The sequence below is a fragment of the Moraxella sp. K127 genome, assembly GCF_015223095.1.
In the GTDB taxonomy this organism is placed as follows: domain Bacteria; phylum Pseudomonadota; class Gammaproteobacteria; order Pseudomonadales; family Moraxellaceae; genus Moraxella.
On the sequence record NZ_JADFBZ010000008.1, the window covers coordinates 1 to 57335 of the forward strand.

At 45.4% G+C, this 57335-nt stretch carries 60 protein-coding genes, 1 tRNA gene and 1 pseudogene; 45 read left to right on the top strand and 17 right to left on the bottom strand.

Annotation, left to right across the window (positions count from 1 at the left end; translation table 11 throughout):
* Positions 1-174 precede the first annotated feature (174 nt).
* Both glmS and rplS read left to right on the top strand, forming a co-directional pair.
* A complete protein-coding gene (gene glmS / locus IM753_RS02750) occupies positions 175-2019 on the top strand; it encodes a glutamine--fructose-6-phosphate transaminase (isomerizing) (protein WP_194108597.1) in 1845 nt (614 codons plus the stop codon).
* A gap of 156 nt (positions 2020-2175) precedes the next feature.
* Positions 2176-2544, top strand: coding sequence for a 50S ribosomal protein L19 (rplS, locus tag IM753_RS02755; protein ID WP_062501004.1), 369 nt, complete (start codon positions 2176-2178; stop codon positions 2542-2544).
* Here the strand turns inward: rplS and IM753_RS02760 are convergent.
* The gene (locus IM753_RS02760; protein ID WP_194108598.1) at positions 2541-2756 is read right to left on the bottom strand and encodes a hypothetical protein; all 216 of its coding nucleotides are present in this window, start codon (positions 2754-2756) and stop codon (positions 2541-2543) included. The two genes, rplS and IM753_RS02760, sit on opposite strands and share 4 nt — an antisense overlap.
* Positions 2724-2799 (bottom strand) — tRNA-Phe (locus tag IM753_RS02765). The genes IM753_RS02760 and IM753_RS02765 overlap by 33 nt, the downstream gene beginning before the upstream one ends.
* Before the next feature lie 131 nt (positions 2800-2930).
* Here IM753_RS02765 and IM753_RS02770 point away from each other — a divergent pair.
* Positions 2931-3872: a polyprenyl synthetase family protein gene (locus IM753_RS02770; RefSeq protein WP_194108599.1), complete on the top strand. Its 942-nt coding sequence runs from the start codon at positions 2931-2933 to the stop codon at positions 3870-3872.
* Between the two features lie 70 nt (positions 3873-3942).
* On the opposite strand, the gene mutY is transcribed toward IM753_RS02770, so the two are convergent.
* Complete coding sequence (gene mutY, locus IM753_RS02775) at positions 3943-5088, bottom strand: A/G-specific adenine glycosylase (RefSeq protein WP_194108600.1); 1146 nt, start codon at positions 5086-5088, stop codon at positions 3943-3945.
* 208 nt (positions 5089-5296) lie between these two features.
* Between mutY and IM753_RS02780 the strand changes: the two genes are divergently transcribed.
* From IM753_RS02780 to IM753_RS02790, 3 genes are all read left to right on the top strand, one after another.
* Positions 5297-6412 carry a DNA/RNA non-specific endonuclease gene (locus IM753_RS02780; protein ID WP_194108601.1) on the top strand — a complete coding sequence of 372 codons (1116 nt, stop codon included), beginning with the start codon at positions 5297-5299 and terminating at the stop codon, positions 6410-6412.
* A 9-nt stretch (positions 6413-6421) separates the two neighbouring features.
* Positions 6422-6676, top strand: a complete 255-nt coding sequence (locus IM753_RS02785) for a hypothetical protein (RefSeq protein ID WP_194108602.1) — start codon at positions 6422-6424, stop codon at positions 6674-6676.
* Between the two features lie 167 nt (positions 6677-6843).
* Entirely contained in the window at positions 6844-7209 is a 366-nt protein-coding gene (locus IM753_RS02790; RefSeq protein ID WP_194108603.1) for a hypothetical protein, read from the top strand.
* Positions 7210-7266: 57 nt separating this feature from the next.
* Here the strand turns inward: IM753_RS02790 and glnK are convergent, their stop codons facing one another.
* Complete coding sequence (glnK, locus tag IM753_RS02795; RefSeq protein WP_029102928.1) at positions 7267-7605, bottom strand: P-II family nitrogen regulator; 339 nt, start codon at positions 7603-7605, stop codon at positions 7267-7269.
* 119 nt (positions 7606-7724) lie between these two features.
* Between glnK and murD the strand changes: the two genes are divergently transcribed.
* Together murD and IM753_RS02805 are read left to right on the top strand one after the other, a co-directional pair.
* A complete protein-coding gene (murD, locus tag IM753_RS02800) occupies positions 7725-9116 on the top strand; it encodes a UDP-N-acetylmuramoyl-L-alanine--D-glutamate ligase (protein ID WP_194108604.1) in 1392 nt (463 codons plus the stop codon).
* A gap of 270 nt (positions 9117-9386) precedes the next feature.
* Positions 9387-10562, top strand: coding sequence for an FtsW/RodA/SpoVE family cell cycle protein (locus IM753_RS02805; protein ID WP_062501447.1), 1176 nt, complete (start codon positions 9387-9389; stop codon positions 10560-10562).
* A gap of 14 nt (positions 10563-10576) precedes the next feature.
* On the opposite strand, the gene gluQRS is transcribed toward IM753_RS02805, so the two are convergent.
* From gluQRS to IM753_RS02835, 6 genes are all read right to left on the bottom strand, one after another.
* Positions 10577-11503: a tRNA glutamyl-Q(34) synthetase GluQRS gene (gluQRS, locus tag IM753_RS02810; RefSeq protein WP_194108605.1), complete on the bottom strand. Its 927-nt coding sequence runs from the start codon at positions 11501-11503 to the stop codon at positions 10577-10579.
* 7 nt (positions 11504-11510) lie between these two features.
* Positions 11511-11927 (bottom strand): RNA polymerase-binding protein DksA, encoded by a 417-nt coding sequence (gene dksA, locus IM753_RS02815; protein WP_194108606.1) that lies wholly within the window; start codon positions 11925-11927, stop codon positions 11511-11513.
* A gap of 131 nt (positions 11928-12058) precedes the next feature.
* The gene (locus IM753_RS02820) at positions 12059-12892 is read right to left on the bottom strand and encodes a metallophosphoesterase (RefSeq protein WP_194108607.1); all 834 of its coding nucleotides are present in this window, start codon (positions 12890-12892) and stop codon (positions 12059-12061) included.
* 192 nt (positions 12893-13084) lie between these two features.
* On the bottom strand, positions 13085-13885 hold the full coding sequence (locus IM753_RS02825; protein WP_194108608.1) for a metal ABC transporter permease: 801 nt from the start codon (positions 13883-13885) through the stop codon (positions 13085-13087).
* Positions 13886-13887: 2 nt separating this feature from the next.
* Positions 13888-14637 carry a metal ABC transporter ATP-binding protein gene (locus IM753_RS02830; RefSeq protein WP_062499195.1) on the bottom strand — a complete coding sequence of 250 codons (750 nt, stop codon included), beginning with the start codon at positions 14635-14637 and terminating at the stop codon, positions 13888-13890.
* Complete coding sequence (locus IM753_RS02835) at positions 14624-15112, bottom strand: Fur family transcriptional regulator (protein WP_062499196.1); 489 nt, start codon at positions 15110-15112, stop codon at positions 14624-14626. The genes IM753_RS02830 and IM753_RS02835 overlap by 14 nt, the downstream gene beginning before the upstream one ends.
* 395 nt (positions 15113-15507) lie before the next feature.
* Between IM753_RS02835 and IM753_RS02840 the strand changes: the two genes are divergently transcribed.
* Both IM753_RS02840 and IM753_RS02845 read left to right on the top strand, forming a co-directional pair.
* Entirely contained in the window at positions 15508-16362 is an 855-nt protein-coding gene (locus IM753_RS02840) for a metal ABC transporter substrate-binding protein (RefSeq protein WP_115247890.1), read from the top strand.
* 420 nt (positions 16363-16782) lie between these two features.
* On the top strand, positions 16783-17169 hold the full coding sequence (locus IM753_RS02845) for an ATP synthase subunit I (RefSeq protein ID WP_194108609.1): 387 nt from the start codon (positions 16783-16785) through the stop codon (positions 17167-17169).
* A gap of 198 nt (positions 17170-17367) precedes the next feature.
* Here IM753_RS02845 and IM753_RS13205 read toward each other — a convergent pair whose 3' ends face one another.
* The gene (locus IM753_RS13205; RefSeq protein ID WP_255518626.1) at positions 17368-17490 is read right to left on the bottom strand and encodes a hypothetical protein; all 123 of its coding nucleotides are present in this window, start codon (positions 17488-17490) and stop codon (positions 17368-17370) included.
* Between the two features lie 282 nt (positions 17491-17772).
* Between IM753_RS13205 and atpB the strand changes: the two genes are divergently transcribed.
* The 11 genes from atpB to IM753_RS02900 all read left to right on the top strand — a co-directional run bounded on the left by atpB (position 17773) and on the right by IM753_RS02900 (position 27722).
* Complete coding sequence (gene atpB, locus IM753_RS02850) at positions 17773-18657, top strand: F0F1 ATP synthase subunit A (protein ID WP_062499199.1); 885 nt, start codon at positions 17773-17775, stop codon at positions 18655-18657.
* Between the two features lie 48 nt (positions 18658-18705).
* Positions 18706-18951: a F0F1 ATP synthase subunit C gene (gene atpE, locus IM753_RS02855; protein ID WP_003658962.1), complete on the top strand. Its 246-nt coding sequence runs from the start codon at positions 18706-18708 to the stop codon at positions 18949-18951.
* 96 nt (positions 18952-19047) lie between these two features.
* Positions 19048-19518 (top strand): F0F1 ATP synthase subunit B, encoded by a 471-nt coding sequence (locus tag IM753_RS02860; RefSeq protein WP_029102940.1) that lies wholly within the window; start codon positions 19048-19050, stop codon positions 19516-19518.
* A 12-nt stretch (positions 19519-19530) separates the two neighbouring features.
* Positions 19531-20172, top strand: a complete 642-nt coding sequence (locus IM753_RS02865) for a F0F1 ATP synthase subunit delta (protein WP_065255034.1) — start codon at positions 19531-19533, stop codon at positions 20170-20172.
* A 33-nt stretch (positions 20173-20205) separates the two neighbouring features.
* A complete protein-coding gene (gene atpA / locus IM753_RS02870; protein ID WP_065255033.1) occupies positions 20206-21750 on the top strand; it encodes a F0F1 ATP synthase subunit alpha in 1545 nt (514 codons plus the stop codon).
* A 66-nt stretch (positions 21751-21816) separates the two neighbouring features.
* The gene (gene atpG / locus IM753_RS02875) at positions 21817-22689 is read left to right on the top strand and encodes a F0F1 ATP synthase subunit gamma (RefSeq protein ID WP_062499204.1); all 873 of its coding nucleotides are present in this window, start codon (positions 21817-21819) and stop codon (positions 22687-22689) included.
* A 36-nt stretch (positions 22690-22725) separates the two neighbouring features.
* Complete coding sequence (atpD, locus tag IM753_RS02880) at positions 22726-24150, top strand: F0F1 ATP synthase subunit beta (RefSeq protein ID WP_065255032.1); 1425 nt, start codon at positions 22726-22728, stop codon at positions 24148-24150.
* 83 nt (positions 24151-24233) lie between these two features.
* The gene (locus tag IM753_RS02885; RefSeq protein WP_065255031.1) at positions 24234-24650 is read left to right on the top strand and encodes a F0F1 ATP synthase subunit epsilon; all 417 of its coding nucleotides are present in this window, start codon (positions 24234-24236) and stop codon (positions 24648-24650) included.
* A 127-nt stretch (positions 24651-24777) separates the two neighbouring features.
* The gene (locus IM753_RS02890) at positions 24778-25500 is read left to right on the top strand and encodes a response regulator (protein ID WP_065255030.1); all 723 of its coding nucleotides are present in this window, start codon (positions 24778-24780) and stop codon (positions 25498-25500) included.
* A gap of 94 nt (positions 25501-25594) precedes the next feature.
* Positions 25595-27274: an ATP-binding protein gene (locus IM753_RS02895; protein ID WP_194108610.1), complete on the top strand. Its 1680-nt coding sequence runs from the start codon at positions 25595-25597 to the stop codon at positions 27272-27274.
* 277 nt (positions 27275-27551) lie between these two features.
* Complete coding sequence (locus IM753_RS02900) at positions 27552-27722, top strand: hypothetical protein (RefSeq protein WP_156064967.1); 171 nt, start codon at positions 27552-27554, stop codon at positions 27720-27722.
* 15 nt (positions 27723-27737) lie between these two features.
* Here IM753_RS02900 and IM753_RS02905 read toward each other — a convergent pair whose 3' ends face one another.
* Positions 27738-29174, bottom strand: coding sequence for an ATP-binding protein (locus IM753_RS02905; protein WP_065255028.1), 1437 nt, complete (start codon positions 29172-29174; stop codon positions 27738-27740).
* Between the two features lie 275 nt (positions 29175-29449).
* Here IM753_RS02905 and rpsP point away from each other — a divergent pair, with 275 nt between their 5' ends.
* The 9 genes from rpsP to IM753_RS02950 all read left to right on the top strand — a co-directional run bounded on the left by rpsP (position 29450) and on the right by IM753_RS02950 (position 35431).
* On the top strand, positions 29450-29695 hold the full coding sequence (gene rpsP / locus IM753_RS02910) for a 30S ribosomal protein S16 (protein WP_029102950.1): 246 nt from the start codon (positions 29450-29452) through the stop codon (positions 29693-29695).
* Between the two features lie 154 nt (positions 29696-29849).
* Positions 29850-30383, top strand: coding sequence for a ribosome maturation factor RimM (gene rimM / locus IM753_RS02915; RefSeq protein WP_065255027.1), 534 nt, complete (start codon positions 29850-29852; stop codon positions 30381-30383).
* Between the two features lie 2 nt (positions 30384-30385).
* Positions 30386-30634: a YfhL family 4Fe-4S dicluster ferredoxin gene (locus tag IM753_RS02920; RefSeq protein ID WP_029102952.1), complete on the top strand. Its 249-nt coding sequence runs from the start codon at positions 30386-30388 to the stop codon at positions 30632-30634.
* 207 nt (positions 30635-30841) lie between these two features.
* Positions 30842-31912: a DUF475 domain-containing protein gene (locus IM753_RS02925; protein WP_194108618.1), complete on the top strand. Its 1071-nt coding sequence runs from the start codon at positions 30842-30844 to the stop codon at positions 31910-31912.
* Positions 31913-32040: 128 nt separating this feature from the next.
* Positions 32041-33408: an argininosuccinate lyase gene (gene argH / locus IM753_RS02930; RefSeq protein WP_194108619.1), complete on the top strand. Its 1368-nt coding sequence runs from the start codon at positions 32041-32043 to the stop codon at positions 33406-33408.
* 90 nt (positions 33409-33498) lie between these two features.
* Complete coding sequence (locus tag IM753_RS02935; RefSeq protein WP_062499788.1) at positions 33499-33711, top strand: hypothetical protein; 213 nt, start codon at positions 33499-33501, stop codon at positions 33709-33711.
* Positions 33711-34100, top strand: coding sequence for a type II toxin-antitoxin system VapC family toxin (locus tag IM753_RS02940; RefSeq protein WP_065255023.1), 390 nt, complete (start codon positions 33711-33713; stop codon positions 34098-34100). Before IM753_RS02935 ends, IM753_RS02940 begins: the two co-directional genes overlap by 1 nt.
* A gap of 354 nt (positions 34101-34454) precedes the next feature.
* Entirely contained in the window at positions 34455-35009 is a 555-nt protein-coding gene (locus tag IM753_RS02945; RefSeq protein WP_194108611.1) for a DUF5565 family protein, read from the top strand.
* Between the two features lie 131 nt (positions 35010-35140).
* On the top strand, positions 35141-35431 hold the full coding sequence (locus IM753_RS02950) for an oxidative damage protection protein (RefSeq protein WP_062499797.1): 291 nt from the start codon (positions 35141-35143) through the stop codon (positions 35429-35431).
* 58 nt (positions 35432-35489) lie between these two features.
* On the opposite strand, the gene IM753_RS02955 is transcribed toward IM753_RS02950, so the two are convergent.
* The 3 genes from IM753_RS02955 to IM753_RS02965 all read right to left on the bottom strand — a co-directional run bounded on the left by IM753_RS02955 (position 35490) and on the right by IM753_RS02965 (position 38822).
* Positions 35490-35912, bottom strand: coding sequence for a hypothetical protein (locus IM753_RS02955; RefSeq protein WP_062499799.1), 423 nt, complete (start codon positions 35910-35912; stop codon positions 35490-35492).
* A gap of 27 nt (positions 35913-35939) precedes the next feature.
* A complete protein-coding gene (sstT, locus tag IM753_RS02960) occupies positions 35940-37154 on the bottom strand; it encodes a serine/threonine transporter SstT (RefSeq protein WP_065255021.1) in 1215 nt (404 codons plus the stop codon).
* A gap of 177 nt (positions 37155-37331) precedes the next feature.
* Positions 37332-38822, bottom strand: coding sequence for a leucyl aminopeptidase (locus IM753_RS02965; RefSeq protein ID WP_194108612.1), 1491 nt, complete (start codon positions 38820-38822; stop codon positions 37332-37334).
* A 225-nt stretch (positions 38823-39047) separates the two neighbouring features.
* On the opposite strand from IM753_RS02965, the gene IM753_RS02970 reads away from it, so the two are divergent.
* The 14 genes and pseudogenes from IM753_RS02970 (at position 39048) to lptG (ending at position 53892) form a co-directional block, all read left to right on the top strand.
* Entirely contained in the window at positions 39048-39956 is a 909-nt protein-coding gene (locus IM753_RS02970; protein WP_227713057.1) for a LysR family transcriptional regulator, read from the top strand.
* A gap of 391 nt (positions 39957-40347) precedes the next feature.
* Positions 40348-40677 carry a hypothetical protein gene (locus tag IM753_RS02975; protein ID WP_065255019.1) on the top strand — a complete coding sequence of 110 codons (330 nt, stop codon included), beginning with the start codon at positions 40348-40350 and terminating at the stop codon, positions 40675-40677.
* A gap of 15 nt (positions 40678-40692) precedes the next feature.
* Entirely contained in the window at positions 40693-41562 is an 870-nt protein-coding gene (prpB, locus tag IM753_RS02980; protein ID WP_065255018.1) for a methylisocitrate lyase, read from the top strand.
* A 67-nt stretch (positions 41563-41629) separates the two neighbouring features.
* Complete coding sequence (locus IM753_RS02985) at positions 41630-42007, top strand: hypothetical protein (RefSeq protein WP_065255017.1); 378 nt, start codon at positions 41630-41632, stop codon at positions 42005-42007.
* Positions 42008-42326: 319 nt separating this feature from the next.
* Entirely contained in the window at positions 42327-43487 is a 1161-nt protein-coding gene (gene prpC, locus IM753_RS02990) for a 2-methylcitrate synthase (protein ID WP_194108613.1), read from the top strand.
* A gap of 67 nt (positions 43488-43554) precedes the next feature.
* A complete protein-coding gene (locus IM753_RS02995) occupies positions 43555-44058 on the top strand; it encodes a hypothetical protein (protein ID WP_065255015.1) in 504 nt (167 codons plus the stop codon).
* 32 nt (positions 44059-44090) lie between these two features.
* Positions 44091-44399, top strand: coding sequence for a hypothetical protein (locus IM753_RS03000; RefSeq protein WP_083108255.1), 309 nt, complete (start codon positions 44091-44093; stop codon positions 44397-44399).
* A 92-nt stretch (positions 44400-44491) separates the two neighbouring features.
* Positions 44492-45205: a polymorphic toxin-type HINT domain-containing protein gene (locus IM753_RS03005; RefSeq protein WP_065255013.1), complete on the top strand. Its 714-nt coding sequence runs from the start codon at positions 44492-44494 to the stop codon at positions 45203-45205.
* Between the two features lie 69 nt (positions 45206-45274).
* Positions 45275-47856: pseudogene (gene acnD / locus IM753_RS03010) on the top strand (Fe/S-dependent 2-methylisocitrate dehydratase AcnD).
* A gap of 75 nt (positions 47857-47931) precedes the next feature.
* The gene (locus tag IM753_RS03015) at positions 47932-49275 is read left to right on the top strand and encodes a HEPN domain-containing protein (protein ID WP_065255011.1); all 1344 of its coding nucleotides are present in this window, start codon (positions 47932-47934) and stop codon (positions 49273-49275) included.
* Positions 49276-49318: 43 nt separating this feature from the next.
* Entirely contained in the window at positions 49319-50485 is a 1167-nt protein-coding gene (gene prpF, locus IM753_RS03020; protein WP_065255010.1) for a 2-methylaconitate cis-trans isomerase PrpF, read from the top strand.
* Positions 50486-50526: 41 nt separating this feature from the next.
* Positions 50527-51435: a WG repeat-containing protein gene (locus IM753_RS03025; protein ID WP_065255009.1), complete on the top strand. Its 909-nt coding sequence runs from the start codon at positions 50527-50529 to the stop codon at positions 51433-51435.
* Between the two features lie 115 nt (positions 51436-51550).
* A complete protein-coding gene (lptF, locus tag IM753_RS03030) occupies positions 51551-52804 on the top strand; it encodes an LPS export ABC transporter permease LptF (protein WP_065255008.1) in 1254 nt (417 codons plus the stop codon).
* The gene (gene lptG / locus IM753_RS03035; RefSeq protein ID WP_062499210.1) at positions 52801-53892 is read left to right on the top strand and encodes an LPS export ABC transporter permease LptG; all 1092 of its coding nucleotides are present in this window, start codon (positions 52801-52803) and stop codon (positions 53890-53892) included. Before lptF ends, lptG begins: the two co-directional genes overlap by 4 nt.
* 217 nt (positions 53893-54109) lie before the next feature.
* On the opposite strand, the gene IM753_RS03040 is transcribed toward lptG, so the two are convergent.
* On the bottom strand, positions 54110-55405 hold the full coding sequence (locus tag IM753_RS03040) for a CapA family protein (protein ID WP_227713058.1): 1296 nt from the start codon (positions 55403-55405) through the stop codon (positions 54110-54112).
* A 31-nt stretch (positions 55406-55436) separates the two neighbouring features.
* The gene (locus tag IM753_RS03045; RefSeq protein ID WP_065255006.1) at positions 55437-56606 is read right to left on the bottom strand and encodes an anhydro-N-acetylmuramic acid kinase; all 1170 of its coding nucleotides are present in this window, start codon (positions 56604-56606) and stop codon (positions 55437-55439) included.
* 291 nt (positions 56607-56897) lie between these two features.
* Here IM753_RS03045 and IM753_RS03050 point away from each other — a divergent pair, with 291 nt between their 5' ends.
* Positions 56898-57311 (top strand): hypothetical protein, encoded by a 414-nt coding sequence (locus IM753_RS03050; RefSeq protein ID WP_065255005.1) that lies wholly within the window; start codon positions 56898-56900, stop codon positions 57309-57311.
* Positions 57312-57335 lie beyond the last annotated feature (24 nt).

The following is a 57335-nucleotide window of genomic DNA, read 5'->3' on the forward strand; positions in this document are numbered from 1 at the left end:
GGTGGGGTTTGCAAAGGAAAAAAAAGGGGGGGGGCGTTGCAAAACTACCACCAAAGCAGATGTCACAGCGACTGCCAAATCTGCTATAATACACGCCTTACCTAACGATTTGGGGTAGGACTTTTTGTGGCAATCTTTGTCATTGTAACATTAACCAGATACTAAGGAACAAATATGTGCGGTATCGTTGGGGCAATTCGTGCCCATGCCAATGTGGTGGATTTTTTAACAGACGGGCTAAAACGCCTAGAATATCGTGGCTATGACTCGTCAGGCATTGCGGTCTATAGTGAGAGCGAACAAAAGATTAAACGAGTTCGTCGTGTGGGGCGTGTCGCTCTCATGGAAGAGGCGGTCAGGCAAAAAGGGCTGACAGGTCATATCGGCATCGGACATACCCGCTGGGCAACACATGGCGGTGTTACCGAGTCAAACGCTCACCCGCACATCTCAGGCGGACTCATCTCGGTGGTGCATAACGGCATTATTGAGAATTTTGAAGCCGAACGTACTCGCCTAGAAGCATTGGGTTATGAATTTGAATCGCAAACCGACACCGAAGTCATCGCTCACAGCGTCCGCCACGAATACGAAAATAACGGCAAGGATTTGTACCGTGCAGTACAAACAGCGTGCAGTCGTTTTCATGGGGCATTTGCCATTGCTGTGATGTGCCATGATGACCCTGCTCACATGGTGGTGGCTCGCATGGGCTGTCCGCTCCTGGTGGCATTTGGCGATGAAGAAGTATTTATCGCATCCGATGTGTCGGCAGTCATTGCCTTTACCCGTAAAGTCACTTATTTAGAAGATGGCGATATTGCTTTGTTATCCGCTAACGGCATTGACATGCTCCTTGATAAAAATGGCGACAAAACCGAGCGTGCGGTAAAAACTTCCGAGCTGTCATTGGCAAGTTTGGAGCTGGGTGGGTATAGCCACTTTATGCAAAAAGAGATTTATGAACAGCCAAAAGCGGTGGCGGATACGGCAGAAATTTTCCTAGATGGCGGTTTTGTGTCAGAGAATTTTGGTGAGCATGCCCCAGAGATTTTCTCAAAAACTAAAAGCATAAAAATCCTAGCCTGTGGCACGTCTTATTATTCGGCACTCACGGGCAAATATTGGCTAGAATCCATCGCTCGTATTCGTACCGATGTAGAGATAGCTAGCGAATATCGCTACCGTGATGTCATCGCTGACCCTGATGAGCTTATCATCACGATTAGCCAGTCGGGCGAGACCCTAGACACGATGGAGGCGTTAAAGTACGCCCAATCCCAAGGGCATGAGTACAGCCTATCTATTTGTAATGTATTAGAATCTGCCTTGCCCCGAGCCAGTACGCTTGCCATCTATACCCGAGCAGGGGCAGAGATTGGCGTGGCGAGTACTAAGGCATTTACCACCCAGCTTGTGATTTTGTTTGGACTGGCAGTGACGCTTGCCAAACTTCGTGGGCATGTGTCTGATGATGAGTTGGTAGGCTATGCTGATGATTTACGTCAGTTGCCAGGGAGCATACAGCACGCCTTAAACTTAGAGCCACAGCTTGCCGTATGGGCAAAAGAGTTTGCCACCAAGCCATCTGCGTTATATCTGGGGCGTGGCATTCATTATCCGATTGCCCTAGAAGGGGCGTTAAAATTAAAAGAGCTGACCTATATCCATGCCGAGGCTTATCCTGCAGGCGAACTCAAACATGGTCCTTTGGCACTCGTTGATGAAAACATGCCCGTGGTGGTCATCGCCCCCAATGACAAACTGCTTGATAAGGTCAAAGCCAATATGCAAGAGGTTGGAGCTAGGGGTGGCGAGCTGTTTGTCTTATCCGACCTTGACAGCGACTTTACCGAAACAGACGGCGTACACGTCATTCGCACGCCACGCCATATCGGAGTGTTATCGCCCATTGTCCATACCATTGCCGTGCAACTGCTCTCCTATCATGTCGCCTTGGTGCGTGGTACGGACGTGGACAAACCCCGTAACCTTGCCAAGTCGGTGACAGTGGAATAACCCTTGATTTTTGTTTGGCTTTTTATTATAATGAGCCGTTTTATGTGTCCGTGTGGCTCGGACGTGGATTGAGTTTTTCAATCTGATGATGATATGATATGCGACCTTTGAGCCATGTAGAAAGGTATGAGCCTATGTCATTTATTGGAGTATTCCATGAGTAACAAACATCCCCTGGTTCAACAAATTGAACAATCACAGCTAAAAGACCACCCTTCATTCGCCCCTGGTGATACTGTTGTGGTTAAAGTTCGTGTCCAAGAAGGCGACAAAGAGCGTCTACAAGCCTTTGAAGGCGTGGTTATCGCTAAGCGTAACCGTGGTCTCAACTCATCTTTCACCGTACGTAAGATTTCAAGCGGTGTGGGTGTTGAGCGTGCATTCCAACTACACTCACCAATCATCGGTGGTATCGAAGTTAAGCGTCGTGGTGATGTTCGCCGTGCCAAACTTTACTACCTACGTGAGCGTTCTGGTAAGTCTGCCCGTATCAAAGAAAAATTGGGTGCCAAAAAAGACGCTTAATGTCTTATCTGATTTACCCAATCAAAACCCTGCTGACATGGCAGGGTTTTTTGTGGTTTGGCTTTATGCTCATTTGATTTTAAAATATGCCAATGGGCGTGCTGAATACATCCTTTGATGGCATTATTTTTATCACGCACAACAAAAAACACCCAACCGAAGTTGAGTGTTTTAAAATATGGTGGCGTGGGGCAGGATCGAACTGCCGACACACGGATTTTCAATCCGTTGCTCTCCCGACTGAGCTACCGCGCCATGTTTAGCTTTATTGGCTAAGTGGTGCGTATTATATATGATTTTAAAAACTTTGCAAGCACTTTTTGCATATTTTTTGAAAAATTTTTAAAAACCGATGATTTTTACCCAAAATCCTTGCATTTTGGGGTATGATAGCGTTTTTTGACGTGGGGGCGGACATGAGTAAATTGCACACCGATGATTTAAACAGCGTACAAGATTTTACCAAAAATCAGCTAATGGCAGATTTTGACCTATTATTTGACACTGCCAATCTGCCACACCCCTTGGGTGAAGCGTCTCGCTATGCCATTTCTAACGGTGGCAAACGGGTGCGTCCTTTGCTTGTATTGGCGACTTTTTTGGCAGTTGGGGGGCGTGTGGATATGCCTGCCTTTGGAGCGGTACGCCGTGCCATGCTTGCCATAGAGTGCGTGCATGGTTATTCGCTTGTGCATGATGACCTACCGTCTATGGACGATGATGAGCTACGCCGTGGCAAGCCGACTTGTCATGTGGTTTATGGCGAAGGGGCGGCGGTGCTGACAGGCGATGTATTGCAGTCGCTTGCCTTTGATGTGTTGGGCGGAGATTATGAGCTCGGGGCGGTTGGGGCTGATGTCGTGGCAAGGCTACTTGGCATACTTGCTCCCAACGCTCGGCGTATGGTGGCAGGGCAACAGGCGGATTTGAGCGGTGAGCAAAAACAGCTTAGCCAAGATGAGCTAGAAGCCATTCACAAGGACAAAACAGGGGCGTTGATAGAAGCTAGTGTGTTGATGGGAGCGGTGTGTGGCGGTGCGTCTGATGAGCGTATGGCAAGCCTTGGCGAGTATGCACGGCTCATCGGGCTTGCCTATCAGGTGCAAGACGATGTGCTAGATGTCGTGGCGGACACCCAAACGCTTGGCAAAATGGCAGGCAGTGATGAAAAGCTGGACAAATCCACTTATGTCAAACTGTTTGGCGTGGATAACGCCCGTGCCTATGCTGATAAACTCTTTGATAAGGCAAGAGGGCAAGTGGCGGATTTGGGCGATGATAACCTACTTTTGCAAATGGTGGATTGGCTACAAAAACGGGATTATTAAACAGAGTTTTGATGTTTGGAAAAATTTCAAATTTTTAGTTTTACGATTTGAATTAATAACCTTTTCAAGCCTACCCTACTAATTTCCCCATCGCCTTTGGTACGCCCAGCCCATCACACCCTTTTTGCCAAACAAAATCAGCATGAATGGCGGTTAGAGCGTGGTTGATTTTCTCATAAAGCATTTTATCAATGCTTATATAAACCAGTGACAAATGCCAATGAAAATGCGTGAGTGTGTGTTTGATAGTTTTGGGGTGATTGATGGTAATGTTTGGCAAATTATCCAAAACTTGACTTTCAGCAAGGCTAGGCTTATGGGCGTGGGCGTATTTATCATGCATGGTTTTGGCGTGATGTAAATCATGGGGCATATCGCCTTGTTTATCATTTATCATCAGCATGGGCAAGGCGTACAGTCCGTCCCAAATGCCTGCCCCTGTATCGCTTTGGCGTTTTATCCATAAGAGCTTATCATCATATATCAGAGCAAACACGAGCGAATGACGGTGGGGTTTGTCTGCCTTTTTGGCTTTGACAGGATAAGCGGTGGGATTGCCGTTCTTATGGGCGGTGCAGTCGTCTGATAGCGGGCAAGACGTGCAAGCAGGGCGAGTGCGAGTGCAGACAGTCGCCCCCAAATCCATCATCGCTTGGGCGAACTTACCGCTCTCGTCTGTGGGCGTGAGTGTGTCGGCAAGCTCCCACAGCACCTTGTCGGTGGCGGATTTTGTGATGTCGCCGTCTATGCCTGCCCAGCGTGTCAGTACTCGCTTGACGTTGCCATCGCATATCACGCCACGCCCACGCACGCCCATCGCCACTATCGCCCCTGCGGTGGAGCGTCCCACGCCACGCACGTTTTGCCATTCGTCTATCGTCTGTGGGAAATGCCCATGCGTGGCGACATAATCCGCCACTTGCTTTGCCCCTTGATGCAGATTTCTTGCCCGAGCGTAGTAGCCAAGCCCCGCCCATAGGCTTGCTACGTTATCCCAGTCGGCATTTGCTAGGTCTTGCACGGTGGGAAATGTATCCATAAACCGCCCAAAATAACCCAAAACGGTGGCGACTTGCGTTTGTTGAAGCATAATCTCAGACAGCCAAACGGCATAAATGTCGGACGTGTCGGCATGATGATATTGCCAAGGCAAGTCATGACGACCGTGCGTGGCAAACCAAGTGAGCAGGCGTGGGGCAAAAGTGGTGTGGTTCATGGGTGGGGATAAATAAGTCCAAGATAACAGAAAACGTGATTATGGGGATGATTTGCCAATTTTCCATGAGCAGAGATGAGTTTGGGGTAAATATGATAAACCCAATCTTTGCCATAGTGCCAGAGATTGAAAGCTTAGAAATCCTGATAATCCTACCGCTCACACCAAAAATCGGGTATAATGGCACGCATTTTAAGTAGCTAATACCATGTCCTATCTCTACTCATCAGGCACTCGCCCATTCCATCTGTGGGGGCTTGCCTTGGTACTGTTGTCCTGCCACAGTGCTTACGCCAATAACACCGCCGTTGCCTATGGCGATAACGTGGCGACGGCTTATGCTGACGACCACAATCATACCCAAAACCACAACGCTCATAACGCCAATAGTTCAAACACTGCCACCGCTTATGCTACGGCTCATGACGGGGGTTATGTGGTGGGTCAGTCCACGGGTTTGGCGACATCAGATGAGCCTGTCGGAGTTTTTGTGGGACAGCGGACGACAGCGAACACCGCCCAGAGTCTTGCCAGTTGTCCTGAGCATTTTTATGCCAATACCACCCCGCAGTTGGTTGGTACCAAAGGGCAAAAATTGGCTCGTAAAAATTATGAGCTGTGCTTTGACGGCTTTGCCGTGCTGTATTCGGGTATCTCACGCACGCCCATCTACTCTGCCGAGTACCTGACCCGTGAGCGCATTAATCAGGCACGTTCATTGGCTCGCAAAGACAGCTTTCATGAAGAGAGTCGCCTGCCTGCAAACGTGCGAGCAACGCTCAATGACTATCGCCGTTCGGGCTATGACAGGGGGCATTTATCGCCCAATGGCGACATGGCGGACGGCTCACAGCAGTTTGACAGTTTTAGCCTTGCCAACATCGCCCCTCAAAACAACGCTCATAATCGTGGCGTATGGCAAGACATCGAAAAAAACACACGCAACTTGACGGTCAAATATGGCGAGCTGTATGTCGTGACGGGCGTGGTGTTCCAAGGTCGTCAAATCGCCAAAATCGGCGATGGCGTACTGGTGCCGAGCCACTTTTTTAAGGCAGTCTATGTCCCCAGCATCAACCGTGCAGGCGTGTACTATACGCCCAATAATGAAGCAGGCGTGGTCGAGCATATCAGTCTTGCCGAGCTGTCCGAACGTACGGGTATTAACGCCATGCCGTCGCTGTCGCCACAGGTGCAGTCATCGGCTTTTAATTTGCCCCCTTTGTCTGAGAGTGTGGACAGCGTGGATAAAGGGGGTGATACAGAAGGTTGGCTTGCGATTTTGGTGTTGTTGGTGGAATTTGTGATGAGTTTGTTAAAATAAGGTGGAGCGATGAATGTCTTTGACAATGACAGCGAAGTCCTACAAATCGGGGCTTTGACCATAGAAAATGGCACGGACAGTGTCATCATCAGTGGTGATGTGGAAATTGCCAAAACGCAGGCGGGTAAGGCACAGGCACAGGCATTGCTTGACTTTGCACAGGCACTTTGCGGGGCGTTTGATGAGTTAGGCGGTCAAGATTTGCCTGCTACTGCTGACAAAGACTCATCCAAAGTAGTCATGGTAGATAACCCTTTTGAGTAGACATGCCCTAGGCAGAAATATTTTTACCAAGCAATTACAAAAAGGCAAATGGCTTACAAAGTTAATGTTTGCAATTTAAAAAATCCTTGTTTATAATGGGTAAACAGTTGTCAGTACGAGTACTGACTGGCTTGGATTAATTAGATTTTTGTAAACAGGAGTAAGCCATGAAATTGAACAAACTACTTGCCATCGGTCTGGGTGTGGCAGTATCTGCCAGTGCATTTGCCAATGATGACGCTATTGTGGGTAACTGGAAAATGAGCGAAAAAGGCGAAGCCAAAGCCATCATCAAAATCAGCAAGTCAGGCAGTGGCTACCAAGCTGTGATGACCAAAGGCTTGACCGAAAAAGCCAAAAAGCGTGAAGGCACGACCGTCATCAGAGACATCAAAGCCCAAGGCGGTGGCAAATATGCAGGTAAAGGCAAGCACCCAACCTTGCCCATCTCAGGCACTGCCAACATCACCGTAAACGGCAACAGCATTACCATCAAAAGTAAAGCAGGCACTCAAACAGGTGTCAGACAGTAAGTCCAAGGCTGGTTTAAACAGTCAAGCACACAAAACCCCACTTCGGTGGGGTTTCTTTTATAGGGCATTCTCGTCCGTCTCGCCCGTGCGAATGCGAATGACTTGCTCTAATGGCGTGACAAAAATCTTGCCATCGCCAATTTTACCTGTGTTGGCGGTGTCAATAATAGCACCGATGACGCCATCAACCATGTCATCAGCACAGGCGATTTCTAGCTTAACCTTTGGCAAAAAATCCACCACATATTCCGCCCCACGATACATCTCGGTATGCCCTTTTTGGCGACCAAAGCCCTTAACTTCGGTGATGGTAATGCCGTTCACACCAATGTCCGACAAGGCTTCACGGACATCATCCAGTTTAAAGGGTTTAATAATGGCGGTAACAAGTTTCATAAAAATCCTTATTGGCAAGTAGCTTTTGTCATTATATGACAATTTTGGCAAAAATCCAACAACGCCCACGCCAATTCTGATAGAATAATGATTATTTAGCATTTAAAAAAGGCACATTCATGGCAAATTACACGGTCATCGGTTTAGGCGGTTCTGGACTGTCTGCGGTTCAATTTTTGATAAATCAAGGGCATACGGTTGCCGTTACGGACGGTAATTTTCCCCCGTTGGCGGACAAATTGCCAAGCGGTGTGGCGACTTATTTTGGCGGTATCCATGCCGATGTTTTGCTCGCTTCGGACAAAGTCGTCATCAGCCCTGGTATCGACCCCACCACACCCGCCATAGCCCAAGCCATAGAGCAGGGCGTGAGCGTAGTGAGCGATGTACAAGTGTTTATTGAAAATCTAAAAAAGCGAGATACGGACAACGGCACGCACACGCCCATTATCGCCATTACAGGTTCCAACGCCAAATCCACCGTAACCACGCTGGTCGGACTTATGGCACAAAAGTCGGGCAAAAAGGCGGGTGTGGGTGGCAATATCGGCACGCCTGCTCTTGATTTATTGAATATTGACGGCATGGACATGGCGGTGCTTGAATTGTCTAGCTTTCAGCTTGAAATGATGAGCGGGCTTGGGGCAGACGTGGCGACCATTTTGAATTTATCTGCCGACCACTTAGACCGTCATGGCGACATGGCAGGATACCTTGCCCAAAAATTACGCATTTTTGATGATGCCAAAAATGCGGTGGTGTGGCTGGACGACAAAGAGCTTGCTCGCACCTGTATCGCTCATCTGCCCAAACACGCTCAGATGATAAGTACGTCAGGGGAGATTGGCGAGGGCTTTTCGGCGGACTTTTGTTTAAAAGGCGAGCGTGATGACAATGGCGAAGGCGAAATCATTTGGCTGTGTCATAATGGCGACAAACTCATCTCATCTGATGAAATTCTGATTAAGGGCAAACACAACCTGCTCAACGCCTTATCCGCCTTAGCCTTGGGCAGTGCGGTGGGGCTTGACATGAGTGCCATGCTTGACGTGCTACGGACATTTAAGGGTTTGCCACACCGCTGTGAATATGTGGCGGACGTGGGTGGTAAGGTGTATTTTAACGACTCAAAAGGCACAAATATCGGGGCGACACTCTCCGCCATTGACGGGCTTGGGGCGGTGTATGGCGAGCAGTCGCTTGCCTTGATTTTGGGCGGTCAGGGCAAGGGGCAAGATTTTGCTGAGCTTGCCCCTTTTGCCGAACAGTTTGCCGACAGCATTTATCTTATCGGACAAGATGCTAACTTGATAGAAAAAACATTGGCAAACAGCCCTGATTTGGCAAGCAAAATGACACAAGTAGGCACGCTTGACAAAGCGGTGGAGCTTGCCAGTCAAAGCTCTGCCAAAGTTGTGCTACTGTCGCCTGCGTGTGCAAGCCTAGACCAATTTAAAAGCTATAATGAGCGTGGCGAGCGGTTTGTGGCATGTGTCACGGCGTTGGCGTGATTGGGTGATGGTTGGTATGGTCAATCACATGTTTTGGGTAGGTTGTAGGAGCAAATTACATTTGCCCTATAATGGTGTATTGACTTTGCCAAGGTGAATCTCACCCTTATAATTTAGGCAACACCAAACCCCACCCAAAACCCTACCCAAAACCTACGCAACTTTTGCCCAAGCCTTTCTAACCTCCCCAAATTTTTGCCAAATAATCAAGCATTTAGCAGAGATTTGGTTTATAATATAGCCCCAAATTTTCCCAAGCATTGCCCTGTCATGAGTTTTTTTAACATCCCCACGACGATAGCCACATCGCCCTATGTACCGTCTGCTCGGACGGTGTTGATGACGAGCCTGTTTTTATTGCTGTCCATGAGTCTTTTGATGATGGCGTCAGCGTCAGTGCCGTTTGCGATGACCAAAGGCTTGTCGCCCATGACCTTTTTTTATTCACAGGCGACTTATATTGTTATCGGTTTGTTGGCGGGCATGGTGGTGTATCGCTTTCCCTTGAAGTGGTATTTTGAAATTGGACTGTTGGTGTTGGCATGGCTTGTGGCACTGTTACTGTTGATAGTAACGCTCATCACAGGGACGGTCATTAATGGTTCACAGCGATGGCTTGACTTTGGGGTGTTTAATTTTCAGACGTCTGAATTTGTCAAACTGCTGATGGTGCTTATCATTGCTGACTATGTGGTCAGACGGTCGGCAGAAGTGCGGGGCAGTCTGATTGCAGGGTGGCGACTGACGGTGTGGTATTTGCCGATGATTGCCCTGATTTTGTGGCAACCTGACTACGGTTCGGTGGCGGTGATTATCGCCACAGCGAGTATTATTTTGTTTGTCAGTGGGGTGCCATTACCGCATTATGTGGCGTTGGTGTCGGCGGTGTTCGTGCCTGCGTTGGTTTATGGACTGCTGTCGTCGGATTATCGTAAAGAGCGACTCATGTCGTTTTGGGAGCCGTTTGATGACGTGCAGGACACCGATTATCAGCTGTCTCGCAGTCTGATAGCCTTTGGGCGGGGGGAGTTTGATGGGGTGGGCTATGGCAACAGCGTGCAAAAATTATCGCACCTGCCCGAAGCTCATACCGACTTTATCCTAGCCATCACGGGCGAAGAGTTGGGTTTTTTGGGGGTGGCGTTTGTGTTACTGCTTGAAGTGCTGATTGTGGCGACGATTATGAGAATCAGCCATACCGCCCTAAAACGTCGCCAACTGCGTCTTAGCTACATGGTATTTGGCTTTGGCGTGGTGATTTTTGGGCAAGTGCTGATTAATGCAGGCATGAACATGGGGCTTATGCCAACCAAGGGCTTGACCTTGCCATTTTATAGCTTTGGCGGTTCGTCCATGCTGATGGCACTTATCATGATTGCCATGATTTTAAAGGCGGACAAAGAAAGCGAGCGAATTTATCTGGAAAATAAAAACAGAGAGTATTAAAAGGGTTGGGGTGTTTAAACCGCCCCCAATGTTGCCCCTTGTAACACGCCATTATCCCAATGCCTAACCGCCCACATGAGTATCGTGTCGGGCGTCTCTTTTTGTAGCTCTGTTGGCGGATTTTGCCCAAGCAAGGTTAAAGCAGTAAAGAGTAAATCACTCACTTTATCAGGCGTGGTGGTATCTATCGGGGTGGCAAGGTTTTGTTTGGAGAGTTTTTGCCCGTCAGCATTGACAAGCAGGGGCAGATGATAAAAATAGTGAGGGGTGGGCAGTCGGCACGCTTTGGCGATAAAAAGCTGGGCGACTGTCATCGGCATAATGTCAAGCCCCCGCATGACGTGCGTTATCCCTTGCAAGCCGTCATCAATGGTGCAGGCGAGTATGTAGTTTATCATGCCATTTTGGCGTTTGACAACCACATCGCCGAGACTTTTGGCAGGATTGTCCCATATCACGCCTTGTATGCCGTCAAAAAAAGCAGTCAGCACGTCAGGCAGGCATAGGCGGATTTTGTTGTCGGTTAAATTTTTGTGCAAACACAAACGGGGATAAATCGGAGCAAGGTGTAAATCTTTGATATTAACGTCATAAAAGCTCAACGCAGGTATGGATAGGGCGGACAAGTCCTTGCGAGAGCAGGTACAATGATAAGTGATATTTGACAAGTAACTTAAATACTCATCATAAATATCCGTCCGTTTGGACTGAAATAGGATTTCGCCGTCCGAGTGTAGTCCTAAATTATCCAAATCAGTCAAGATAGACGTGGCATAATCAGGCTTGCACCGCTCAAAATCCACGTCTTCAATCCGCACAAGCCACTGTCCGCCCAATGATTTGATATGACAATAGCTTGCCAAAGCAGTACACAGCGACCCCAAATGCAACGCCCCAGTCGGGGACGGGGCAAAGCGACCGATAATGGGGCGTGGGTTCATGGCAGGCTTAGTGTCCGTGATTTTGCTTTTCTTTCATCTCGGACATGGTTTTGCAGTCAATGCATTGCGTGGCGGTGGGGCGGGCTTCTAGGCGTTTTAGCCCAATCTCCGTGCCACACGTCTCACAAAACCCATAATCGCCTGTATCAATCTCGGCAAGTGATTTATCAATCTTACGCACCAGTTTACGCTCACGGTCTCGGGTGCGTAGAGCTAGGGCAAACTCTTCTTCTTGGGTGGCACGGTCATTGATGTCCGCCATTGCCCCTGTCTCTTCGTTAATGTAGTCCTTGGTGCGTTCGGCTTCGGCAAGCAGTTCGGTTTTCCAGTTTACCAAAATCGTGCGAAAATGCTCCAACTGAGCGTCCGACATATATTCTTCGTCTTTGGCGGGGGTGTAGGGGGTGAAAGTGGCGTTTGCCATGCGTTTATCCTTTAAAAACGGTCAATTTGACCAAGCATGAAAAAATTAACACTCAAAAAATTGCGTCCTAAATGGGGATATGTTTGGATTTTTCAAGTAATTCCATAAAAAAATTAGGGACTAGCTTATTTTTAAAACCCGCTATTATCCAGCCTTTTGACCCATGTGTCTAGCGTACGATTGTTATGTAATTGTAGCAAACGAAAACCACTCGCTACATCATCAATACCAAAATCATCTCGGTACGGGGCAAATTGGCGAGACGTGGCAGGGCAGGTATAGAGCGTTCCGCCGTTCTGTTGCAAGATATGTGCCTGATGAACGTGCCCACAGAGAACATGGGGGCGGTTGGCGGTATCGGTGGCATGAGTGGCTTGATTGGCGTGGGTAAGAGTCGCCCAAAACTCATCGCCATTTTGCAACATATACTCATCTATCCATGCCGAGCCGACAGGGGTGGGGTGGTGGTGCAGGGCGATAAGGGTGGGCATGGCGTGGGCTAGATGAGTCTTTAAAAAGGTAAGTTTGTCATCATCAAGTCGCCCATAGATATGACCGCCTACGGCAGAATTGACCGCCAAGAGTTGCCAAGTAGCGTGGGGTAGCTCTATGACAAGGCGGTGCGTGTCAATAAGCCTATCATCTTTGGCAATGGGGAGAAATGTGCGTTTATCAAAAGGCAAATCATGCCCTATCTCATGCGTTACGTCATGATTGCCCGCCAAGCACAGATAGGGAATGCGTGTTTTATCCAGTGTATCAAACAGCCAATCATAAAGGGGTAAATTGCCGTCATTAACCAAATCGCCTGTGAGTAACAATAAATTGGGCTTAAAGGTTAAGGCAAAATCCAACACCTTTAAAAATTTATCGGTATTAGTAGGGGCGTGCGTGGATAAATGTAAATCGCTGATTTGAGCGATGATAAAATCGGACGGAGCGGATAGGTGGGTGGGGTAGGTCATGGTGGAGTGGTTTAAAATATGGTTAAATGTAAATGAGTGGGGCAGATTGCCATTTGTTTAAATATTATTTTGTTCAAATTCATAGGGAAAATGTGAGTTACCCCTATAATACCTTTTAAAAATATGATAAATAAAGAATGTCAAACAGATTTCAATTTTAATTAAAAAGGGTAATTTTACCAATTTACCAATTTACGACTTACCCAACACCCTCCCCACACCAAACACCGCAAAAAACCCAATCGCCAACGTCATGACAATGGCAAGCCCCGTTTGCACGTCAAGCCACACACTTCCCCACACGCCTGTGGTTACAGCGATTTGGGCGATTATCATGGCAAAGACGACCATTTGTGTGGGCGAATGGGCAAGCAGACGAGCGATAAGAGCAGGTAAGATAAGTAGCCCTGTGATGAGCAAACTGCCAACCGCTTGAATGGCAACGGCACAAAACCCCGCCAGAAGTCCCATAAAAAAGAGCTGTTCGGTCTTAGGATTGATGCCTGCGATAGACGCTAGGGCTTCTGATGTGGCAAGTTTGACCTGTTTTTGCCAAATCCACGCCAAAAAGGCAAGCCCTGCCCCAACCATGACCGCCAAGCGGGGCAAATCATCCCAATCCATGTCAAGTAGGCTACCAAACAAAAAGCCTAGCACGTTGGCTTGTTGCTGGGTAAGCTGGGTAAGTGTTAAAAGCCCCAAACACAACAGGGACACGGCAAGCACCGACAGCGTGGCATCGCTCGGCAGTCGCTTGTCTTGCAAAAACATCAGCGTGATAACCACGCCTATGCTAACCACGCCCACGCCCATGTCGGCAGGGATAGATAGCCACGCCCCAATCGCCACGCCAAGCAATGCCCCATGAGCGAGTGTATCGGCAAAAAACGCCATACGTCGCCACAGCACCAAACAGCCAAGCGGGGCGGACAGTAGGGCAAGCAGTGAACCTGCAAGCCAAGCAGGGGCGATAATCGGTAGCCAATCGTTCATAGTTAGTGAGTATGCTGACAGTGGTCGTGATGATGAATGTAGGGGGCTTGGTGGATGCTGTGGTATTGCCCAAATAACGCAACAAATTCAGGCAGATGAGCGATGTCGGACGGCACGCCTTGACAGCAGATGTGTTTGTTTAGGCAGACCACACGCCGAGTACCTTTCATGACCCAGTGCAAATCGTGCGACACAACGAGCATGGCACACGCCAAAAATGGGGGCATACTGTCTATAAAATCATACAGTAGCTCTTCGCTATCGGGGTCTAGCCCTTGCATGGGTTCGTCTAAGATAAGCAGGTCGGGTTTGTCAAGCAACGCCCTTGCCATAAGGACGCGCTGAGTTTCGCCCCCTGATAGGTGGTGCATTTGGCGGTCAAGTAAGGGGGCGAGTGATAGCTTTTGTAGGACAAAATCACGCTCATCAGGCGTTAGGCGTTGGGTGTTTGCTTGGGCGAGCAAATCCTTGACACGGAGCGGTAAAATGCTCGGTATGCTAAACTTTTGGGGGACGTAGCTTATCACGCTGTTGTGCTTGATGATGTCGCCTGATGTGGGTTTGTTTAAGCCCAAAATGAGCTTGACCAGCGTGGACTTGCCCGCCCCGTTTGGACCGATGAGACTGACCATTTCGCCTTTGGATAGGGTGAGCGATATGTCGGTTAAAATCTTGTTTTGACCGACATGAAAGCTGACTTTATCTAGGCGAAACAGCTCATCCGTATTAGCGACGGTGTTAGCGACAGGCACGGCACACGCCTTTTAGCTCAATGACCGTGCGTTCTATGTCAAATCCTGCGTCATCTTTGGCAAAATTGACAATGGCGTCCACAGGCACGTTAGAGCATTCTTCAACGCTTTGGCATTTTTGGCAAATCAAAAAGGCGGCGGCGTGCTGAGAGCGTGGGTGGCAACATGGCACATAAGCATTCATGGAGCTTAACTGATGAATCAGCCCTTCGGCAAGCAAAAATTCTAACGAACGATAAATGGTCGGTGGAGCGATGTTTTTGTTTTTTGCCCCCGATGAGTGGCGAGCAGACTGTAAGGCACTGATAAGGTCATACGCCCCAAGTGGCTTGTCCGCTTCCAAAATCAGCCCGTACACTTCTTCACGCAAGGGCGTAAAACGCACGCCACGAGCTTCGCAGTGGGCTTTGGCATCAAGCATACGCTGTTTTGGGTCGTGGTGTTCGTGGACGCAGTGACAGGCGTGGTCGGTCATGATAGGCTCTTTTGGTTGTTTAAAATTATAAAATTACATTAGACTTCTTTCCAAACCCCGATTTTTGTGGATTTTTAAAAACCTCAACCCCAATACTTATAAGGGCTTATTTTTAGTTTGGAAAGAGATTTATTTAAAATATACGTTATTTTACCATAAAAATAGTTGGGCGATTTTAAAATGACTAATGAATGCCATTGATATAACATATCATCAAACGGGCGTTGTCTGTGTTGGTAATTTTTAAGAAAAATACTTATGCTCACCTTAATTTAGATACATTATAACAAAAACCCATGATGTATGATATAATCTTGCAAGACATTACCGCAAATTTATGCAAGTTTTGTACCATTTTTTAGATTTTTCCAAATAAATTTATTTAAAAGGTTGCCATGATAGTTTCTAAATCCTCCCTTGCCAAACTAAGCCTATTTGCCTTGCCTGCCCTACTGTCTGCGACCGCCCATGCAGGCACGGTTACGGTGAGTAATTATCCGTTGTTATTATTGTCCAATGCAGTAACACAAGGGGTAGAGACCGCCCAAATGCTACTATCCACAGGCGATGTTGGTCATCATGGGAGTCTCTCGCCGAGCAAGGTCAAACTGGTGGGCGACAGCGATTATGTGGTGTGGTTTGGGCATGAACTGGAACAAAATCTCGTTAAGACCTTGGATAACGCCCCCAACGCCATTTCGCTATTTAAGATGAATGCGTTTTATCGCTTGCCCATGCGACAGCTTGACGGCACGCCCCGAGCCGATACCTTTGACCCACATATTTGGCTAGACCCCGAGAACGCCAAAGCCATCGTGCGAGCGTTGGCGGTGGTGCATTCGCACGCCAACCCCGAGCATAAGGGGTTGTACGCCAATAACGTCAAGGCGTTTCATCAAGCCATGGATAAGGCGGTGGCACAGGTATCAAAAGACCGCAAGCGGGCGTATTGGGCGTATCATGATTCGTTTGCCTACCTTGAACGCTCGGCAAATCTACATTTTGCAGGGGCATTGACCCCCGACCATCACCTGTCGCCCAAAGCGAGCCAGTTTCGCATTTTAAATAATGACCGTCCATCGCCTTATATGTGCCTATTATCGCAAGGGGCGATTTCGGACGGTATTAAAAACAAACTCGGCAATGTCGGCACGCTCGTCAAACAAGAAGACATGTCAGACGGCACGGATTTTGTGGACGTGTGGCAGGCGACCGTCAATGAGATTTATGCGTGTATCGACCAAAAATAAATTGTCGAATAGGGCGTACATAAAGGCGATGTGATGAGCATTGCCTTTTTGTCTATCAAATGACGTTTATCAAAACCTGCTATGCCTAAGAAACTTTAAAATTACTACAAGTATAATGATGTTTGGATGTAGGGGTGTGCTGAGCACGCCTATAAAAATGACAATATATTAAAGGATGTGCGGAGTCAGTCCCTACAAACCCGTGGCAAATATTCAGTTCGTTAGGTATACAACCAAAGCTGTATTTTATTTTCCTAAAACTGATAAAACCAACAAAAGCCCCATGCTACATTTATCATAAAAATAAATGATATTATCACTTTTTACTGATGAAAAAATACTGATAAAATCTTGTAAGTTTTTTTAAAACTTTTTATAATACAGAACCTTACGATTTTTCACTTTGTTTTTGAGAGCATCATGAGCAAGCCTGCCCAGCGTCATCAGCAAGCCCGTGTGTATCGCTTGCAATTTCGCCAAGCATGGGCTGTATTGATACTCATTGGTTTGGGCTTTATCCTTGAAATATTAGGCATTGCTCACGCTACCAAAAGTATGGCACTTGGCGGACTGCTTGGCTACATTGCCCAGTGTGCGTTTACACTCATTGCCTACCGCACGACAGGGGCGAGAGCAGGGCGTGTTATCATGCTCAACATGTATTTGGGGCAGATGATAAAATGGTTTATCACACTGATGGGTTTTGCCCTGATTTTTATGTTGGCTAAGCCGATTGGGGCGTTTTTGGTGATTTTGGCTTATTTTGCCCTACAAGTTGTGCATATTCTGGTAATGTGGCGTATTTAAATTATCAATTAATTTTTAAAAATAGTTAGATTTTTTAAATTTAATGCTCATTTTTTTGCCAAAAATTGAAAAAATTCTGTAAGAAAACTCATATTTACCCTTTACAAGAACTACCAAAGTAGGGTATTATACTTCGGATTGCTTAGGGCGTGTTGAACATTGATAACATTTTATACAATGTGATAAAGTTTAATGACTTCAACCAATTTTTGCATGAAAAATGGCTAAATCTTGTTTTTCTTCGTCAAAAGCTCGTTTGATAGAACGACTATCAAACTTCACTTTTTCCTTGAAAAACGTGCGATTTTTCTCATTTTTCATTGCAAATACCAACGGTCAACACACCCTACAAACATTTCGATAAAAATTTCATAAATTTACAAGTATGCTATTTTCAATGATTTGTATGAAATGATTGACAATAATGTACTTTAAATGAATGATTTAAAATTGCTGATTGATATTTATGGGATAAGTTGAACCAGCAATTTTTTATTGTGTCATTTTAGAGCGTGTTGGGAACTCAACACCTTGCAAATTGATGGATTGCGTGATGAATTTTTCACACGTTCTGATTAACCAAGTTAAAAATAAGAGCTTATTATGGCAGCGGATTCTTCAGAATATATTGCTCACCATTTAACCAACTGGACGTATGGTTATCATCCAGAACATGGTTGGAAAGTGGCACACACCGCCCAAGAAGCCGCAGAGATGGGCTTTAAAGCCATTCATTTGGATTCCATGCTTTGGTCGGTTGGTTTGGGTGCTTTCTTTTGCTGGCTGTTTTGGATGGTTGGGCGTAAGGCAACATCAGGCGTACCTACCAAGCTACAAGCCTTCATTGAGATGATTGTCGATTTTGTGGACAACAGTGTCCGTGAATCTTACAAAGGTCCATCAAAGCTGATTGCACCTTTGTCATTGACGATTTTTGTGTGGATTTTCTTGATGAACTTGATGGATTTGATTCCTGTTGATTTCATCCCTGGTACCGCACAGTGGATTGGCAGTCTGATGGGTCATGACCCGCACCATGTTTACTTTAAGATTGTACCAAGTACTGACCCGAACATCACGCTCGGTATGGCATTTTGTGTGCTACTGCTCATCATTGGTTTTGGTCTTAAATACAAAGGCGTGGGCGGATTTATTGGCGAGTTTACCTTGCACCCATTTAGTGCCAAAAACCCAATCTTGCAGGCGATTTTAATCCCTGTCAACCTAGTTTTAGAGACAGTAACCCTGCTTGCCAAACCCATTTCGCTAGGTCTGCGACTGTTTGGTAACATGTATGCCGGTGAGCTTATCTTTATTCTGATTGCACTTATGTACATGTCTGAGAGCTTGTTTGTCAAAGGCTTGGGTGTACCGCTACATTTGGCTTGGGCAATCTTCCATATTCTAGTTATCACTTTACAGGCGTTCGTGTTTATGATGTTGACGATTGTTTATCTGTCGCTCATCTCACAAACATCAGAACATTAATTGACACTTTTTATTCTAACCCTTCAAATAGGTCATTAAGGAGACATCATGGATCCAGTAATCGCTCAGTACACGCTTCTTGCTGTGGCTCTTCTAATCGGTGCAGGTGCTTTGGCAACTGGTATTGGTTTTGCTATCCTAGGCGGTAAGTTCCTAGAAAGTACTGCTCGTCAGCCTGAGCTTGGCTCACAACTTCAAACCAAAATGTTCATCGTGGCAGGTCTTCTTGACGCCGTGCCGATGATTGGTGTTGGTATTGCCATGCTTCTACTATTCGCCAACCCATTCGCATAAGTTGAAGCGGTCAGTCTAGGTCCATTCTTGTCGGCAGTTTACTTGCCGACAGCAATTGGCTATCACCTGACTTTCACTAACAAATGAGGTGATTGGATGAATATTAATTCCACCATTATCGGTCAGATGATTGCGTTTGCGTTTTTCGTGTGGTTCTGCATGAAATTCGTATGGCCACCACTCATCGGAGCGATTAACGAGCGTCAACGTAAAATCGAAGAAGGCTTAAACGCCGCCGAAAAAGCAAAAGCTGACCTTGCATCTGCTGAGTCACAAGTCCAAGCAGAGTTTGCAAGTGCCAAAGCTGAGGCTGCTTCTATCATTGAACGTGCTAACAAAACTGCCAATCAAATGATTGAAGACGCCAAAGTCACAGCCCGTCTTGAAAGTGAGCGTATTATTGGTGCAGCCCAACAAACGGTTGACCAACAAATTGCCCAAACTCGTGAACAGCTACGTTCACAAGTTGCGACTCTTGCAGTACTTGGTGCTGAAAAGATTCTAGAAGAAAAAGTTGATGAACAAAAACATGCCAGCATGCTAGCACAACTGGCAACCAAGCTGTAATTAGAGGAACTCATGGCTGAATTATCTACCTTGGCAAGACCTTACGCAAAGGCTGCGTTTGACTATGCTAAAGAGCAAAATGCGATTAACGAATGGGAAGACTTCTTGTTGATGGCATCGGATATTGTGCGTGATGACGCATTTATTGGTTTGCTACACAATCCAGCCATTCCCGCCAGTCAAAAAACTTCGGTGCTGATGGACATCTACACCAGTCAAAGACCGAGTAACTCGCCACTTGCCCAAACGTTGCAGACAGCGGCGTCGCAGGGTGTGGACGTGAGTGCGGCGGCAGAAGTATTAGCAGGAAGTAAGCATCTGACAGCCAATAAGGCATTGACAAACTTTGTCAGCCAGCTGTCTGATAATGATAGACTGTCTTTGCTTCCTGAGATTCATGCTCATTACAGCAAGCTAAAATCACAAGAGCTAAAACAGGTTGACGCTTACGTAACATCAGCCTACCCACTAACTGAAGCCCAACGCAAATCCCTACAAGAATCTTTGGCTATCTCAACAGGTTCTATCGTGATTTTACACGAGGCTGTGGATAGTTCACTGTTAGGGGGTGCGACCATTAAAGTGGGCGATAAGTTTACTGATGGCTCGGTGCGTGGCAAGTTAAAACAATTAAAGACTCAGCTAACAGCATAAACTGTGGCTGTCTAAATTATAGGAAACAAGGCAATGCAACAATTGAATCCAGCTGAAATCAGCAATCTGATTAAGCAACGTATTCAAGACCTTGACGTAAGCGCAACTGCTAAAACTGAAGGCGTTATCGTCAGTGTCTCTGATGGTATTGTAAAAATTCATGGTCTAGAAGAAGCCATGTATGGCGAGATGATTGAGTTTGAGGGCAATGTCTATGGCATGGCACTAAACTTAGAACAAGACTCAGTCGGTGCGGTCGTTTTGGGCGACTATTTGCCCCTACAAGAAGGACAAAAAGCATACTGCACAGGTCGTATCCTAGAAGTACCCGTAGGTCCTGAACTGTTGGGTCGTGTGGTTGACGCTTTGGGTAATCCTATTGATGGCAAAGGTCCTATCAATGCCAAGCTAACTGATAAAGTTGAAAAAATCGCCCCTGGCGTTATCGCTCGTCAATCGGTTGATGAGCCTGTTATGACAGGTTATAAAGCGGTTGATACCATGATTCCAATCGGACGTGGTCAGCGTGAGCTTATCATTGGCGACCGCCAAACAGGTAAGACCGCCATGGCAATCGACGCCATCATTGCCCAAAAAGACTCTGGCATCAAATGTGTGTATGTCGCTGTTGGTCAAAAACGCTCAACCATCGCTAACGTGGTGCGTAAACTAGAAGAGTCAGGTGCATTGGCTTATACCACCGTTGTGGTTGCATCAGCATCAGAGCCTGCGGCACTACAATACATCGCCCCATATTCTGGCTGTACCATGGGTGAGTACTTCCGTGACCGCGGTCAAGACGCACTTATCATCTATGATGATTTGTCTAAGCAAGCAGTTGCCTATCGTCAAATCTCGCTACTACTACGCCGTCCACCAGGACGTGAAGCCTACCCAGGGGATGTATTCTACTTGCACTCACGTCTGTTAGAACGTGCATCTCGTGTCAATGCGGACTATGTAGAAGCGTTCACCAATGGCGAAGTCAAAGGTAAAACTGGTTCATTGACTGCCCTGCCGATCATTGAAACCCAAGCAGGGGACGTATCAGCGTTCGTACCTACCAACGTGATTTCGATTACTGACGGTCAGATTTTCTTAGAATCTAACCTATTTAACTCAGGTATTCGCCCTGCGGTAAACGCTGGTATCTCGGTATCTCGTGTGGGTGGTGCAGCCCAAACTAAAATCATCAAAAAGCTCTCAGGCGGTATCCGTACAGCCTTGGCACAGTATCGTGAGTTGGCTGCCTTTGCTCAGTTTGCATCGGATTTGGATGACGCAACCAAACAGCAACTAGAACACGGTCAGCGTGTGACTGAGCTGATGAAGCAAAAACAATACGCACCGATGTCTATCGCTGACCAAGCGGCGGTTATCTATGCATCAAACGAAGGCTATCTTGCTGACGTACCTGTTGAAAAAATTGGTGCTTTTGAGCAAGGTTTGTTAAGCTTCCTTCGTGGCGAACATGATGTTCTCATGAGTGAGATTGATGAGACTGCCAATTATAATGATGACATCGAGAGTCGTCTAAAAGCAGGGATTGAAGCTTTCAAAGCATCTCGTAGCTACTAAGAGCAATATGGTGTATCATTGATGCACCATATACCCATTTAAACTGAGTCCAGTTTTGGAATAATTATGGCAAGCTTAAAAGAAATACGTGCAAAAGTAACCAGTATTAAAAGCACTCAGAAAATCACACGTGCCATGCAGATGGTTGCTGCCAGTAAAATGCGTCGGGCTCAAGAACGCATGGGCATGGGTCGCCCTTATGCTGAAAGTATGCACCGTGTGATTTCACACCTTGTGCAAGCACAGTCCGATTATAAGCATCCTTATATGGTCAGTCGCCCTGTGAACCGTGTGGGCTTTATCGTGGTTACTTCTGACCGTGGTTTGGCAGGTGGTCTAAACATCAACCTGTTTAAAAGTTTATTAAAGTCAGTCAAAACTTACCAAGAGCAGTCTGTTGAAGTTGAGTTTGCAGCCATTGGCTCAAAAGGTGTTGGCTTTTTCAAAAACTTCGGTGGTAATGTCACATCGGTAGTTACCGATTATGGCGATAGCCCAAGCTATGAACACATCAGCAGTCCTGTACAGACCATGCTTGATGATTACCAAAATGGCAAATTAGATAGAATCTATTTGGTGTACAATCAGTTCATCAATGCCATGACCCAAAAACCATCAATTACTCAACTTGTTCCCTTACCTGAGGGGACTTTGTCCGATGATGAGGGTATTAGTCACGGTTGGGACTATATCTATGAGCCTGACACAAAGACGTTGATTGACAGTTTGATGGTACGCTATATTGAATCATTGGTTTATCAAGCCGTCCTTGAAAACATTGCATCAGAGCAATCTGCTCGTATGGTAGCGATGAAAGCGGCGACAGATAATGCTGGTAATTTAATTAAAGATTTACAATTGGTTTATAACAAGCTCAGACAAGCAGCGATTACCCGAGAGATTTCGGAAATCGTTGGTGGTGCTGCCGCTGTTTCATAAGTCAGTTTAGCTGAATATAAAAATTAGGAGAACGCAATGAGCGGTCGTATTGTGCAGATTATCGGTGCGGTAATTGACGTTGAGTTTAGCCGTGGTGAAGTCCCCCAAATCTTTGACGCACTTCATGTTGATGGCACGGAAACTACCTTGGAAGTCCAACAACAGTTAGGTGATGGTGTGGTACGTACCATTGCCATGGGTTCTACCGAAGGTCTAAAACGTGGTTTGCCTGTTTCTAATACAGGTGCACCCATCTCTGTGCCTGTGGGTACAGCAACACTAGGACGTATCATGGACGTATTGGGTCGCCCAATCGATGAAGCAGGTCCTGTGAATGCTGAGCAAAAATGGTCCATTCACCGTGAAGCCCCAAGCTATGATGAGCAATCTAACTCAACAGAGCTACTAGAAACTGGTATTAAGGTTATTGACTTGCTTTGCCCGTTTGCAAAAGGTGGTAAAGTTGGTCTGTTTGGTGGTGCTGGTGTTGGTAAGACCGTTAACATGATGGAGCTTATTAACAACATCGCCCTAAAACATTCAGGTCTATCAGTGTTTGCAGGTGTGGGTGAGCGTACTCGTGAAGGTAACGACTTCTATCATGAAATGCAAGAAGCTGGCGTTGTTAATACCGAAGACTTTACCAAATCAAAAGTTGCGATGGTGTACGGTCAGATGAACGAGCCACCAGGGAACCGTTTGCGTGTTGCTTTGACTGGTTTGACCATGGCAGAGTACTTCCGTGATGAAAAAGACGAAGCCACTGGCAAAGGTCGTGACGTTCTACTGTTCGTTGACAACATCTATCGTTATACCCTAGCAGGTACCGAAGTATCAGCACTTCTAGGTCGTATGCCTTCTGCGGTAGGCTATCAGCCGACACTTGCCGAAGAGATGGGTGCGTTGCAAGAACGTATTACTTCTACTCAGTCAGGTTCGATTACTTCTGTACAAGCCGTTTACGTTCCTGCGGACGACTTGACTGACCCATCGCCTGCGACTACCTTTGCTCACTTGGACGCAACGGTCGTACTTAGCCGTGACATCGCTTCACAAGGTATCTACCCTGCGGTTGACCCGCTAGACTCAACATCGCGTCAGCTTGACCCGCAAGTTATCGGTGATGAACATTATAATGTCGCTCGTGGCGTACAAGAAGTGCTACAACGTTATAAAGAACTAAAAGACATCATCGCCATCTTAGGTATGGATGAGTTGTCAGAAGAAGATAAGCTGGTTGTTTATCGTGCTCGTAAGATTCAGCGTTTCCTATCACAGCCTTTCCACGTAGCAGAGGTATTTACAGGGGCACCTGGTAAGTATGTAGCACTGCGTGATACCATCGCTGGCTTTAAGTCTATCATCAGTGGTGAGTATGACCACTTGCCAGAACAAGCCTTCTATATGGTTGGTGGTATTGATGAAGTGATTGCCAAAGCTGATAAGCTAAAAGCTGCTTAATGTCCCAAAGTTAAGATTGGAGCACTCCAATCTTAACTGTTTATCACTGACAAAAGATGATATAAAATAAGATAGGAGTCATTATGGCAACATTTACATGCCGAGTGGTCAGTGCCAGAGAAGAGCTTTACTCAGGCGACATTAGCGTGCTTGTGGCTTCGGGTATCGACGGTGAACTTGGTATTTTGGCGGGTCACACGCCAATCATCACCTTGCTAAAACCAGGTCCTTTGCACCTAAAATCAGCCGATGGCACAGATGAAGTGATTTATGTCCAAGGTGGCGTGTTGGAAGTTCAACCCAAGGTTGTGACCGTGCTTGCTGACTCGGCAGAACGTGCCAGTAATTTGGATGAAGCAAAAATTGCCGAAGCTCGTCGTAATGCCGAGCAAGCCTTGGCAAACCAAAGTGCCAATATTGATACGACCGCTGCCCTAACAGCATTGGCAGAATCACTAGCACAGCTACAAGCCATTCAAAAGTACAAAAATCGTGCTTGATTATTGATGAAAAATCGTGCTTATTGCTCAAAAATTTGTTAGAATAAGCACGTCCATTAAGCAGATTTAATTGATTGATGGCATTGCCTGATTTTGATGTATCTTTTGATGTATTCAAGGATAATATATGACAACGACAACCCCAGAAAAAGAAGACATTCCCCGAATTCTGATTGTTGAAGATGATGAACGCCTTGCCATGCTAACGCAAGACTATCTCAGACGCAATGGTTTGGACGTGGCGATTGAAACTGATGGCACTCGTGCGATTCGTCGCATTATTAGTGAACAGCCTGATTTGGTGGTGCTCGATGTCATGTTGCCAGGTAGCGATGGTCTGACGGTGTGCCGTGAAGTGCGTCCACACTATGCTCAGCCGATTTTAATGTTAACAGCACGCACCGAAGACATGGATCAAGTGTTAGGCTTGGAGATGGGAGCGGATGATTATGTGGCAAAACCTGCTCAGCCCCGAGTATTGTTAGCTCGTATCCGTGCCTTACTACGTCGTTCTGACACCGCACCGACAGATGATACACCACAGCGTCTGGAGTTTGGTGATCTGGTCATTGACAATGGTGGTCGTTCGGTAACTCTAAACGATGAGTTGGTTGATTTCACCAGTGCTGAGTATGATTTGTTGTGGCTGCTTGCATCAAATGCTGGTCGTATCTTGTCTCGTGAAGATATTTTTGAGCGACTTCGTGGTATTGAATATGACGGTCAAGACCGCTCGATTGACGTACGCATTTCTCGTATTCGTCCAAAAATTGGCGATGACCCAGAAAATCCCAAGCGCATCAAAACCGTGCGTAGCAAAGGTTATCTGTTTGTTAAAGAAGGCAATTAATTGTAATCTTAATATCGGTCAATATCCAAGCTATGCTACAATAAAGCCAGCCACATCGCTGGCTTTTTATTTTTACTCATGATAAGTCAATGATATGGCAATCTCATCCATCACCGAACGCAGTATCTTTTTTCGTATTTATGCAGGGCTTTTGCTCATCTGCTTTTTGGTCGCTTTTTTTGGTTATTTTCTCATGCAAGCGATTAATCAGCAGCGTTTGCAGTCTTATCGAGAATCTATCGCCACGGTCGCTTTTTATTTGGGGACAGCGTCCTATGATAGACGTTCCGTGGAAGAAAAAGAGCCTTGGCTTATGGCGGTTGGTCGGGAATTTGGCTCGGAGATACACATTGTGCCAATGGATAGTCTTGAACTCAAAGGTCGTGAGTTAAAAAGACTAAAAGAAGGCAAGTCGGTGGTTCGTTATGATGAGATTTCACGTCATTCAACGGTGTATCACGCCATAGATAATGATGGCAGTGTGCTCTCTGCTGAACTTGACCGCATTAATGAGCGTCAAATCCATGCTGTTATGGGATTTTTGTTAGATGAATTGCAACATTACCCGTCCTTGGCAGATAAGCAAGCACATCTTGCCCGCCTAAGTCAAAAATTTGGCTATTCTATGGCATTGTTGCCTTTACCGACCTTGGGCTTGGATCGGGAGCAATTTGACCGACTAAGTGCCGGCAAGGCAGTACTGAGTTTTGACAATGAAAATCAAAGACCGCACCTATCGGTCATGATGGCATCAACCATTCCTAACGAAGTGCTGGTGGTGACCGTGCCTTTGTTTAATTTTTTCTCTTTGGATGTCATCATCAGTATCATCCTAATTTGTCTTTTGTTGGTTAGTTTTGGTGTATATGCCCTGATTTTCCCATTGGAGCGACGTTTGCAACTGTTACAAATGGGGGTTAATAAAGTTGCCGAAGGCAAGCTCGACACCATGGTGCAGGTGGCAGGGTATGATGATATTGCCCGTCTGTCATCAACCTTTAACACCATGACTCGCCACATCAAAAGACTCATCGAGTCCCAACGTGAGCTGACCAGAGCTGTCTCGCATGAACTAAGAACACCCGTGGCGCGCATTCGTTTTGCGGTGGATATGCTTGCTGATGACGATGATTATGACTCTCGGCAGATGCAAAAGCAGTATATTGATGAAGACATCGCTTCTTTAAATGAACTCATTGATGAAATTTTGACTTATGCCAAGCTCGAAGAAGGCTCGCCCAAGATGGATTGGGAAATGGTGTGCTTAAAAGAGCTCCTTGAACAAATCGAGCGTGAGACCAATGCTTTGGGCAAGCCCATTGCCATACAAATCAAACCGCCTGCCCAAAAAGTGGTGGCGATGGCAGACAGGCGTTATTTGCACCGTGTGGTACAAAACCTAGCGGGCAATGCCTTACGTTATGCCAAAAGCACCATCATCATCAGTGCAGGGGTCAAAAAAGGCATGGCATTTGTCACCGTCGAAGATGATGGGCATGGGATTCCCGAAGCTGACCGTGAAAAAGTGTTCATTCCTTTTGCTCGCCTTGATGACAGTCGTACCCGTGCGTCAGGTGGCTATGGGCTTGGACTGTCCATTGTCTCACGGATTGCGTTTTGGTTTAGTGGCAACATGAGTGTGGATGAAAGCCCAAGTTTGCACGGGGCGAGATTTACCATGGAATGGCCCGTCAAACAGGTGGGCGTGGTCATCGTGGCAGATGAGCTGACAGGGGCAAAAAGTGAGAAAAAACTCATCGGCACAGACGAATAGCGATAAATGCAGATAACTGGCGTGGTTAGGGCGTGCCGAACCTTTATAACACTATTTACATTTTAAAAATTGATAAAAATAAACGACTGTTTTTGCATGAAAAATGGCTAAATCTTGTTTTTCTGCGTCAAAATCCTTGTTGATATTTTAATATCAACTGCGGATTCTTCCTTGAAAAACGGGCGATTTTTCCTATTTTTCATTGCAAATATAAAAGTTCAACACGCCCTAGGAAAGTTATGCTAAAATAAATCACAAACTTTATCAGGATGTGAATATGCCTTATCTTTTTGGATTATTGGTGCTTGCTAATGCGGCTCTGCTGGGTTATTTTCTGTTGGTGCCTAGCACCGATAAGAATGTTGAGCAAGCCAAAGCCAGTCTTGTCGCTCCCGTCAGCTTTGCCGATACGACCAATCAGCTGCCCCCTGAGATTGGTGAAAAATAATAAACACAACGCAGTTTACTTGGTTTGATGATTACTTTGATTGACATCATGCTTTGTCGGGTTGTCTGATGGTGTATCGGTTGTGTTTGGTACAGTATCCACCAAAGGAATGTGCACAAGGACTTCTAGCCCGCCATTGTCATGATTGCGAGCGATGACCTCGCCTTGGTGCAAGTGAGCGATACGACTGACGATGGCAAGCCCCAGTCCACTGCCTTGGGTCGTCCGTGCTGTCTCACCACGCTCAAAAGGCTGCATGATGCGTTGCAGTTCACTCTCCGCCACGCCCTCGCCCTCATCACGCACGCTGATGGTGAGTATTCTTTTTTTAAGGGTGTTGGCGGTCAAATCATCAGACTCTTGATAGCCAATCACCGCCCCCAAATGGATGGGTTCACGCCCATAACGCACCGCATTATTGACCAAATTGACAATCAGACGCTTCATGGATAAAGGACGCACCATGACATCTTCGGCGACTCGATTGTCATAGACAAAACGCACGTCATTAAACTGCACGCTGATTTCATGGAAAATCAGCTCCAAATTGGTCGCTCGCACCGCTTCATCCGAGCCGTCTTTCATAAATGACATGAACTGCTCCAAGATGGCGTCCATGTCCTCGATGTCATACACCAGTCCTTCCCGAAAAAACTCATCAGGCAACATCTCGGCGGTCAGTCGCATGCGAGTTAGGGGCGTGCGTAAGTCATGACTGATACCAGCGAGCATGATGGTGCGTTCTTTTTGGGCTTGGTGCAGGGTGTGAAACAGGCGGTTAAAGGCGGTATTGACTTTACGAATCTCATTTGAGCCAACCTCGGGCAACACGGTCGCATGTCCCAGATGAATGTAGTCATTGGCGGTGCGTTCTAGTTTTTTAAGTGGGCGATTTAGGCGACGCACCAAAATCAGACTCACCAAAATGGTCAAAATCGGCAAGCCAAACACAAAGCCTGCCAGTAACCCCGCACTGTACTGCGAGTAGTGAATGACAGGTTCACGTAGCCAAACGTTGGGGTATTTGCTGTCCCAAATCCACAGCTTCGGGGTTGGCTTGAATTTAAAATAGACCTTGACCTCACGCCCAAGCTCTCGGCTGACTTGCCCTGCAAAGATGTCGGTAAAAAAGTCAGCCACTATCTTGTCATTGACCACAGGGAACTCGCTCGGGTCGCTGATGATTTGTACATGGCTGTTGTCCTGCACCCATTTGAGCATGTCAGGGTCGTCTGCAAAGCTCTGATTAGCGTTGTCAATAAAGGTCAGCTCGCTTGCCAGATAACTGGCGTGATTCTTAATCTCAGGCAGGTACAGGCTTCGCCAAATGAGCCAAATCGATAGGGCGATACTGGCAAAGACGATAAAAATCACCATGCTGACCGTCTGCCATGTGTTAGAATTTAGCGTGTGTCTGATTTTAAGTTGCCAGTATTTGTAATTTTTTTTCATAAAAATGGGACAAAAGTGCGATAGATTCTATTTTAACACACGTTTTGTATATAAAGTCGGAAATTACTTTGCCAAACCAATTTATGCCCATGTCGTCAGGCGTTACACCATGACATGAGAATTTTTAAAAAATTACTTTGAAAATGGCGTAAAAATTGGTATAATTAGGGTCTTTTTATAAATCTGGTTTTGCCATCGGCTCATCCTCACATTTTTGGCGACCAGTTTTTTCTTGCAAATACTTTATCATTTAATGAATTCAAGAGAGAATTATCATGGTTGTTATTCGTCTAGCTCGTGGCGGTTCAAAAAAACGCCCATTCTACCAAATCGTTGTTGCCGACAAGCGTGCGTCTCGTGACGGTCGCCACATTGAGCGTATTGGTTTCTTTAACCCACTGGCTCGTGGTCAAGAAGAAGCGTTTCGCATTGACCAAGACGCTTATAATGCGTGGATTGGTAAAGGGGCTCAGCCTTCTGACCGTGTTGCTCAACTGGTTAAGGCTAGCAACAAAGCGTAATCGCTGACATTTTGTGTCGGTTTGTGTGTCTCTTATCATTGATTGATGAGTGTCATGCAGACCGATTTTTATTTATCTCTTTACTGATTTTAAAATAAGTCAAAACTTTTATTTGCCTTGCAAGCATTTATTTTTATTAATTATTTAAAACGCCATGACAACATCGCCCAATCCCGACACGCTCATCCAAATCGCCACCCTAAAAAAGCCTTATGGCATTAAGGGCTGGCTGTGGGTATTTAGCTTGACTGACAACCGCTCGGACATCTTTGACATGCCCCATTGGTACATGAAAACAGCACTTGGTTTTCGTCCTTTGACGGTTAGTGACTGGCGAGAGCAGGGGGCAGGGTTGGTGGCAAGTTTTAAGGAAGTGCCTGACCGTAACGTGGCAGAGACCATGAATGGCGTGAGCATTTGGGTAGATAAATCAAATTTGCCTACGTTAGATGACGATGAGTATTACTGGTCGGATTTGGTGGGGCTAACGGTCATCAACGAAGAAGGCGACAATTTGGGCGTTATCAAAGAGATGTTTGAGACATCCGCTCATGCTATTATTTCAGTCAAACCCACAAAAGTGAGTGTCGATGGTGAAGAAAGGCTGATTCCGTGGCACAGCGACATCGTCCTTAATGTGGATTTGGATGCCAAAACCATGCTCGTGGCATGGGGTAAGGATTACTAAGCATGGCACTCAAAATCACAACTGACTGTATCAACTGCGATGTGTGTGAGCCTGTCTGCCCCAATGAAGCCATATCCGCAGGGGATGACATCTATGTCATCAATCCCGACCTATGCACCGAATGCGTGGGGCATTATGACACACCCCAATGCGTGGACATCTGTCCTGTGGACTGCATTCCCAAAGACCCTGATTATGACGAGAGCGAAGATGAGCTACTTGCCAAATATCACAAAATTACCAACAGCTAGATAAGGCCGATATGGCTACAAAACTTTAAAATTACCACAAATCTATGATGTATGAATGTAGAGAGCTGGCTCTACGCACCTATAAAGATAGTGTACCAACCAAGAGCGTGTTCAACACGCCCCTACAAATCTGTGGTAAATATCAAGCTCATTAAGCATGATTATTTATCGCTTTTCTTGTTATAAAACAGGAACATCTCATCCATGATGAAAACCCTAAGACATTTTTATTTTGACATATTTTTTACCATCGTCTGCTTGATTGGGGCGGCGTACTGGGGCTTTACGCATGGTGGGACAACCGCCATGCTCTCGGCACTGTTTATTACAATGGTGCTGGCACTGATGGAAATCTCATTGTCCTTTGATAATGCGGTGGTCAATGCGTCCGTCTTAAAGCATTGGGATAAGTTTTGGAAAATGCTGTTTTTAACCGTGGGTATGCTTATCGCTGTGTTTGGTATGCGACTGGTGTTTCCCATTGTCATCGTGGCGGTAACGGCAGACATGGGTATGAAAGAAGTTGTCGATTTGGCACTGAACAATCCCACAGAATACTCCGCCAAGCTCATGGCTCACCATGCCGAGATTGCCGCGTTTGGTGGTATGTTCCTACTCCTTGTCTTTTTGAACTTTGTGTTTGATGACAAAGACATTCATTGGTTTGGCTGGCTTGAAAAACGCCTTGCCAAATTTGGTAAAGTCGATGCCATGAGCGTGTTTGTGGCGATTGTGATTTTGATGACATCTTTGTCGTGGGTAGATGAAGTACATGAACCTGCTGTTCTTATGGCAGGCGTGTGGGGCATTCTTATTTATATGGGCGTAAACGTGCTATCTACTTTCTTAGAAAGCGATAATGACGATGACAAAGTGGACGGCAACGAAGTGGCAGGAGCGATTGCCAAAGGCGGTATCGCAGGCTTTTTATATCTAGAAGTATTGGATGCGTCATTTAGTTTTGACGGGGTGATTGGGGCGTTTGCCATTACCAATGACGTGGTTATCATCATGATTGGCCTTGCTATTGGGGCGATGTTTGTGCGTTCGATGACGATTTTCTTGGTCGAAAAAGGCACGCTGGATGAGTTTGTGTACCTAGAACACGGGGCTCATTATGCCATTGGGGCGTTGGCGATTATTATGCTCATCTCGATGAAATTTCATGTGCCAGAGATTATCACGGGACTTATCGGGGTTGCCTTTATCGTGGCGTCGGTGATAGCTTCCATTCGCTATCGCAAAAATAATTCACCTGAGTCTATCTCCAAGCAGTGATAAGCCACACTTAGCACAAATAATGCCATAAAACAGCAAAACCGCTTGTACTCTACTGCATTCATTGTTAAGATACGCCTTATTTTCATCAATAAGGCATTATCATGACTACTACCCAAACTGCCCAAATGTGGGGCGGACGCTTTAGCGAAGCCACCGACCGTTTTGTTGCCGAATTTACCGCTTCGGTCAATTTTGACAAACGCATGGCAAATCAAGACATACAAGGCTCTATCGCCCATGCCACCATGCTTGGGCAGTGCGGTATCATCACCGCCGATGAGAGCCGTCAAATCGTGGACGGACTGACCCAAATCAAAGGTGAGATTGAGCGTGGTGAATTTGAATGGCGTGTGGAGCTAGAAGACGTTCATATGAATGTGGAGAGTCGCTTGACCGCCTTGATTGGCGATGTCGGCAAAAAACTGCACACAGGGCGTAGCCGTAATGACCAAGTGGCGACCGACATTCGCCTATATCTAAGAGATGAGACCGACAAAATCATCGCCTTGATTGGCAAATTACAAAATGGTCTGCTAGATTTGGCAAGCAAACACACCACGACCATCATGCCCGGCTTTACGCATTTGCAGACCGCCCAACCTGTGAGTTTTGCTCATCATGTCATGGCGTGGTTTGAGATGCTTTGCCGTGATAGCGAGCGTTTTGCCCAAACTCGCACTCGCATTAACCAAATGCCCCTAGGCTCGGCGGCCTTGGCAGGGACGACTTATCCCATTGACCGCACAATCACCGCTCGCCTGCTTGGCTTTGACGGCATTTGTGAAAACTCACTCGATGCAGTGTCTGACCGTGATTTTGCCATTGAATTTACCGCCAACGCCAGCATTTTGATGATGCACCTATCTCGCATGAGCGAAGAGCTGATTTTGTGGATGTCGGCACAGTTTGGCTTTATCCATATCCCTGACCGCTTTTGCACGGGGTCGTCTATCATGCCCCAAAAGAAAAATCCTGACGTGCCAGAGCTTGTGCGTGGTAAGACCGCTCGTGTGTTCGGACAGCTCACAACCCTGCTTACGCTCATGAAAAATCAGCCCCTAGCGTACAATAAGGACAACCAAGAAGATAAAGAACCGCTGTTTGACTGCGTGGATACGCTGACAGGCTCGCTCATCGCCTTTGCCGATATGCTCCCAAACATCACGCCAAACGCAGAAAATATGCGTACCGCCACGATGAAGGGCTATGCCACAGCGACTGATTTGGCGGATTATCTGGTCAAAAAAGGCTTGCCGTTTCGTGATGCTCATGAAGTGGTTGGGAGTGCGGTGGCACTTGGCGTATCAAAAGGCGTGGATTTGAGCGAGCTAAGCCTTGATGAGTTAAAGGCGTTTAGTCCGCTGATTGGCGATGATGTCTTTGACTGCCTAACCCTAGAAGGCTCGCTAAACGCTCGTAATCATATCGGGGGTACCGCCCCAGAGCAGGTGGTAAAGGCGATTGAGCGGGGGCGTGGGAAGATTAAAGGTTGATTAAGCTGATTAAACCATTACCCCAATTTGGCATATTCATCATCAAAAAGATGTGCTAAAATTGGGGTGATATTTTAATAAGGACAAGCCATGACAACACTTACCCTGCATATTCCTGATGATTTATCCAAACAAGCTCGTGAAATTGGGCTATTAAATGAACAATCCATATTACAAGCCTTTCGCCAATTCCTTGACCAAAAACAATCCAAACAACGCACGCTTGGCGGAGCAGAAGGCTTGGTAAGCTATATGGCGGACGATTTTAATGAGCCGTTAGATGAATTTGGGGATTATATGTGATGCGTGGTTATTTATTAGACACCCAAGCGATTATATGGCTATTGAGCGAGCCTGATAAATTATCCAATAAAGCCAAACAAATCATTCAAAATCCCAACAATCCCCTATATTATAGCCTGCTTAGCATGAATGAGATTGCAATCAAAGCAAGCATTGGTAAACTTATCATTGATGACAATTGGCAAGATATTTTTGAAAAACTATTGGTGCAAAAAAACATTGTCAAATTAGACATGACATGGGATACGATAAAAATTTTACAAAACCTACCTTTTTATCATAAAGACCCTTTTGATAGAATGCTAATCTCTCACGCAATCGCCAATGACCTTGCGTTTATCAGCTCTGACGGGCATTGTGCCAGTTATGATTTAATGGTGGTTTGGTAGTTAAAATTGATTGGTGTGAAGCATACCCCTTGACAACCCCCAACTTTTCATTTACCATAGATTTTTATTTTTGTAATTATCGCACAATGACACAATTACCCTTTTTACCTACTGTTTTGACAGATAAAGCACACACTTTATCTGCAACCATTTGCATTTGCTACCCCAAACTAGGAGTGGCAAGTTAGGTCGTGCGTGTACGTTTAACTTAGAACCACTCAAATTTTTGGGTGGTTTTTTTATTGGAGTTTTTTATGAAAAAAGTCATTTCTTTATTAAATCTCTTTCCAAACTAAAAATAAACCCTTATAAGTATTGGGGTTGAAGTTTTTAAAAATCCATAAAAATCAGGATTTGGAAAGAAGTCTATTTAAAAGAGATTATGAAGGCACTCGCCAAGTCTATGATGACGTGGCGGCAGGAGCCGAATGGGTTGTGCAAGGCGAAGGCGTGGCAACGGTCAAAATAGACGGCACGTCCACGCTCGTCCAAGACGGCAAACTCTACAAACGCTATGATGCCAAAAAAGGCAAAACCCCGCCAGACGGCTTTATCCCCGCCCAAGAGCCTGACAGCGTTACAGGGCATTGGCCAGGCTGGGTAGCGGTGCAAAGCGACAACCCTGCTGACCGTTGGCATAATGAAGCCTTTGCCGATTTTGACGGAGCGGACGGCACTTATGAGCCTATCGGTCCAAAAGTGCAAGGCAATCCATACAACCGCCCCAAGCATGAGCTTGTCAAACATGGCGATTGGCGATTTGATGACGAACCGCCAAGAGATTTTGACGGCTTAAAAGCATGGTTTGAAACCCATGTGGTCGAAGGTGTGGTGTGGCATAGGGGTAATGGCGACATGGTTAAAATCAAACGCCGTGATTTTGGACTTAAATGGCCTGTTAAGGCGTGATTGGCAAATTGGGCTGATTTTTGAAGGGGTTTAGCCCTTATCAAGGGGTGTAATTTATCCATGACACCCCTTGACAACCCCAAATCCGCCCCCACATTTGCTATAACATCCTTTTTACTTTGGAAAAAATCATGGAAATCTTTAACCCCAAAGCCAATTTGGTTTTTTGTCGCAAATACCAAGAAAATCTACCAAAAATGCCCAACCCCCCCTTTCCCAATGCCAAAGGCGAAGAGCTACAAAACACCGTTTCACAAAAGGCATGGAGCGAATGGCTAGAACTACAAACCATGCTCATCAACGAAAAACACCTAAGCATGGTAGATAAAGACGCCAAAAAATTCATCGCCGAACAGCGTGAACTATTCTTAGACAATGGCGACTATGAACGCCCAGCAGGGTTTAAGCCAAAAGATAGCTAGCGTTGTGCAACAAAAAATCGGACTTAGTGTCCGATTTTGTTTTTGACTAAAAAAGAAATTAGCACGCCACGCCAATAATCCATTCGCTCTTGTCATTGGTGCTTTTATCTAGGTCTGCACGGCGAACCAACGGCTCGGTACAACCTTTGGGGGCGATATAGTCGGTTGCCACCTTGGTTGCTGTATCGGGCATGATGGGCGTGCCGTCTGCCGTGCGTACATGGATATAAAAGGGCTGTTCTAAGGGGATAACATAGCTATCAAGCAGATAAATCTTGTCCTGATACACCACTTTATCATGATAATCCTTAAAATGGAGCATACCCACACCGTCCACATAGGTATCAGGGCTGAGTGGCTCGTTGGTCTTTTTGGTGTTTGCCATGACCAGTAGCGATGGCATGGCAGACGGCGTGGCAGGTGTGCTGGCACAACCAACCAGTACCCCTGCCATGATGAGAGTTGATAATAATTTTTTCATCATTTCTCCTTTTGTCCTTTGAATCTTTTAACCCTTATACGCATATTTAGGGTCGGAGGCGGCGGTAAATAGCACGTCCGTTGATGAGTTAAGGGCAGTCTCTGCTGAGTCTTGCACCACACCGATGATAAAGCCGATGGCGACGACCTGCATGGCGATGTCGTTAGAGATGTTAAACAGTCCGCACGCCAACGGGATGAGCAGTAGTGAACCACCTGCCACACCTGAGGCACCACAAGCACTCACCGCTCCGACGATGGCAAGCAGTAGGGCTTGAAAGAAGCTCACTTCCACGCCAAGGGTATGAGCGGCGGCAAGTGTCAAGATGTTGATGGTGATGGCAGCTCCCGCCATGTTGATGGTTGCCCCCAGTGGAATGGTGAGCGAATAGGTGTCTTCGTTTAGCCCAAGTTTTTTGGCAAGGTTCATGTTCACGGGAATGTTGGCGGCAGATGAACGGGTAAAAAATGCCGTCACCCCTGATTCACGCAGACAGGCGATAACGAGCGGGTAGGGGTTTTTACGAGTCTTGACAAAGACGATGATGGGGTTTACCACCAAAGCGATAAACAGCATGGCACCGACCAGTACGATAAGTAGTTTGGCGTAGCTTGCCAGACCATCAAAACCTGTCTCTGCCACGGTCTTAGAGACCAATCCCAAGATACCAAATGGGGCAATCGCCACAATCCATTTTACCACCGCTGAGACGGCGTTTGAGATGTCATGTACGACCGTTTTGGTGGTCTCGGACGCATGACGTAGCCCCAGACCAATCAGTACCGACCATGTCAAAATGCCCAAATAGTTGGCATTACTAAGGGCGGTCACGGGGTTGGCGACCAGATTCATGAGTAGGTTTTTTAGGACTTCACGTAAAGATTGGGGGGCGGACTGTTCTACCGCTTGCATGTCGGTTAGACCGACAAGCTCAATGGGAAAGGCAAAACTTGCCAGTACGGCAGTCAAAGCGGCGGTAAATGTTCCCACCACATATAGTAGCATGACAGGCTTGACCCGAGCGTCACTACTGCTCTTAAACCCTGCCACGGCAGAGAGTACCAAGGCAAATACCAGTATCGGGGCGACTGCTTTTAAGGCTCCGACAAACACATCGCCCAGCACCCCAAGCGACATGCCAACATCTTTGGCAACACTGCCAATCAACACGCCCAATACCAAGGCAATCAAAATAAGTGGCACAAGCCCCACTCGCATGTATGCATTCACAAGTTGTCGCATGAATCATTCCTTATTAATAAACACTTGTCAAATCACAAGATGATAAGATTACAAAATGTGATAACTATACCACTTTTTGTAATAAAAGTGTTAATGAAATTTCATTTTGCCAGTAATTCTCAAAGGTTAAAAAACGACCATACACAGATGGTCGTTTTGCGTGATGATTTGTTGGGGTTAGTCTGCTTGTCCCACTAAGTAACGCATGAGAATGGGAACAGGGCGACCGCTTGCTCCTTTGTTATCGCCACTTGACCACGCTGTGCCTGCGATGTCTAAGTGAGCCCATGCCTGACCTTCTTTGATAAAGCGTTGCAAGAAGCACGCTGCCGTGATAGAACCGCCTTCACGTCCGCCGATGTTTTGGACATCTGCAAAGGTAGATTTTAGCTGTTCATCATAGGCATCATCTAAGGGCATTTGCCACACTAGGTCGCCTGTGTACTCGCCTGCTTCTTCTAGGGCGAACAGCGTGTCTTCGTCATTACAATACAGTCCTGAACGCACTGAACCCAAGGCAATCACGCACGCCCCTGTCAGGGTCGCTGCATCGATGATGGTGCGTGGCTTGTAGTTGTCTTGGACGTAGCACAGAGCGTCACACAGCACCAGACGACCTTCGGCATCGGTGTTTAGAATCTCAACACTCATGCCGTTCATGGCAGTCACGATGTCTGATGGGCGAGTGGCTTTGCCCGATGGCATGTTCTCGGCACAGGCAAGCACCACGACCATGTCCAGTGGCAGGCGAGCTTCACACACCGCTTTGATGGTGCCAAGCATGGCAGCTGCTCCGCCCATGTCGTATTTCATCTCATCCATGCCTGCTGATGGTTTTAGTGAGATACCGCCTGTGTCAAAGGTAATGCCTTTGCCGACTAGGGCGATGGGGTCTTTTAGTTTGCTCTTTTTCTTGCCTGATTTGCCGTGGTATTCGATGATTGTCAGTTTGCCTTCGTTGTCAGAGCCTTGTGAGACTGCCAAGAAACAGCCCATGCCCAGTTTTTTCATCTCTTTTTCGCCAAGCACACTCACGCTGACCACGTCTTTGTAGTCTTTGCCCAGTTTTTCGGCAACTTTGGCAAGCTCGGCAGGGGTCATGATGTTGGGGGCATCATTGGCGACATCACGAGCCAAACTCTGCCCGATGTGCGTGGCAGTAGCGATGGCTAGGGCGTTTTCGTAGTCGGCTTTGGCGTCTTTGGTGTTGATAAATTCAACAGTAGATAGGGCGATTTTGTCGCCTTTTTTGGATTTGTAGGGTTCAAAGCGGTATTCGGCATGCAGTAGAGCATTAACAAACTGTCCAAAATGCTTCTGGCAGATGACATCACCCCATGCCACGACCGCAGATTTGCTGTTTTTGATGGTGTTAAAGGTGGCTTTGCCCAGTTTTGGCATTTGATTGGCAAGTTTGTCCAGCGAGCCTGTGCCAATCACGCTGATGACATGCCCGTCATCAATGCCATAATCTGTCACGCTCTCGCCGACCGAGCCTTTAAAGCCACTGGCTTTGATGAGTGCATTGGCACGATCTAAGTGACCGCTGTCAAGGTTGCCCAAAATCTTGGCGTCGCTGTCGGCAAAGACGACCAAATGGGGCTGGGTTTTGGTTTTTTTGGGGCTAAGCTTGTCGCTGACGCTTAGGTTTAGGGTGGATACAGACATACAAACTCCTTGTTTGTGAGTGGGGAAGGGATTGTTTAAATTTTAGCACATTTTTGGGGGTGTGTGAAACCTTTGTTACACAAATTGTCCGTGGCGATAAATCGGGGTTTTTGTTTTATAAAACTTATTGAAAATTATAATAAATCCAAAAATTTAAAATATCATCACGCATTTTCCATCGTTTGGTATGATGTGATAAAATAACCCATCGCTAGGGGGTGTGTTATGAGTATGACGTTATTGCAGCTAAATGCCTTTGTTAAGTTGGCACAATCGGGCAATGTCTCCCAATCCGCCCAAGCTCTTGGTATCTCACAGCCGACCCTGTCTCGGCACATTGCCAAGTTAGAAGAAGAGCTTGGCGTGGCGTTGTTTGAACGTCATCATCGCCCGATGAGATTGACGGACGCAGGGGCATTTTTTTATGAACGCATGGCGATAAGCCTTGCCGACATGACCCAAACCATCAGCATGACCCAAAATTTTTATCAGCCCAAGCCCAACGTGCTAACCATCGGCTTTGTGGCGTCCATCCTGTATGGGCGACTGCCGACCATCGTGGCAATGCTAAAACAAAACGTCCCAGAGCTTGATGTTAGGCTTGTAGAAATCGGCTCGGAAGAACAGCCCCAAGCCTTACAATCAGGGCAGATTGATGTGGGCTTTGGGCGGTTTTTGTGCCAAGACCGTTTGGTTCATCAGCGATTTTTAAGACAAGAAAAACTCGTGGTTGCCATGCCACACACGCACCTTTTGGCGGACATGGAGGTGCCGATAAGCCTGTCGCAATTGGTGGGAGAGTCCATCATTTTGTATCATCGCACGCCCATGACACTTGCCCCGAACCACACCCAAGACCCGATTTTGCACCTGTTTCATCAGCACCATCTGTACCCCAAAAACACGCCAAAAGCCCGAGACATTCAAATTGCCCTAGGACTCGTGTCAGCAGGTGAGGGCATGACGCTTGTCCCTGAGAGCCTAAGCACTGTCCGCAGTCATCAAATCGCCTATCTGCCCCTAGCCGACCATGCCGTCTCGCCCATTTATCTGAATACGCTTGCTACCGCCCAACATCCGCACATATCAGCCCTGCTAAACGCCATTCATGCTGTGTATGATGATAATTTGTAACAAAATATGTCAAATTAATAAGAATTATTCTTGATTTAATAAATAACTATGCAAAAAATTAATAAAACAGGTGTATATTATGTGATTTTTGGCAGATAGTATGCAGTTTTTGCATAATATTAGTATTTTTAATAAAATATTTTATAAAAATTAAAAAATATAAGATAAAGACAAATGGATTTTTTGTGGGTATACTAGGGCGTGTGAACTTTTGTATTAGCAATAAAAACTGAGAAAATAGGATTTAGCCACTTTTTATGAAGAAGTTGATTAAATCATCAAGTTTTTATCAAGTGTTGATAATTAAATGCTATCAATGTCCAATACACTCTAGTGAATTGATATAAATGTGTTTTTTAAAAAGTTTTTAAATTTAAATTAGGAGAAAGAAATGCCATCAATAACATTTGATTCATTAGAAGTTCCCTTGGCTAACAGCCAAGAAAATATTTTAGATGCAATAAAGAAGTTGGAAAATGTTGGTTGTGTAACAGAATTTGATGAAATTCTAAATGGCTTTCCAATGGGTCATTGGAAAGAATATTATTTGGATGTATTAAAAAATAATGGTTACACAGGTGAAGTCCTGAGTATTGGTGGCTATGATAGTCGTTATGGTGCATATTATGGTTTGTGGAATCCGCAACGAATGGAATACTCGGAATTTCAAACTTACTTAAAAAATCAACTTCAAGTGTATTTAGATAATCAATTTGCTTAACATGGAGTAACAAAGATGTCCGCAGGTCTTACCTTCCGCCAAGCCGTCAAAGATGAAAAACCCCTACAAGTCGTTGGTACGATTAACGCCAACCATGCCCTACTTGCCAAACGAGCAGGCTTTAAAGCCATTTATCTGTCAGGCGGTGGCGTGGCGGCGGGTTCGCTTGGCTTGCCTGATTTAGGCATTAGTAACCTTGACGATGTTTTGACCGATGTTCGCCGTATTACCGATGTGTGCGATTTACCGCTATTGGTGGACGCTGACACAGGGTTTGGGGCGAGTGCTTTTAACATGGCTCGCACGACCAAATCGCTCATCAAATTTGGGGCGGCAGCCATGCACATTGAAGACCAAGTCGGTGCAAAACGCTGTGGACACCGCCCAAACAAAGCAGTCGTTAGCACCGCAGAAATGGTGGATAGGATTAAATCGGCGGTGGACGCTCGTACCGATGAGAATTTTGTCATCATGGCTCGCACCGATGCCCTTGCCGTAGAAGGCTTACAGAGTGCGATAGACCGTGCCTGTGCCTATGTGGAAGCAGGGGCGGATATGCTCTTTCCAGAGGCGATTACTGACCTTGCCATGTACAAGCAGTTTGCCGATAGTGCAGGCGTGCCAATCCTTGCTAACATTACCGAATTTGGCTCAACGCCCCTTTATACGACCGATGAACTTGCCAGCGTGGACGTGAGTTTGGCATTGTATCCGCTATCGGCATTTCGGGCGATGAATAAGGCGGCGGAGACGGTTTATACTGCCCTGCGAGCGGACGGCACGCAAAAAAATGTCGTGGATATGATGCAAACCCGTGCCGAGCTATACGAACGCATTAATTATCATGCCTTTGAAGATTATTTGGATAATGCGTTTAAAAAATAGGTTTTATTTGGTGCGTAAGGTGCGTATGACGCACCGTTAAGGTGAAATATTGCAAATTGGTAAGGTAATGAGCGATAAGCAAAATTTAGATTTCAAAAAATCCTATAAACATCTATCAAGTATGCCAACGTATTTATTGTACTTTGTTTTGCATTTATTTGGCATACTTTCAAGAATGGGATTTATAAAAATTGAAATCAAAAATAACATTGATGATTATTTATTTCTCACCATGCTTTTCTCTACTGTAATAATAGGACTAATCTTTATGATTTGCGGTAAAAAATGGATAAGAACTTATTTTTCCAAACAACAATTTTCACCAGAAAAATTGAACAAATATGAGCAAATATCCAATTATTTTCATAAAATTACTTTTGTCATTGTACTGACTTATTGGACATTACATTTGGTATTGTTCCATAAAGGTATTTTTACGATATAAATGTGTAGGAGAGAATTACATTCGCCCAAAATTCAATACTTTACACAGGGTAATGTGATTTGCCCCTTACAAAATATCCAAAAGGTATAATTAGAGAACAATACCTACATTTTTATCAATTTTTCAACACTTAATTGTAAAACGGTGTGTATTACATACCTTACCCAAACCCTAAAACTTTTAAAAAATTTAAATATCCCAATCAAGTATGAAAAGGATATTTGATAGGATAATCACTTATTAAAGTCATTATCCAAAATAGCGATAATTTAGCAATAAATTATCATTTGACCCATTAAGGACGAAAGGAAACATTGCAATGACCGAAAATGCACTACCCAAAGTGGACGGCTTTAAACCCAAAAAATCAGTTGCCCTAAGCGGACAAGTGGCAGGCAATACCGCCCTATGTACGGTCGGCAAATCAGGTAATGATTTGCATTATCGTGGTTATGATATTTTGGATTTGGCAAATAATTGCGAATACGAAGAAGTTGCCCATTTGCTCATTCATGGACATTTGCCAAACAAATTTGAGCTCATCGCCTATAAGCAAAAACTCAAAACCTTGCGTGGCTTGCCAATCCGTGTGATTGAAGTGTTAGAGAGCCTACCTGCTCACACGCACCCTATGGACGTGTTGCGTACGGGCGTATCCATGCTTGGCTGTGTACACCCAGAGCGTGAGAGTATGCCTGCCAGTGAAGCTCGTGATATTGCCGATAAGCTCATCGCCTGCTTTGGCTCTATGCTTTTGTATTGGCATCAATACAGCCACAATGGCAAACGCATTAGCGTGGAGAGCGAAGAAGACAGCATTGGCGGTCATTTCTTGCACCTGTTGCACGGCAAACGCCCCACGGCGTATCATGTCAAGGCAATGCACATTTCGCTGATTTTGTACGCCGAGCATGAGTTTAATGCGTCCACGTTTACCAGTCGTGTGATTGCAGGGACAGGGTCGGATATGTATTCGTGCATTAGCGGAGCTATCGGAGCGTTAAAAGACCCAAAACATGGCGGAGCCAACGAAGTGGCGTATGACATTCAAAAACGCTATCGCAACGCTGACGATGCCGAGACGGACATTCGTGAACGTATCGCCAAAAAAGAGATTATCATCGGTTTTGGACACCCTGTTTATACCATTAGCGACCCACGCAATGTCGTCATCAAGCAAGTCGCCAAAGACCTATCCGAAGAAACAGGCGATATGCGACTGTTTGACATTGCCGAGCGGTTGGAGACCTTAATGTGGAACGAGAAAAAAATGTTCCCAAATCTGGATTGGTTCTCTGCCGTGTCCTACCAAAAAATGGGCGTGCCAACGGCGATGTTTACCCCACTCTTTGTCATCGCACGCACGGCAGGCTGGTCGGCTCATATCCTAGAACAGCGTGCGGACGGTAAGATTATCCGCCCAAGTGCCAATTATACAGGCCCTGAGGATTTGGCATTTGTGCCGATGAATGAGCGGTAATTAAATAAAACAAGGGCATATTTTTAATTGGGAAAATGTGCCTTTGTTTTTAAAATTTGGAATATTAATGTTAAATTTAGAAATTTGTGATAATGGAAATCATAAAGTCGTTTATTATCGCAATGCCGATGATGTGGCAATTAGGGTTACAATTTTGGATTTGAATAATAACATTATTCAAGATTTAATTTCTGAATATGATAAGACTGGCAGAAATATTTGTGATGTGCTATTTGGTAAAGACCCAACCAAAATTATTGCTTATCGTGAATATCATTTTCGTGATAATGAAAAACACGACAGTGGTTGGACAGATTATAAAAAAGTGAATGGCGAATTTGTCAAACTACATTCACAAAGTGGTGGTTGGATTATTAAAGACGAATTGTCTCGCTGTGATTGGTTTTATCCAAATGGCGAATTGGCGTTTTATGAATTATTTAAATTTGATAATGATATTGGTGGAATGTGCAAGGAATATTCTTATTTTCCAAATGGAGAAAGAATTGTTGAATTTTGTGATGAACCAAGATTAGAACATTTTGATGATTATTATTTGGATTTTATTTAACAATCTAGACAACCTTAGGAGTAATAGACATAATGCAACAAATACAAAATGATATAAATCTTTTAATTGCAAAGAAAAAAGCATTAATGCTGAATGACCCTATAATCTATGAAATTTGGTATGAAATGATAAAAATTCTCACTAAAAACAAAGAGTTAACTTTTGCTTATTTGAAGATGATTTCACAAGAAGAAGTTTATTGGATATCCGAGATATTTGAAGACCTATCAGAAGAGTTTCAAGATGAAAGTTTTATATCGCTACTCAATGAATTACAAGATAAATATCCTAGCATTGACTTATCTATGGATATTTTGTATTCAAAAAAGGCTATAAAATAGATTTAATTCAGAACGGTGCGTAATACACACCTTACGCTTACGATTATAATGCTTTTTTTAATCAATATTTCTTTAAAAATAGGACAGTCATAATGTCAAATCAAGGTTTTCCTGCTGGTAATTTGGTACATACCGATAAAGGATTAGTGCCAATTCAAGAGATTAAAGTGGGTGATATGGTGTTATCTCGTCCTGAATTGGGCGATAAAGACACTCCAACGGAATATAAGTGTGTTTTAAAAACTGTTTGTTTAAGGGAAAACGCAATTACACAAATTTCCTATATTGCCGAAACAGAGCCTTTAATAATCAAATCAATCTATTTAACAGACAATCATTTGGTATGGGTTCAATCCGATAATAAATGGACTTCAACCATTGATTTACAAATAGGTTCAAAACTTAGCTTTAAATCCCAAGACATAAATGCGTATTTGATTGGAGCTGTTGAAGTTTTTGAAGTAGCTACTAAAACAAGAGATGTAGTTGGTTTGGTTCACAATAAAGACTTTAATGATGAATGGGATCAAGGTATTGTAATAAGTTCATCAGAAGGTTTAAAAACATTCTATATTAGTGATCTTAATGGAGAAAGCCTAGAAGAGACTTATAACGGAGAATATATTTATGTTGATGATTTTCCAAAAATTTCTTGTAGTAATCAAAATCCATTTAATAACTTGCTTTCACATACTTACAATAAATTCAAAGCTTCTATATATAATTTAGAAGTAGAAGACTATCATACTTATTTTGTTGGTAAAGACGGTATTTGGGTTCATAACGCCAATTTTATCAAGGCATAACCCTTACCCAAAACCCAAAATAGCGTTTATTATTTAATTTTTCACAGCCAAAGAAAAGGAAACTTAGCAATGAAAAACTACCGTAAACCCTTAGCCAATACCGAGCTACATTATTATGATGTAGAACAAGCGATTAACGACATTCGCCCCAATGCTTATGAACGCTTGCCCTACACCGCCAAAGTGCTTGCCGAACAGCTCGTGCGAAACTGCCACGATGCCCCACAATTGGGCGATTATTTGGGGCAACTTATTGATAACAAACAAGAGCTGGATTTTCCGTGGTATCCTGCCCGTGTGGTGTGCCATGATATTTTGGGGCAGACGGCATTGGTGGATTTGGCAGGACTTCGTGATGCCATTGCCGAGCAAGGGGGCGACCCGTCCAAAGTCAATCCTGTGGTACAAACTCAGCTTATCGTGGACCATTCGCTGGCGGTGGAGCATGGGGGCGATGACCCTGATGCTTTCGCCAAAAACCGTGCGATAGAAGACAGACGTAATGACGACCGTTTTCACTTTATAGAATGGACAAAAACCGCCTTCAAAAACGTGGACGTTATCCCTGCTGGCAACGGCATTATGCACCAAATCAACCTTGAAAAAATGTCGCCTGTGGTGCAAGCACGAGACGGCATAGCGTTCCCTGATACTTGCGTTGGGACGGATAGCCACACACCGCACACGGACGCATTGGGCGTGATTTCGGTGGGCGTGGGCGGTCTTGAAGCCGAATGCGTGATGCTCGGCTTGCCGTCCATGATGCGAACACCTGACATCGTGGGCGTGCATTTGACAGGCAAAAGACAGGCAGGGATTAGTGCGACTGATATTGTGCTTGCCTTGACTGAGTTTTTGCGAGCTGAGAGAGTGGTGGGGGCGTATTTGGAGTTTTTTGGGGAAGGGGCGAGCAGTCTGTCGGTGGGCGATAGAGCGACCATTGCCAACATGACTCCAGAATATGGGGCGACCGCAGGGCTGTTTTATATTGACCAAAACACGCTGGATTATCTGACCTTGACAGGACGTGAGAGCGAGCAGGTCAAATTGGTGGAAAATTATGCCAAAACCGTTGGGCTATGGGCGGACGATTTGGCAGGGGCGGAGTATGGGCGAGTGCTGACGTTTGATTTGTCAAGCGTAACTCGCAATATCGCAGGCCCAAGTAATCCACACGCCAAAGTGGCAACGAGCGAGCTAAAACAAAAAGGCATCGCAGGGACGGTAGAAGAGCGTGATGACGGTCTGATGCCTGACGGTGCGGTGATTATCGCCGCCATTACAAGCTGTACCAATACTTCTAACCCAAGAAATACCGTTGCCGCAGGGCTTTTGGCGAAAAAGGCAAATGAATTAGGCTTAACTCGTAAACCGTGGGTGAAGTCGTCCTTTGCCCCCGGTTCTAAGGTTGCCGAAATTTATCTAAATGAAGCAGGGTTACTCCCTGAGCTTGAAAAGTTGGGCTTTGGTATTGTTGGCTTTGCCTGTACGACTTGTAATGGCATGAGTGGGGCGTTGCGACCAGAGATTCAGCAAGAAATCATAGACCGAGACCTATACGCCACAGCCATTCTATCAGGCAACCGTAACTTTGACGGACGCATTCACCCTTATGCCAAGCAAGCCTTTTTGGCAAGTCCGCCGTTGGTTGTGGCGTATGCCATTGCAGGGACGATACGTTTTGACATTGAAAATGACGTGCTGGGCTATCATGACGGCAAGCCTGTGTACCTAAAAGACATCTACCCAAGCGATGATGAGATTGATGAGATTGTCGCCAACTGCGTAAAACCTGAGCAGTTTCGGCAGGTGTATATCCCCATGTTTGATTTGGATAAGTCAAAACAGGCAACCAGTCCGCTCTATGACTGGCGACCCATGTCCACCTATATCCGCCGTCCGCCCTACTGGGAAGGGGCGTTAGCAGGGGAGCGGACGCTGACAGGCTTGCGACCTTTGGCGATATTGCCTGATAATATCACGACCGACCATTTGTCGCCGTCCAATGCCATTGTCAAAAATTCGGCGGCAGGCGAGTACCTTGCCAAAATGGGCGTGCCAGAAGAAGATTTTAACAGCTATGCCACGCACAGGGGCGACCATTTGACCGCACAACGGGCGACTTTGGCAAATCCCAAACTCTTTAATGAAATGGTGCGAAACGAAGACGGCACGGTGCGTCAAGGCTCTTGGGCTCGCATTGAACCAGACGGTACGGTTGTGCGAATGTGGGAAGCAATTGAGACCTATATGGAGCGGGGTCAGCCTTTAATCATTATTGCAGGGGCGGACTATGGGCAAGGGTCAAGCCGAGACTGGGCGGCAAAAGGCGTGCGACTGGCTGGCGTGGAAGTGATTGTCGCAGAAGGTTTTGAACGCATTCATCGCACCAATCTGATTGGTATGGGTGTGCTACCGCTACAATTTAAAGACGGTATTAATCGCCATACGCTCGCCCTTGACGGTACAGAAATCTATTCGGTGCAAGGAGAAATCTCGGCTCGCTCGGAATTAAGTCTAATCATAGAACGCAAAAATGGCAAGGTAGAAAGCGTGCCTGTTTTATGTCGCCTTGATAGCGATAGTGATGTGAGAACTTATAAGGCGGGGGGGTGTTACAGCAATTTGCGGGGGAATTTTTGGACAACTAAAAATTTGTAAATCGCATAAGGACAAGGCAATTTTGTGGTAGAATTGTCCTTGTCTTTAAAATATAGGAAACTGAAATGAGAGTTGATGATTTTTCACAAGAAGGCTATTTTTGGCTAAAAGACGAGCAAAATAAAAAGTTTTCTGGAACTGTAACAGTCAAAAATGGGGGAAATTCTACGCTAAAAATTCAAGTAGATGATTATGCTAATTTAAAAGAATTCCAAGATAAGTTTTGGCAACAAAAAGAAAATATTATTATTTATGGGGATTGTAATAATAAATTTTCAGTATTTCTTGACTGCTTTATTCAAACAGTTGGAAATAATTTTGTATTATTTCAAATAGGAAAATCTATTTTTGACACTTTGCCTAATTATGATTTTTCAAAACCTAAATTTATTAAATTTTCATTTGATAATATATATACTTGGGTAAAAAATAACTTTAAGGTAATTGAAAATGAAATTTCCTATGAAAATAAAAAAGTTTTTTTAGAATTTCCTATAAGAAATGATGTTGTATTATTTTCAAATCAAGATTTTGAAATATCTGTAAATTTTCTCTACCAAACCAAACATAATGAACAAATAAATGACTATACTTCATCAATTATAGAAAAACCATATATACAAATTAGTATTTTAAATGATAATTGCTCTAATTTTGAATTCTTATTTGAGAAAATTTATAAATTTATTGGTTTTATTTTAATAGATGCAGGAAAAATTTCGTCTTTAACAAATGTACAGGTCGGTTATGTGGAAAATTATTTTTCTCCTATTTATTATACATCATCTCCTTTTATAAGTGAGTTAAAAGATGTCTCAAAATCTGATTTCTGCTTTGGTTTGGATAGCATTATTAAACTTAAAGAAAACAATATTGACATTATTAAAACTTGGTTTGATAATTTTGACCATTTATCAAATAGCTTGAATTTATATATTAATAAAAAATCGGCAAAAAATGTGCATATTGATACACATTTTGTATGGCTAACACAGGCTTTGGAAGGATTTCATAAGTTAGCTATTGATAATAAAAAAATAATCTTAAAAGAAAGATTAGAAAAACTTTTTGAAGTAACTGATATTCTTGAAATGAAATTATTTGATATTGCAAAAATTAAAAGTCTTGTTCCAAATATAGTGAAACTTAGAAACCACTTCATTCACTCAAACAATGAATTTCAAATGGGTCAAAAATTAGCTTACAATATTTTGGCTTTCAACTATCTGTTGGAACTTATATATCTTTTAAATTTGCTAAAATTTTTAGGTTTAAATGACAATCATTTACAAGGACTATTAACTGTACACATCAAAGGTTATCATTTGCAAAATACAAAAAACCATACAGCCAAATTTATCAATGATTATTTTGCAATGGAAAATCAAAATCCCCAAAACGGTGCGTAATACGCACCTTACGCCCCACACCAAAAGGAATAAGGAACTTAAAATGCAAACCCCAACCCCCGCCACTTATATGCGTGGTGGCACATCAAAAGGCATATTTTTTAATTTGGCGGATTTGCCAAAGCCTTGCCAAGTGGCAGGGCAGGCACGAGACGCATTTTTACTCCGTGTCGTGGGCAGTCCTGACCCCTATGGCAAGCAGATTGACGGTATGGGCAATGGTTCATCAAGCACGTCCAAAGTCGTGATTTTGTCGCCATGTACGGACGGCACGCACGATGTCAATTATCTGTTTGGGCAGGTGGCGATTGATAAAGCGATGATTGATTGGTCAGGCAACTGTGGTAATTTGACAGGGGCGGTGGGGGCGTTTGCCATTACCAATGGCTTGGTACAGGCGGATAAAATCCCTGATAACGGCATTTGCACGGTCAAGATTTATCAGCAAAACATTGGCAAAACCATTATCGCCCACATTCCTATCAAGGACGGACAAGTCCAAGAAACAGGCGATTTTGAGCTTGACGGCGTAACCTTCCCCGCCAGTGAAGTTAAGATAGAATTTATTGACCCTGTGGACGATGACGGCGAGATGTTCCCTACAGGCAATTTAAAGGACAGACTTAGCGTGCCTGATGTGGGCGAATTTGACGTTACCTTTATTAACGCTGGCATTCCCACGATATTTTTAAGAGCGTCTGATTTGGGTTTTACAGGTACGGAATTGCAAAAAGACATTAATTCCAATGGCGAGATTTTAGCCAAATTAGAAAAAATCCGAGCCTATGGAGCGGTACAAATGGGTTTAATCAGCCACATTGATGAAGCCCAAACACGCCAGCACACCCCAAAAATCGCTTGGGTTGCACCCCCTGCCGACTATGTTTCATCAAGTGGCAAAACCGTCAAGGCGGACGACATTCATCTACTGGTGCGAGCGATGAGCATGGGGCAGTTGCACCACGCCATGATGGGAACAGCGTCTGTGGCAATCGGCACGGCAGGCACAATCGTTGGCACGCTTGTTAATGACGTGGCAGGCGGTCAAGAGCTAAATGAGGTGTGCTTTGGACACCCATCAGGCACGCTCACGGTGGGCGGTCAGTCCGAGTGTGTAAATGGTAAATGGCTCGCTCGTAAGGTATCCATGAGCCGTTCGGCACGGCGGTTGATGGTGGGGCAGGTGTTTGTGCCTGAGGATAGTTTTTAAGCCAACATCACCAATAAAGTAAGTCTTAGGATTCAAAAACCATGAAAATCTCAAATGTTATTATAATTACTGGTCTGTTGGCATTGTCACTTGTCGCAAATCTGGTGTGGGCAGATGTGCCCGATGTGGTAAATAGTCCCAATGTCAACAACTGCGATAAAAGAGATGAGTTGGTTGATACTGTGTTAAAAGGGCATTATGAGTACGTGAGCTGTTTTTCAGAAGGATTGGCTAGGGTTAGTGTATATGATGACACATCTCCTAATCTGAGCCGATTTGGATTTATTGACAAGACAGGCAGGCTTGTTGTTCCCTTGAAATATGATTATGCCCGTCAATTTAGTGAGGGGGTTGCCAATGTCAGTTTGGGCGATGACAGTTACTTTATTGACAAAATAGATAGGGTTGTTATTGATGTGTCGGAGTATGACATGGTTTGGGATTTTCATGGTGGGCTAGTGAGGATCTCAAAAAATCACCCAAGCGGACATCCGTTTAAGGGCATGCAAGGTTGTTTGGATAAGTCGGGTAAGGTTGTTATTGATGTAGCTTATCTAGAATTGGGGTGTTTTGCTGATAGTAATGAAGAGGTAGCACTAAAATATGTGAACGATGATGTCAAGGTGGGCGTCATCAATCGGCAAAATCAGACGGTAATTGACTTTGATTATGCCATGTTATCGCCCATTGATGAGCAGGGACTGTATGTGGCTATCAAGGATTGCTCACCTTTTTTGGCAGGGTTTGTGAGTGATGAACTGTTAGGGTATTGCCGCTATGGCGTGATAGATGGGCGTGGTGGTGTGGTTGTGGATTTTAATTATCAAGGGTTGGTATTTGATGATGGGGTTTTGATTGCCAAAAAAGACGATAAATTTGGCAAGATTACCTTAGGTGGCGATGTCATTACGCCGTTGGTGTACGATGATGTTGGTGATTTGCCCGACTGACGGGTTGATAGTTAGCCACCAAATAAGGTGGTTTTTCATTTTTAAACAGAATAAAATTTGATATAATAGACGGTTTATATTTTAAGAAAAACACACCGTGATTTTACGCACTTACATGATACGCCAAGTTGCCACAACAACCGCCCTTGTTTTGGGGTTTTTGGTGGTCATGCTCTTGGGTGGTCGCCTGATACGTTATTTTGGTATGGCTGCCGAAGGGGGGCTTGATGTTGGGGTGCTGTGGACGCTCATCGGCTATAACTTACCTTATTTTTTGGAATTGATTTTTCCTTTGTCCTTTTTTATCGGGCTTATGCTGGTGTTTGGGCGACTGTATGCCGACCATGAGATGGCGGTACTAAACGCAGGTGGGATAAGTCGTGGGGCGGTGTCAAGGCGGATTTTGCCGTTGGTGGTGGTGGTGTTTGTCATGCAGGGTTTTATCACGCTCATCGGTAAGCCGTGGGGCGTGGCAAAGGCGACCAACATTTGGCAAGAGCAGTCGGTGGTGGAGATTTTTGATTTGATTCGCACCAAAGAGTTCATCAGTAGTGGCGACTATCATCTGTATGTGGGCGAAGTGGGCGATGAGCGTGAGTTTTTAAAAGACGTCATCGTCATTCAGATGAATGATGGTAAGCAGGCAGATAACCCAAGCACACCAACCACGCAGAGAGCCATAGAGCAGGGCGACCCGCTACACGCTGATAACCTAGACACGAGCAAAATCCCAAGCGAGCTACTATCCGACAAAGACACCATTATCCTAGCCAAATCCGCAACCCAAGTGCCGACCGCTACGCATGATGGCTCGGTGGTGCTTGATTTGCACGAAGGGCGACGTTATGAAGTGGATACCGCCAGTCGTCAGTACAGCCAAGTGGGCTTTGGGCGGTATCGCATTCATCTGACGGGCAAAAGCGAGAGCCAAGGACGCCCGATGAAGATAGAAGGCATTGCCACAAGCGAGCTTTTGGGCGTGCGTGGGGTGCAAGGCGAGATAACCCTAAAAAATACGTTTAGCCCACAGCAGGTGCGTGCTGAGCTCGGTTATCGTCTGTCGTTGCCTTTTTTGATGATTATCGCTGTGCTACTTGCCACACCGCTTGCGACCGTGCGACCCCGTCAAGGCAGATGGCTCAAACTCATCCCTGCGATGTTTATTTTCGTGGCGAACGTGCTGATTTTGATTTCTCTAAAAGAGAGTATTGCCAAAGGCAAGATTGGCGTGTACATCTATCCTGTGGCATTGGTGCTGTTCATCGCCTTTGCCTTGTATCTAAATTATCATGACCGTGTCATGGCACAGCTTCGCCGAAATCGTATCAGTCGCCAAGGTCATCAGCAATCAGGGCAGGGGGTGTCATGAAAGCATGGATTTTACCCCGTTATGTCATCCGCTCGGCACTGTTTGCCATGATGGGAGCGGTGGTGGGCTTGTGGCTATTGCAAATCATCTTTGCCTATCTGTCCGAGCTTGAAAACTTATCCGAGACTTATACGTATCTTGACGCGTTACGCTTTATTTTATACCGTTCGCCTTATTTTTTGGTGCAGTTTATCCCCACGGGGGCATTACTGGGGGCGGTGATAGGGCTTGGACTGCTGGCGGGCAACAGCGAGCTTGTGGTCATGCGAGCGTCTGGGGTGAGCGTGTACCGCATTATCGGGTATGCGATGTTGCCAGCGTTTTTATTTGTGGTCATCTCATTGGCGGTCAATCAATTTATCCTGCCCACAACCAACCAAAAAGCGTCGCAGATAGCCACGCATACCGCCACGACCGATAAGCTCTTTACGGTCAATGGCTACTGGGCAGTGAATGACACCGAGCAAGGGCAAGAGATTGTCTATATCAGTTATGCTGACTCGGACGGCAAACTGGGGGCAACCAAACGTTACTATCTGGATAAAGGGGCGAATCTGACGGGGGCGACCCGTGCAGGCAGTGGCGCGTTCCACGAGCAGGCAGGCGATGATTATCAGTGGCAACTGACTGACGTGGCACAGCTGACCGTAGGCGATACGGGTGTCTCTCGCAGTTTTGACACGCACAAGACCTTATCACTGCCCCTTGCTCCGAGTGATGTTCATCTTTTGACCAAAGAAGCCGAAGATTTGTCCTTGACCGACCTATACGCTCATCATCAGCTCATGAGTCATCAAGGCAAACGCTCGTTACGCCACGAAGTCGCCTTTTGGCAAAAGCTCTTATCCCCCTTTACTGTGCTGTCATTGGTGCTGGTGGCGTCGTCCTTTGTGTTTGGGTCGTTGCGTTCGCAAGGGCTTGGCTTGCGGATTGTCATGGCGTTATTGACAGGGCTGTTATTTAGCTATTTGACCGATTTGACAGGGTTTGTGGCATTGGCGACAGGGCTTTCCCCGTTTTTTATGGCGTTATTGCCGATTATTATTAGTGCTGGCGTGGGGATCTATCTACTGCAAAGACGGCAATAAAAATGGGCGGGAGATTGCCCATTTTTATGGTTATTTTTAAATTAAAAATCAAATTTGCCATTTAGTGTATGGCAAATCATTACAAGCTCAATAATATAAGGGTGTAGGGGCGTGCTGAGCACGCCTTGTAAAATTGTCAAAGGCTGTCCAAAGCAACCCTTTCAAAGCGTATGGCGAATATTAAGCCCGTTAGGGTCATGATATGATTAATCACGCCTTATTTTGATGAGCGAGTAATCTTATTATCACGAAATACCAAACCGCTATTAGGAGAATCAAGTTCGGTTAAGCGTTTTAATTCACCAAAGGCACGGTTATTTTTATCTATCATCAGCCCATTTTCTTTGGTCTGATAAATGGACACCACATCTGCCGAGACGAATTTGCCGTCAGTTTGCATGGTGACATTGACAATGGGGGCAATACCGTTTAGTCCACGCACATTAAACACCCCATAAGTATTAAAATTCCCCAAACTGTACGCGATAAAGCGGTCTTTATAAACTTCTACCGCCCGAGTTACGTGCGGGCCATGCCCGATGACGATGTCCGCCCCCACATCGATGAGACTGTGGGAGAATTTATAGACATCGCCACGATTTTCATTTAAATACATCTCGGTGGTTTTGGGGACACGCACATGATTTGCCCCTTCGGCACCGCCATGAAATGAGACGATGACGATGTCCACTTTTTTATCCAGCTCTTTGACATAGCGTTTGGCGGTTTCTAAGTCATTGATAGAGAGCGTACCGATGTTTGGGGCAAAGGCGACCATGCCATATTTTACGCCATTTTTGGTGAATGTGGTTGTGGGCTTGGACAGCAGTCCGGCAGAGTAGATACCGACATCAGCGAGTGTGTTTTTGGTGCTGATACGTCCGACATCGCCAAAGTCGCCTGTGTGGTTATTGGCAAGGCTTAACACATTAAATCCTGCGTCCTTGATGATTTTGGCGTAGCGGGTTGGCATACGAAAGGCATAGCAGGTCATGGGTTTGGGCTGACCTGTCTCGGGGTCTATGGCAGGCGTGTTAGGGCATTTGGTGGAGTTGCCTTCGTCTAGTAGTACCCCTTCTAAGTTGCCAAAGACCACATCGCCTTTTAGGTGGGGTTTGACGTATTTAAAGCTATCACGTCCGTCATTGGGTGGTAAAAAGCCCACATTGGGAAAGGACGACCCGATCATGATATCGCCCACCGCCACGATGTTGATAAGTCCGTCTTTGTTTGGGGTGGCGGTGTCATCGCCATGACCAAATAACAAATCACCATCGCTGATGATTATCTCATCACTGACGATGGTGCTACTGCCTTGATTGGGATTGTATTCAAAATCATCAACTTTGTGGGCGACATAGCTCACCACGTCATTTTTATAAGTTGTGGCGGTGTAAGTCACCGTATCGCCAAAGTCAGCGATTTTTTGTGAAAAGTGCGTTTGGGTCTCGGCACTGCATGATTGGCATAAGATACCCAGTGTCATAAAACACAGCAATGATAATCTTGTCATAAAAATTCTCCTTAATTTGTAAAATACCATATCACCCAAAACACACCACGCCCAATACCACGCCTTTTTCTGCCCCTGTTACGGCAGGCAGGTTGCCTGTTTGCATGAGCATATTTTGGCGAGCCAGCCACGCAAAGGCAACCGCTTCCACCCAAGTGGGACTGATACCCACCGTGTCGGTGCTATGTATGATAAAGTTCGGCAGATGATAACCAAGCCGTGCCAGTAGATGAGTGTTATACGCACCGCCACCGCAGATGTAGAGCGTGTTGTGGGTTTTGGAAAATTTGGCAATCTCACGGCTTGCCGATAGGGCGGTAAACTCGCACAAAGTCGCTTGCACGTCCACAGGCGTGATGTCAAAATCTGCCAACATCTCATCAAGCCACGCCATATTAAAGGCTTCTCGCCCTGTGGATTTGGGGGCGGATTGTGCCAAAAAGGGGTGAGTCATGAGCTTGTCAAGCAAGGCAAAATCCACCGCCCCTGATTTTGCCCAGTCGCCATGTTTGTCATAGCCGACCCCCTGATGACGGCATATCCAGCCGTCCATAAGCAGGTTCGCCACGCCTGTGTCATAGCCTGTTACGTCATCGCCCAGTACGGTGATATTGGCAATCCCGCCCAAATTTAAAATCACGGTTTGACTGTCATCGGCTGTCTCATCTTGTCCAAAAATGGCTTGATGAAAGGCGGGGACTAAGGGAGCTCCTTGACCGCCCACCGCCATGTCTCGTCTACGAAAGTCTGACACCACCGCAATGCCTGTGCGTTCAGCTAGGATATTGGGGTCAAGCAGTTGCAGGCTAAACCGCCACTCGGGACGATGTCGCACCGTCTGCCCATGACAGCCAATGGCGGTGATGTCATCGCTTGTCAGCTCGGTTTTGGCAAGCAGTTCATTGACAATCTCACTGGCAAATTCACCATACAGATGGCTTGCCAAACCCCAAAAATCAAGCTCGCTAAATCGGTCAAATTCACCCATATCAAGGTGTGATATGCCATTTGGCGTACACAGTGCCAATAAAATCGCCCGCAATTTGTTACAAAAGGGCTTACTATGAGTGGCAATAATTTTGGGCGTATCACCGTCAAAGTCGCACAGCACAGCATCTAGGGCATCAAGACTTGTTCCGCTCATCATGCCAATATAGTAGCGGTCTGCCAAATCCACGTCAAAGGCGGTATTACAGATCATGTTTATCCTTAGGTTGAACTGATTATTTGGTTAACATGGGTTGTAAAATATCCATCATACCAAACTTTAAAGTATGTGATTGGGTTTTAAAATGTAACAAAATATGTCAAAAACGATAAAATTCATTGAATAGACGCTAAAAAAGCAATGATGTTATCAAATTTTTAACAATTCTTTACTATTATAATGTATTATTCTAAATGAGCTGATGATATATTAATGCAATCAACTTAGGACACCTAACATCTAAGGTGATTTTATTAGACACTTTTCATTTTCCAAGGAGAAATCATGAAATTTTTAAAGGCTCTTGTTCCTGCCCTAGCATTGGTTGCTACTGTTTCGCACGCAAGTGATATCTTAGACCACAAACAAGCCGTCAGAGATACCACAAAAGTGCGTCAAGTAAATTATACCTGTGCCACAGGTGGTAGATTGACAGTCAAATATGGCTTTAATGAGCAAAGCCAACCAACTTATGCTGAGGCAGTTGTTGGTGGCAAAAATCGCTTCATGCCCATCAATCTTGCCCGTTCAGACGTGTCAGGTACTTTCTTTGGTCAAGAAGACAGCTACACACTCGGTGTGGATGCTCTAACGCTTGGTAATTACCACAGAGTAGGTTTGGCAAGCATTCAAGACCCTGCCAGCGAGATCATGCACAAAGATTGCCGAGTGGTTAGCATTAACAAAATCAAAGGTTAATACGCCATACTCAAAAAATAGTCC

Excerpts from the sequence above, each read along its gene's own strand:
- IM753_RS03050 (WP_065255005.1), top strand. The coding sequence starts at position 56,898 with ATGAAATTTTTAAAGGCTCTTGTTCCTGCCCTAGCATTGGTTGCTACT.
- IM753_RS02825 (WP_194108608.1), bottom strand. The coding sequence starts at position 13,885 with ATGAACGATTGGCTACCGATTATCGCCCCTGCTTGGCTTGCAGGTTCA.
- IM753_RS02840 (WP_115247890.1), top strand. The coding sequence starts at position 15,508 with ATGATAGTTTCTAAATCCTCCCTTGCCAAACTAAGCCTATTTGCCTTG.
- rimM (WP_065255027.1), top strand. The coding sequence starts at position 29,850 with ATGACAACATCGCCCAATCCCGACACGCTCATCCAAATCGCCACCCTA.
- IM753_RS02890 (WP_065255030.1), top strand. The coding sequence starts at position 24,778 with ATGACAACGACAACCCCAGAAAAAGAAGACATTCCCCGAATTCTGATT.
- IM753_RS02820 (WP_194108607.1), bottom strand. The coding sequence starts at position 12,892 with ATGACCTACCCCACCCACCTATCCGCTCCGTCCGATTTTATCATCGCT.
- rplS (WP_062501004.1), top strand. The coding sequence starts at position 2,176 with ATGAGTAACAAACATCCCCTGGTTCAACAAATTGAACAATCACAGCTA.
- IM753_RS02835 (WP_062499196.1), bottom strand. The coding sequence starts at position 15,112 with ATGACCGACCACGCCTGTCACTGCGTCCACGAACACCACGACCCAAAA.
- IM753_RS02770 (WP_194108599.1), top strand. The coding sequence starts at position 2,931 with ATGATAGCGTTTTTTGACGTGGGGGCGGACATGAGTAAATTGCACACC.
- IM753_RS03015 (WP_065255011.1), top strand. The coding sequence starts at position 47,932 with ATGAGAGTTGATGATTTTTCACAAGAAGGCTATTTTTGGCTAAAAGAC.
- sstT (WP_065255021.1), bottom strand. The coding sequence starts at position 37,154 with ATGCGACAACTTGTGAATGCATACATGCGAGTGGGGCTTGTGCCACTT.
- IM753_RS03040 (WP_227713058.1), bottom strand. The coding sequence starts at position 55,405 with ATGACAAGATTATCATTGCTGTGTTTTATGACACTGGGTATCTTATGC.
- lptF (WP_065255008.1), top strand. The coding sequence starts at position 51,551 with ATGATACGCCAAGTTGCCACAACAACCGCCCTTGTTTTGGGGTTTTTG.
- lptG (WP_062499210.1), top strand. The coding sequence starts at position 52,801 with ATGAAAGCATGGATTTTACCCCGTTATGTCATCCGCTCGGCACTGTTT.
- argH (WP_194108619.1), top strand. The coding sequence starts at position 32,041 with ATGTGGGGCGGACGCTTTAGCGAAGCCACCGACCGTTTTGTTGCCGAA.
- murD (WP_194108604.1), top strand. The coding sequence starts at position 7,725 with ATGGCAAATTACACGGTCATCGGTTTAGGCGGTTCTGGACTGTCTGCG.
- IM753_RS02965 (WP_194108612.1), bottom strand. The coding sequence starts at position 38,822 with ATGTCTGTATCCACCCTAAACCTAAGCGTCAGCGACAAGCTTAGCCCC.
- IM753_RS02885 (WP_065255031.1), top strand. The coding sequence starts at position 24,234 with ATGGCAACATTTACATGCCGAGTGGTCAGTGCCAGAGAAGAGCTTTAC.
- glmS (WP_194108597.1), top strand. The coding sequence starts at position 175 with ATGTGCGGTATCGTTGGGGCAATTCGTGCCCATGCCAATGTGGTGGAT.
- IM753_RS02995 (WP_065255015.1), top strand. The coding sequence starts at position 43,555 with ATGTTAAATTTAGAAATTTGTGATAATGGAAATCATAAAGTCGTTTAT.
- IM753_RS02940 (WP_065255023.1), top strand. The coding sequence starts at position 33,711 with ATGCGTGGTTATTTATTAGACACCCAAGCGATTATATGGCTATTGAGC.
- glnK (WP_029102928.1), bottom strand. The coding sequence starts at position 7,605 with ATGAAACTTGTTACCGCCATTATTAAACCCTTTAAACTGGATGATGTC.
- gluQRS (WP_194108605.1), bottom strand. The coding sequence starts at position 11,503 with ATGAACCCACGCCCCATTATCGGTCGCTTTGCCCCGTCCCCGACTGGG.
- prpF (WP_065255010.1), top strand. The coding sequence starts at position 49,319 with ATGCAAACCCCAACCCCCGCCACTTATATGCGTGGTGGCACATCAAAA.
- dksA (WP_194108606.1), bottom strand. The coding sequence starts at position 11,927 with ATGGCAAACGCCACTTTCACCCCCTACACCCCCGCCAAAGACGAAGAA.
- atpG (WP_062499204.1), top strand. The coding sequence starts at position 21,817 with ATGGCAAGCTTAAAAGAAATACGTGCAAAAGTAACCAGTATTAAAAGC.
- IM753_RS02950 (WP_062499797.1), top strand. The coding sequence starts at position 35,141 with ATGGAAATCTTTAACCCCAAAGCCAATTTGGTTTTTTGTCGCAAATAC.
- prpC (WP_194108613.1), top strand. The coding sequence starts at position 42,327 with ATGACCGAAAATGCACTACCCAAAGTGGACGGCTTTAAACCCAAAAAA.
- IM753_RS02790 (WP_194108603.1), top strand. The coding sequence starts at position 6,844 with ATGAAATTGAACAAACTACTTGCCATCGGTCTGGGTGTGGCAGTATCT.
- IM753_RS02970 (WP_227713057.1), top strand. The coding sequence starts at position 39,048 with ATGAGTATGACGTTATTGCAGCTAAATGCCTTTGTTAAGTTGGCACAA.
- IM753_RS02805 (WP_062501447.1), top strand. The coding sequence starts at position 9,387 with ATGAGTTTTTTTAACATCCCCACGACGATAGCCACATCGCCCTATGTA.
- mutY (WP_194108600.1), bottom strand. The coding sequence starts at position 5,088 with ATGAACCACACCACTTTTGCCCCACGCCTGCTCACTTGGTTTGCCACG.
- IM753_RS02860 (WP_029102940.1), top strand. The coding sequence starts at position 19,048 with ATGAATATTAATTCCACCATTATCGGTCAGATGATTGCGTTTGCGTTT.
- IM753_RS02895 (WP_194108610.1), top strand. The coding sequence starts at position 25,595 with ATGGCAATCTCATCCATCACCGAACGCAGTATCTTTTTTCGTATTTAT.
- IM753_RS02905 (WP_065255028.1), bottom strand. The coding sequence starts at position 29,174 with ATGAAAAAAAATTACAAATACTGGCAACTTAAAATCAGACACACGCTA.
- atpA (WP_065255033.1), top strand. The coding sequence starts at position 20,206 with ATGCAACAATTGAATCCAGCTGAAATCAGCAATCTGATTAAGCAACGT.
- IM753_RS02900 (WP_156064967.1), top strand. The coding sequence starts at position 27,552 with ATGCCTTATCTTTTTGGATTATTGGTGCTTGCTAATGCGGCTCTGCTG.
- atpE (WP_003658962.1), top strand. The coding sequence starts at position 18,706 with ATGGATCCAGTAATCGCTCAGTACACGCTTCTTGCTGTGGCTCTTCTA.
- atpB (WP_062499199.1), top strand. The coding sequence starts at position 17,773 with ATGGCAGCGGATTCTTCAGAATATATTGCTCACCATTTAACCAACTGG.
- IM753_RS13205 (WP_255518626.1), bottom strand. The coding sequence starts at position 17,490 with ATGAAAAATGAGAAAAATCGCACGTTTTTCAAGGAAAAAGTGAAGTTT.
- IM753_RS02935 (WP_062499788.1), top strand. The coding sequence starts at position 33,499 with ATGACAACACTTACCCTGCATATTCCTGATGATTTATCCAAACAAGCT.
- rpsP (WP_029102950.1), top strand. The coding sequence starts at position 29,450 with ATGGTTGTTATTCGTCTAGCTCGTGGCGGTTCAAAAAAACGCCCATTC.
- IM753_RS02845 (WP_194108609.1), top strand. The coding sequence starts at position 16,783 with ATGAGCAAGCCTGCCCAGCGTCATCAGCAAGCCCGTGTGTATCGCTTG.
- atpD (WP_065255032.1), top strand. The coding sequence starts at position 22,726 with ATGAGCGGTCGTATTGTGCAGATTATCGGTGCGGTAATTGACGTTGAG.
- IM753_RS03000 (WP_083108255.1), top strand. The coding sequence starts at position 44,091 with ATGCAACAAATACAAAATGATATAAATCTTTTAATTGCAAAGAAAAAA.
- IM753_RS02925 (WP_194108618.1), top strand. The coding sequence starts at position 30,842 with ATGAAAACCCTAAGACATTTTTATTTTGACATATTTTTTACCATCGTC.
- IM753_RS03025 (WP_065255009.1), top strand. The coding sequence starts at position 50,527 with ATGAAAATCTCAAATGTTATTATAATTACTGGTCTGTTGGCATTGTCA.
- IM753_RS03045 (WP_065255006.1), bottom strand. The coding sequence starts at position 56,606 with ATGATCTGTAATACCGCCTTTGACGTGGATTTGGCAGACCGCTACTAT.
- prpB (WP_065255018.1), top strand. The coding sequence starts at position 40,693 with ATGTCCGCAGGTCTTACCTTCCGCCAAGCCGTCAAAGATGAAAAACCC.
- IM753_RS02985 (WP_065255017.1), top strand. The coding sequence starts at position 41,630 with ATGAGCGATAAGCAAAATTTAGATTTCAAAAAATCCTATAAACATCTA.
- IM753_RS02785 (WP_194108602.1), top strand. The coding sequence starts at position 6,422 with ATGAATGTCTTTGACAATGACAGCGAAGTCCTACAAATCGGGGCTTTG.
- IM753_RS02975 (WP_065255019.1), top strand. The coding sequence starts at position 40,348 with ATGCCATCAATAACATTTGATTCATTAGAAGTTCCCTTGGCTAACAGC.
- IM753_RS02920 (WP_029102952.1), top strand. The coding sequence starts at position 30,386 with ATGGCACTCAAAATCACAACTGACTGTATCAACTGCGATGTGTGTGAG.
- IM753_RS03005 (WP_065255013.1), top strand. The coding sequence starts at position 44,492 with ATGTCAAATCAAGGTTTTCCTGCTGGTAATTTGGTACATACCGATAAA.
- IM753_RS02955 (WP_062499799.1), bottom strand. The coding sequence starts at position 35,912 with ATGAAAAAATTATTATCAACTCTCATCATGGCAGGGGTACTGGTTGGT.
- IM753_RS02865 (WP_065255034.1), top strand. The coding sequence starts at position 19,531 with ATGGCTGAATTATCTACCTTGGCAAGACCTTACGCAAAGGCTGCGTTT.
- IM753_RS02780 (WP_194108601.1), top strand. The coding sequence starts at position 5,297 with ATGTCCTATCTCTACTCATCAGGCACTCGCCCATTCCATCTGTGGGGG.